Origin of the sequence: Rhizobium sp. BK316 (genome assembly GCF_014193695.1) — a bacterium.
Taxonomy (GTDB): domain Bacteria; phylum Pseudomonadota; class Alphaproteobacteria; order Rhizobiales; family Rhizobiaceae; genus Rhizobium.
On record NZ_JACHZR010000001.1, the window covers coordinates 152,085 to 209,755 of the forward strand.

At 60.2% G+C, this 57,671-nt stretch carries 49 protein-coding genes and 1 riboswitch (2 of these 50 cut by a window edge); of the genes, 24 read left to right on the forward strand and 25 right to left on the reverse strand.

The features are described from left to right. Together FHT87_RS00605 and FHT87_RS00610 are read left to right on the forward strand one after the other, a co-directional pair. Positions 1-464, forward strand: the 3' portion of a protein-coding gene (locus FHT87_RS00605; RefSeq protein ID WP_183798619.1) for an ROK family protein. Its footprint begins 508 nt before the window's first position; only the last 464 of its 972 coding nucleotides appear in the window; its start codon lies beyond the left edge, outside the window; the stop codon is at positions 462-464. 16 nt (positions 465-480) lie between these two features. Beyond that, positions 481-2,223: a GH116 family glycosyl hydrolase gene (locus tag FHT87_RS00610; RefSeq protein WP_183798621.1), complete on the forward strand. Its 1,743-nt coding sequence runs from the start codon at positions 481-483 to the stop codon at positions 2,221-2,223. Positions 2,224-2,328: 105 nt separating this feature from the next. On the opposite strand, the gene FHT87_RS00615 is transcribed toward FHT87_RS00610, so the two are convergent. The 3 genes from FHT87_RS00615 to FHT87_RS00625 are packed head-to-tail and all read right to left on the reverse strand — an operon-like array spanning position 2,329 to position 5,311. Further along, positions 2,329-3,147, reverse strand: a complete 819-nt coding sequence (locus FHT87_RS00615; protein WP_183798623.1) for a carbohydrate ABC transporter permease — start codon at positions 3,145-3,147, stop codon at positions 2,329-2,331. After that, positions 3,144-4,097 (reverse strand): sugar ABC transporter permease, encoded by a 954-nt coding sequence (locus FHT87_RS00620; protein WP_183798625.1) that lies wholly within the window; start codon positions 4,095-4,097, stop codon positions 3,144-3,146. Before FHT87_RS00620 ends, FHT87_RS00615 begins: the two co-directional genes overlap by 4 nt. Next, on the reverse strand, positions 4,094-5,311 hold the full coding sequence (locus FHT87_RS00625; protein WP_246699544.1) for an extracellular solute-binding protein: 1,218 nt from the start codon (positions 5,309-5,311) through the stop codon (positions 4,094-4,096). The genes FHT87_RS00620 and FHT87_RS00625 overlap by 4 nt, the downstream gene beginning before the upstream one ends. 248 nt (positions 5,312-5,559) lie before the next feature. Between FHT87_RS00625 and FHT87_RS00630 the strand changes: the two genes are divergently transcribed. Together FHT87_RS00630 and fba are read left to right on the forward strand one after the other, a co-directional pair. Next, positions 5,560-6,861 (forward strand): glycoside hydrolase family 28 protein, encoded by a 1,302-nt coding sequence (locus FHT87_RS00630; protein ID WP_183798629.1) that lies wholly within the window; start codon positions 5,560-5,562, stop codon positions 6,859-6,861. A 160-nt stretch (positions 6,862-7,021) separates the two neighbouring features. Then, complete coding sequence (gene fba, locus FHT87_RS00635) at positions 7,022-8,086, forward strand: class II fructose-bisphosphate aldolase (protein WP_183733929.1); 1,065 nt, start codon at positions 7,022-7,024, stop codon at positions 8,084-8,086. A 3-nt stretch (positions 8,087-8,089) separates the two neighbouring features. Here fba and FHT87_RS00640 read toward each other — a convergent pair whose 3' ends face one another. From FHT87_RS00640 to FHT87_RS00670, 7 genes are all read right to left on the reverse strand, one after another. After that, positions 8,090-9,835: a glycerol-3-phosphate dehydrogenase/oxidase gene (locus FHT87_RS00640; RefSeq protein WP_183798632.1), complete on the reverse strand. Its 1,746-nt coding sequence runs from the start codon at positions 9,833-9,835 to the stop codon at positions 8,090-8,092. Positions 9,836-9,847: 12 nt separating this feature from the next. Then, positions 9,848-11,383 carry an FGGY-family carbohydrate kinase gene (locus FHT87_RS00645; RefSeq protein WP_183798635.1) on the reverse strand — a complete coding sequence of 512 codons (1,536 nt, stop codon included), beginning with the start codon at positions 11,381-11,383 and terminating at the stop codon, positions 9,848-9,850. Positions 11,384-11,419: 36 nt separating this feature from the next. Next, on the reverse strand, positions 11,420-12,262 hold the full coding sequence (locus tag FHT87_RS00650) for a DeoR/GlpR family DNA-binding transcription regulator (protein WP_183733921.1): 843 nt from the start codon (positions 12,260-12,262) through the stop codon (positions 11,420-11,422). 133 nt (positions 12,263-12,395) lie between these two features. Beyond that, positions 12,396-13,343 carry a D-ribose ABC transporter substrate-binding protein gene (locus FHT87_RS00655; RefSeq protein WP_183733918.1) on the reverse strand — a complete coding sequence of 316 codons (948 nt, stop codon included), beginning with the start codon at positions 13,341-13,343 and terminating at the stop codon, positions 12,396-12,398. 108 nt (positions 13,344-13,451) lie between these two features. Then, complete coding sequence (locus tag FHT87_RS00660) at positions 13,452-14,504, reverse strand: ABC transporter permease (protein WP_183733916.1); 1,053 nt, start codon at positions 14,502-14,504, stop codon at positions 13,452-13,454. A 23-nt stretch (positions 14,505-14,527) separates the two neighbouring features. Beyond that, entirely contained in the window at positions 14,528-16,072 is a 1,545-nt protein-coding gene (locus FHT87_RS00665; RefSeq protein ID WP_183733914.1) for a sugar ABC transporter ATP-binding protein, read from the reverse strand. Then, positions 16,069-16,725: a DUF2291 domain-containing protein gene (locus tag FHT87_RS00670; protein WP_183733912.1), complete on the reverse strand. Its 657-nt coding sequence runs from the start codon at positions 16,723-16,725 to the stop codon at positions 16,069-16,071. The genes FHT87_RS00665 and FHT87_RS00670 overlap by 4 nt, the downstream gene beginning before the upstream one ends. A 30-nt stretch (positions 16,726-16,755) precedes the next feature. On the opposite strand from FHT87_RS00670, the gene FHT87_RS00675 reads away from it, so the two are divergent. The 8 genes from FHT87_RS00675 (at position 16,756) to FHT87_RS00710 (ending at position 24,698) form a co-directional block, all read left to right on the forward strand. Beyond that, a complete protein-coding gene (locus FHT87_RS00675; RefSeq protein WP_183733910.1) occupies positions 16,756-16,935 on the forward strand; it encodes a hypothetical protein in 180 nt (59 codons plus the stop codon). Between the two features lie 590 nt (positions 16,936-17,525). Next, positions 17,526-19,097 carry an FGGY-family carbohydrate kinase gene (locus FHT87_RS00680; protein WP_183733906.1) on the forward strand — a complete coding sequence of 524 codons (1,572 nt, stop codon included), beginning with the start codon at positions 17,526-17,528 and terminating at the stop codon, positions 19,095-19,097. A 35-nt stretch (positions 19,098-19,132) separates the two neighbouring features. Then, positions 19,133-20,644: a glycerol-3-phosphate dehydrogenase gene (locus tag FHT87_RS00685; protein WP_183733903.1), complete on the forward strand. Its 1,512-nt coding sequence runs from the start codon at positions 19,133-19,135 to the stop codon at positions 20,642-20,644. A 10-nt stretch (positions 20,645-20,654) separates the two neighbouring features. Beyond that, positions 20,655-21,587 (forward strand): TIM barrel protein, encoded by a 933-nt coding sequence (locus FHT87_RS00690; protein ID WP_183798638.1) that lies wholly within the window; start codon positions 20,655-20,657, stop codon positions 21,585-21,587. Positions 21,588-21,656: 69 nt separating this feature from the next. Continuing rightward, the gene (locus tag FHT87_RS00695; protein ID WP_183733898.1) at positions 21,657-22,592 is read left to right on the forward strand and encodes a sugar-binding transcriptional regulator; all 936 of its coding nucleotides are present in this window, start codon (positions 21,657-21,659) and stop codon (positions 22,590-22,592) included. 95 nt (positions 22,593-22,687) lie between these two features. Beyond that, a complete protein-coding gene (locus tag FHT87_RS00700) occupies positions 22,688-23,464 on the forward strand; it encodes a DeoR/GlpR family DNA-binding transcription regulator (protein ID WP_183798641.1) in 777 nt (258 codons plus the stop codon). Further along, positions 23,461-24,246: a triose-phosphate isomerase gene (locus tag FHT87_RS00705; protein WP_183798644.1), complete on the forward strand. Its 786-nt coding sequence runs from the start codon at positions 23,461-23,463 to the stop codon at positions 24,244-24,246. Before FHT87_RS00700 ends, FHT87_RS00705 begins: the two co-directional genes overlap by 4 nt. After that, positions 24,243-24,698 carry an RpiB/LacA/LacB family sugar-phosphate isomerase gene (locus tag FHT87_RS00710; protein ID WP_183798647.1) on the forward strand — a complete coding sequence of 152 codons (456 nt, stop codon included), beginning with the start codon at positions 24,243-24,245 and terminating at the stop codon, positions 24,696-24,698. The genes FHT87_RS00705 and FHT87_RS00710 overlap by 4 nt, the downstream gene beginning before the upstream one ends. A gap of 128 nt (positions 24,699-24,826) precedes the next feature. On the opposite strand, the gene FHT87_RS00715 is transcribed toward FHT87_RS00710, so the two are convergent. The 4 genes from FHT87_RS00715 to FHT87_RS00730 form a co-directional block, all read right to left on the reverse strand. Beyond that, positions 24,827-25,780, reverse strand: coding sequence for a sugar-binding transcriptional regulator (locus tag FHT87_RS00715; protein ID WP_183798650.1), 954 nt, complete (start codon positions 25,778-25,780; stop codon positions 24,827-24,829). A 21-nt stretch (positions 25,781-25,801) separates the two neighbouring features. Beyond that, positions 25,802-27,268: an FGGY-family carbohydrate kinase gene (locus FHT87_RS00720; protein ID WP_183800949.1), complete on the reverse strand. Its 1,467-nt coding sequence runs from the start codon at positions 27,266-27,268 to the stop codon at positions 25,802-25,804. Between the two features lie 65 nt (positions 27,269-27,333). Further along, complete coding sequence (locus FHT87_RS00725; protein ID WP_183798653.1) at positions 27,334-28,290, reverse strand: transketolase family protein; 957 nt, start codon at positions 28,288-28,290, stop codon at positions 27,334-27,336. Then, a complete protein-coding gene (locus FHT87_RS00730; protein ID WP_183798656.1) occupies positions 28,290-29,099 on the reverse strand; it encodes a transketolase in 810 nt (269 codons plus the stop codon). The genes FHT87_RS00725 and FHT87_RS00730 overlap by 1 nt, the downstream gene beginning before the upstream one ends. Before the next feature lie 213 nt (positions 29,100-29,312). Here FHT87_RS00730 and FHT87_RS00735 point away from each other — a divergent pair, with 213 nt between their 5' ends. The 7 genes from FHT87_RS00735 (at position 29,313) to ribB (ending at position 36,253) form a co-directional block, all read left to right on the forward strand. After that, positions 29,313-30,296, forward strand: a complete 984-nt coding sequence (locus FHT87_RS00735) for an ABC transporter permease (protein ID WP_183800952.1) — start codon at positions 29,313-29,315, stop codon at positions 30,294-30,296. Positions 30,297-30,412: 116 nt separating this feature from the next. Further along, the gene (locus FHT87_RS00740; protein WP_183798659.1) at positions 30,413-31,342 is read left to right on the forward strand and encodes a sugar ABC transporter substrate-binding protein; all 930 of its coding nucleotides are present in this window, start codon (positions 30,413-30,415) and stop codon (positions 31,340-31,342) included. A 27-nt stretch (positions 31,343-31,369) separates the two neighbouring features. Further along, positions 31,370-32,848 (forward strand): sugar ABC transporter ATP-binding protein, encoded by a 1,479-nt coding sequence (locus tag FHT87_RS00745; protein ID WP_183798662.1) that lies wholly within the window; start codon positions 31,370-31,372, stop codon positions 32,846-32,848. Between the two features lie 22 nt (positions 32,849-32,870). Continuing rightward, positions 32,871-33,659, forward strand: a complete 789-nt coding sequence (locus FHT87_RS00750) for an SDR family oxidoreductase (protein WP_183798665.1) — start codon at positions 32,871-32,873, stop codon at positions 33,657-33,659. A gap of 4 nt (positions 33,660-33,663) precedes the next feature. Next, on the forward strand, positions 33,664-34,401 hold the full coding sequence (tpiA, locus tag FHT87_RS00755) for a triose-phosphate isomerase (RefSeq protein WP_183798667.1): 738 nt from the start codon (positions 33,664-33,666) through the stop codon (positions 34,399-34,401). A 76-nt stretch (positions 34,402-34,477) separates the two neighbouring features. Then, positions 34,478-35,260: a glucose 1-dehydrogenase gene (locus FHT87_RS00760; RefSeq protein WP_183798670.1), complete on the forward strand. Its 783-nt coding sequence runs from the start codon at positions 34,478-34,480 to the stop codon at positions 35,258-35,260. 106 nt (positions 35,261-35,366) lie between these two features. Next, positions 35,367-35,511, forward strand: a riboswitch (FMN riboswitch). Positions 35,512-35,626: 115 nt separating this feature from the next. Next, on the forward strand, positions 35,627-36,253 hold the full coding sequence (gene ribB, locus FHT87_RS00765; RefSeq protein WP_183798673.1) for a 3,4-dihydroxy-2-butanone-4-phosphate synthase: 627 nt from the start codon (positions 35,627-35,629) through the stop codon (positions 36,251-36,253). 84 nt (positions 36,254-36,337) lie between these two features. Here ribB and FHT87_RS00770 read toward each other — a convergent pair whose 3' ends face one another. The 6 genes from FHT87_RS00770 to FHT87_RS00795 all read right to left on the reverse strand — a co-directional run bounded on the left by FHT87_RS00770 (position 36,338) and on the right by FHT87_RS00795 (position 42,549). Next, complete coding sequence (locus FHT87_RS00770) at positions 36,338-37,468, reverse strand: Gfo/Idh/MocA family oxidoreductase (protein ID WP_183798676.1); 1,131 nt, start codon at positions 37,466-37,468, stop codon at positions 36,338-36,340. A gap of 11 nt (positions 37,469-37,479) precedes the next feature. Beyond that, on the reverse strand, positions 37,480-38,265 hold the full coding sequence (locus FHT87_RS00775; protein WP_183798679.1) for a ThuA domain-containing protein: 786 nt from the start codon (positions 38,263-38,265) through the stop codon (positions 37,480-37,482). 76 nt (positions 38,266-38,341) lie between these two features. Then, on the reverse strand, positions 38,342-39,370 hold the full coding sequence (locus tag FHT87_RS00780; RefSeq protein WP_183798682.1) for an ABC transporter ATP-binding protein: 1,029 nt from the start codon (positions 39,368-39,370) through the stop codon (positions 38,342-38,344). A 12-nt stretch (positions 39,371-39,382) separates the two neighbouring features. Continuing rightward, on the reverse strand, positions 39,383-40,213 hold the full coding sequence (locus FHT87_RS00785; protein ID WP_183733851.1) for a carbohydrate ABC transporter permease: 831 nt from the start codon (positions 40,211-40,213) through the stop codon (positions 39,383-39,385). After that, positions 40,213-41,199 (reverse strand): sugar ABC transporter permease, encoded by a 987-nt coding sequence (locus FHT87_RS00790; RefSeq protein ID WP_183798685.1) that lies wholly within the window; start codon positions 41,197-41,199, stop codon positions 40,213-40,215. The genes FHT87_RS00785 and FHT87_RS00790 overlap by 1 nt, the downstream gene beginning before the upstream one ends. 84 nt (positions 41,200-41,283) lie before the next feature. Next, on the reverse strand, positions 41,284-42,549 hold the full coding sequence (locus FHT87_RS00795) for an ABC transporter substrate-binding protein (RefSeq protein WP_183798688.1): 1,266 nt from the start codon (positions 42,547-42,549) through the stop codon (positions 41,284-41,286). A gap of 300 nt (positions 42,550-42,849) precedes the next feature. Here FHT87_RS00795 and FHT87_RS00800 point away from each other — a divergent pair, with 300 nt between their 5' ends. Continuing rightward, on the forward strand, positions 42,850-43,875 hold the full coding sequence (locus tag FHT87_RS00800; protein WP_183798691.1) for a substrate-binding domain-containing protein: 1,026 nt from the start codon (positions 42,850-42,852) through the stop codon (positions 43,873-43,875). 128 nt (positions 43,876-44,003) lie between these two features. Further along, positions 44,004-44,390 (forward strand): hypothetical protein, encoded by a 387-nt coding sequence (locus FHT87_RS00805; RefSeq protein WP_183798694.1) that lies wholly within the window; start codon positions 44,004-44,006, stop codon positions 44,388-44,390. A 514-nt stretch (positions 44,391-44,904) separates the two neighbouring features. On the opposite strand, the gene FHT87_RS00810 is transcribed toward FHT87_RS00805, so the two are convergent. Next, positions 44,905-45,315 (reverse strand): S41 family peptidase, encoded by a 411-nt coding sequence (locus FHT87_RS00810; RefSeq protein ID WP_183800955.1) that lies wholly within the window; start codon positions 45,313-45,315, stop codon positions 44,905-44,907. Between the two features lie 193 nt (positions 45,316-45,508). On the opposite strand from FHT87_RS00810, the gene FHT87_RS00815 reads away from it, so the two are divergent. Together FHT87_RS00815 and FHT87_RS00820 are read left to right on the forward strand one after the other, a co-directional pair. Further along, complete coding sequence (locus FHT87_RS00815; protein WP_183798697.1) at positions 45,509-46,582, forward strand: efflux RND transporter periplasmic adaptor subunit; 1,074 nt, start codon at positions 45,509-45,511, stop codon at positions 46,580-46,582. Further along, on the forward strand, positions 46,579-49,716 hold the full coding sequence (locus FHT87_RS00820; RefSeq protein WP_183798700.1) for an efflux RND transporter permease subunit: 3,138 nt from the start codon (positions 46,579-46,581) through the stop codon (positions 49,714-49,716). The genes FHT87_RS00815 and FHT87_RS00820 overlap by 4 nt, the downstream gene beginning before the upstream one ends. A 548-nt stretch (positions 49,717-50,264) precedes the next feature. Here FHT87_RS00820 and FHT87_RS00825 read toward each other — a convergent pair. From FHT87_RS00825 to FHT87_RS00840, 4 genes are all read right to left on the reverse strand, one after another. Then, on the reverse strand, positions 50,265-51,146 hold the full coding sequence (locus FHT87_RS00825; RefSeq protein WP_183798702.1) for a DUF3313 domain-containing protein: 882 nt from the start codon (positions 51,144-51,146) through the stop codon (positions 50,265-50,267). A gap of 38 nt (positions 51,147-51,184) precedes the next feature. Next, positions 51,185-52,354: a patatin-like phospholipase family protein gene (locus tag FHT87_RS00830; protein WP_348649342.1), complete on the reverse strand. Its 1,170-nt coding sequence runs from the start codon at positions 52,352-52,354 to the stop codon at positions 51,185-51,187. Between the two features lie 534 nt (positions 52,355-52,888). Then, positions 52,889-53,635, reverse strand: a complete 747-nt coding sequence (locus tag FHT87_RS00835; RefSeq protein ID WP_183798704.1) for a response regulator transcription factor — start codon at positions 53,633-53,635, stop codon at positions 52,889-52,891. 289 nt (positions 53,636-53,924) lie between these two features. Then, complete coding sequence (locus FHT87_RS00840) at positions 53,925-54,968, reverse strand: MipA/OmpV family protein (RefSeq protein WP_246699545.1); 1,044 nt, start codon at positions 54,966-54,968, stop codon at positions 53,925-53,927. A 96-nt stretch (positions 54,969-55,064) separates the two neighbouring features. Here FHT87_RS00840 and FHT87_RS00845 point away from each other — a divergent pair, with 96 nt between their 5' ends. After that, positions 55,065-57,671: the 5' portion of a glycosyltransferase family 39 protein gene (locus tag FHT87_RS00845; protein WP_183798707.1), read on the forward strand. The gene runs 219 nt beyond the window's last position; only the first 2,607 of its 2,826 coding nucleotides appear in the window; its start codon is at positions 55,065-55,067; the stop codon falls past the right edge of the window.

The following is a 57,671-nucleotide window of genomic DNA, read 5'->3' on the forward strand; positions in this document are numbered from 1 at the left end:
GCAGGCTTTTTCGCGGTCACCACGGCCGCGCCGGGGAGCTTGGTCTTCTGCCGCTCGGCACAAATCCGCACGACGCCGCACCGAAAGCAAGGGCAGGCCTCTTCGAGGACCAAGTCGATTCGCCGGCCGTTCGTGCTCTCTATCGAGATGGAACCGTGCCGGTGAGCGAGATCTTCCTCAGAGCGGGTTCAGGAGACCGGGAGGCGTCCGCTGCCATCGCAACGCTCGCAAAGTCCGCATCGGTCGGCCTCGCGTCCATTCAGGCGGTCTTCGATCCGGCATTGATGGTACTCGGAGGCGGCATCGGCTCGCGCCCGGAATTCGTCGAACTCGTCTCGCAGCATATGTCGTCCCTGCTGCCGTTTGCGGTGCAGATTGAACCGACGTCTCTCGGTCCGGAGGCCGGAATGCGCGGTGCCCTGATGCTTGGATTGCACGAACTTTCCAACCAGACAGCCGCATAAGAACAGGAACTCGCCCATGACGAAGCCACGTACAAAACCGCGTGTCCTTAGCCCGCTTGCCGATGGGCAACTCGTATCGGAAAAGCCGGTCCTGCTGCCGTTCATGGCACCGCGCCTGCAGGGTGATTGCTGGCCGGACGGCAAGATCGAAATTTCTGTCTGGGGCTGTGGAAAGATCGCGAACCTGACCTTCAGCGGTTGGCGTGGGCCTTTCACCTATGCCCCGAACCGCGTCGAGACCCGCGGCGGCGGCCTTTATGTGGCCCAGTCGGCACCGGTGCTGTTTTTGAAGGGGGCGAAACTGCAGACACTCGTACCCTCGCGTCGTTGCGCTTGGTGGGGAAGCACCACGAAACGCGAACCGGTCGAGCGGCTGGGTGACCGGCGGATTGCCCGAACGGGATGGGGTGTCGCAATCGCCGAGCAACGGCCGGCCGGCATATTCCTCAGTGCAGGCGCATCGATCGAAGAAGCCACCAGGGCTCTCGACCTCGCTCAGGAGGACGTGATTGCGGAAGCCGACGCCTATGTAGCGCGTTGTGATGAGATGCCTGAGGCCTCTCCGCTGATGCGCAGCATGGTTTCGCAGAGCCTTCATGCCGCACTTTCAAGCATTCGTCAGGACGAGCATGGTGGTTTTGGCGGCCTCGCCGCCGGCCAGGCCTACAGCGCACCGGCACGAACCTATTATCGCGACGGGTACTGGACGCTTCAGGCCCTGCTGGCGCGCGCACCCGATGCCATACGCTCGCAGATCGAGCTGCTGGCGCGCGGCATACAGCCCGATGGGGAGGCGCCGAGCGGTGTCATCCTGACCGGGCCGGCACAGGCCGAAGAATGGGAGAAGGTTCGCAGATCGCACCCACAGATCAAAGAGGAGCACCTGCGTCCAGGAGATTGGTGGAGCGACCACTTCGACAGTCCGTTGTTCTTCATTCTGACGATCGGCGACTATATCCGTTCGACGGGTGACAATTCTCCGCTGTCTGCCCATTGGGACAAGGTCGTTGCCATCCTTGATCGCTACTACGCTTTGGATGCGGCCGGAAACGGCCTGCCGGTCAAGCCTGCCCACGATCGTGATTGGGCCGACAACGTCTACCGCCACGGCTACGTTTCATACGATATCGGCCTGTGGGTCGGTGCTCTCGACGTGATTGCCGCTTACAGCGGGGCAATTGACGAAAATATTGCCGCCAAGGCTGCCGCTACCGCCAAAAAGGCTCGGGCATCGATTGACGACGTCCTTCTTCAGGCCAGTGGAACCTATGCCGACTATGGGACAAAACAGGATTTCGTCGAGGATCATCTGACGCTCGACAGTCTCACGCTGCTTCGTTACCGAGCCGTTTCGGCAGAAAGCGCAACAAGGGTTCTGACCAAGGTGGCGTCGACCCTGGAAAGCCGCAGCAACAGTGATCAGCCCTATGGTGACTGGGGCGTCATGTGTGCCTTCCCGCCCTTCAAGCGTCCAAAAGACACCCGCTCAAAATCGGCCTTTGCATATCGCTACCACAATGGATCGGACTGGCCCTACCTGTCGGGTCTTTATGCCGAACAGCGCCTGGTATACGGCCTTGAGGATGCGGAATATCCGCTGCTGCGCTGGTGGGAAACCTGCCTGGAAGAAGGGTGGATGGGCGCCGTCGAATATTTTGCGCCGCCATGGGGGCGCGGCTCGCTGCTCCAGGGATGGAGCAGCATGCCGGCGATGGCTGCCCTTGCCCACAAAGACAAGCTGCGTTTGGCGATGAGCTGAGACGTCGGCTCCGCAGAGCATCGCCACGACCTGGTGGAGGCGGGGCAAACAATGCAAAAAAGCCGCCCGGAGGCGGCTTTTTCATTTGCTCGGGACCGGCTTTTGCTACTCTTTGGTCGCTCCGGCCATCAGCCCGCTCATCAGCATCCGCTGAAGGGCGGCGAACATGACGAGCACTGGCAAGACCGAGAGTACCGACATCGACAGCAGTCGGGGCCAATTGATGCCGAATCGTCCAACCGTATTGGCGAGCGCGACCTGGACGGTCCATTTGTCCTGATCGGTGATGATCAGGAACGGCCACAGGTAGTCGTTCCAGCGCCAGACGAGGTTGAACGCGAGAAGGGTACCAATCGCTGGGATCGAGAGCGGTACGATGATGCGCAGGAGGATACGCCACTCGGGCGTTCCGTCGATCCTGGCGGCCTCCAGAAGACTGTCGGGGATGTTCGTAATGTACTGCCGCATCAGGAACACCCCGGTCGGCGTCGCGGCGGGGGCGATGATAATGCCTGCGAGCGTATCGAGAAGATGAAGATCGCGCAGGACAAGAAAGACCGGGATCATGACGATCTGCAGCGGCACCATCAGCGATGACATGATCAGCAGGAAAAACAGGGTGTCGCCTTTGAACCTGAATTTCGCAAGCGCATAACCCGCCATGACGCTGATGGTGACGGACAGCAGTGCCGAGAGCACGGAGACGATCGCCGAATTGCGAAAGAAGACGAGAAATTTCGCCCGCGACACCGTTTCGATGAAATTCTGCAGCGTTACATGGGCCGGAAAAATCGTCGGCGGCCACTGGAATATTTCCTGTTGCGATTTCAGCGACGACAGGAAGAGCCACACCGGCGGCATCAGGAAGACGAAGAGTGTCAAGGCCACGAAGGCGAGCCGCCAGGGCGAATAGATTTGTGTCATGTCTGGCTCCTCGACAGGCGCAACTGGACGATCGTCAGCAGCAGAAGAATTGCAAAGAGAACCATCGACTGGGCAGCAGCAACGCCGGCCTGCATCGGCTTTTGAAATGCCGTGTCGTAGATCGTCTGGATCAGATAGACCGTCGCCTTTCCTGGCCCGCCCCCCGTCAGAGATACGACAAGCTCATAGACCTTGAAGGCCTCGATCGAGGAGAGCACCAGAACCACCGCCATTGTCGGCCTGAGGAGCGGCAACGTTATATGTGTGAACTGGCGCCATTTGCTGGTGCCATCAATTGATGCGGCTTCATAGTAATCCGCCGAGATCGCGGTCAGGCCGGCAATGAAGATCATCATGTTGAAACCGGCTTGAGCCCACACCCAGGCGATGATCATCGCAATCTGAGCCATGGTATCTTGTTCGAGCCACGGAACGGGGGCAATTCCCGCCAGCGACAGCAGATAGTTGACGAGACCGTTGTTCAGGCCGAAAAGCCAACGCCACGAGACGCCGATGATCAGCAGGCTGATCATCGAGGGGAAAAAGACGATCGTCCTGATAACCGCAAAGAACCTCGTCTGAGGCGAGAGAAGCAGCGCCAGCGCCAGGGAGGCGACGATGTTCAGCGGCACCGCGATAACAACGAAGGCAACTGTCTTGACGAGCGACGTCTGAAAGTCGGCGTCGCTCAAAAGCCCCAGGAAATTATCAAAGCCCACATATTGCGGAAGAGTGCTCGGCACCTGCGGGACGACTACCACGCCTCGCTTGAAGAATGCCATCATGAGGCCCTGGAGAAGCGGATAGAGAGTAAAAGTAACGAGCAATGCGATCGTCGGCAGCATCAGCAGATACGGCCAACTGAGATTGAAAAGGCTGTTGCGCCGGCCTTTCGGCACCGGGTGGAAACCCAGTGCCGAACTGCCTTGTTGCGGGATCGTCGCCGTCACTTGCTCGCCTCAAGCGAACTGTCGGCGGCTTTCTTGATCTGCGTGATCGCCTCTGCTGAGGAAATCTGACCGGCGACAGCCTGAGTGACGGCGCTCTTGACCGTACCCCAGACGGCCTGCATTTGCGGCCAGGCCTGATCGGTCGCCGCATAGACGGGGCTCGCGTTCAGTTCGTTCTGCATCGCGGTGATCGCCGCCGTCGCAGCCGGATTGTCGTACTTGACCGGCGGTGCCTTGAGGTTGGCGGGGATCATGCCGAAGGTCTTGGCATATTGCGCCTGGATCTCGGGCGAGGTGACCCACTTTATGAACTCGACGGCTTCGGGCAGATGTTGGCTGGTGTTGAAGGCGACGATGTAATCGCCACCGTAGATCGATGACGCAACCGTCCCGCGCGGCGTCGGTCCGGCCTGCCAGGCGAATTGCGCATTGGTTGCTAGGCCGGCGATCTGCCAGCTGCCGGACATATAGGCTGCTGCCTGACCTGCAGTGAAAAGCTCCTTTGGATTGTCCGAGCTCGCGCCGCTCCATAGGCCGGGTGGCATGGCTGCCTTGGTGATGTCGATGAATTTGTCGAGCGTGCTCGTCCAGGCCGCCTCGTCCATCACGACCTTGACGGGTTCCTTCTCCGTGTAGATGTGATTGCCGTATTGATATTCGTGAACGATCCAACGGCTCGCCGAAACATCCCAGACCAGCGGATAGCGGGTGCCGGATTTCTCTGCGACCTCCTTGATCTTCGGAATGAACTCTTCCCATGTCCAGCCGGTCGCCTGGTCCGGGATGGCAACGCCTGCCTTTTTGAAGGCGTCAACGTTCAGGAAGATGCCAGTCGACGTGACGCGCAGGGGCGCGGCAATCACTTTGTCGCCAAGCTTGGCTCCATCGGCCCAACCCTTGACGAAGTCGTTGATCCATTCCGGTCCGATCTCCTTGCTGAGGTCTGCCAGGAAGGGCCTGATGACCGGCTCCATGGAGGATGTCAGAGACAGATCGGGCATGATCCCCGATGCAGCATATTGCTGGAATTTCTGGATCATCCCGTCATAGGGTGTAATTTCCAGGTCGAAGGTCGTTTCGGGATGCAGCTTCGTGTACTGATCGAGGAGTGCGCGCGTATCCGCTTCCTCCTGATCGTTTTCGACATACCACACGAGCTTGAGTTCAGAGGCAGCGGCGAAGGACATTGTCATCGCCAGGGCGCTGGCGGTCATTAGAATTGTCTTTAGCGTTTTCATAGTTCTCCCTCTCTGGCTTGTCATTCTGACATCCGAAATGAACGGCCTGCAACTGAACTCCCCAGGCCTTTGTTCGTAACCATGACGAATTAAATACGAGTTTTGCGGACTGTCAACACAACACATTCGGTCCGGCGAGATTTAGTTCGTCCTGTTGACGAATAAATGGCGCATGTTATGAAAACCCCAGAATAAGCGCAGGCCAGAATAGGCGGAGGTATGTGATGGAGATATCAGTCGAAGCGGTGGACGGCGGTATTCAGATGGCGCTTGATACGATCGCGGCAGCGGGAGGGGGAACGGTCTTCCTTCGTCCGGGCCGTCACTCCACAGGCGCGCTCCGATTGGGAAGCGATGTTACCTTGCATATCGAGGACGGCGCTGTCCTCGCATTCGTGGCCGATTATGAGCGCTATTCCGAAAATACCGTCAGCGTGTACGCTGAGTCCTCAAACCGCGCCTATATCGTCGCACAGGGCGCAATGAATATTGCCATCGTCGGCAAGGGCTCGATCGATGGATGCGGCGATGCCTTCCACACCGGCTTCGACGAGGGGGTGGGCACCTTCACTCCGGCAGCCGAACGCCCGCGCGTGATCGTTTTTGAGGATTGCACGAACGTTCGTTTGGAAGACGTCCACATAACGGATTCGCCTATGTGGACGATCCATCTCGTGCGCTGCCGCGATATCGTCGCGCGTGGGCTTCGCGTCTCCAATAACCGCCAGCTCCCAAATACGGACGGGATCGTTATCGACAGTTGCAGCGACGTCACGATTTCTGAAGCCGTCATTCGCACCGCCGATGACGGTGTGTGCCTGAAGACGAGCTTGAGCGACAAAGGAATTGGACGCTGCGAGCGGATCGAGATCTCCGATAGTGTGATCGAGAGCAAGAGCTGTGCTCTCAAAATCGGCACGGAGAGCTTCGGCGATATATCTCAGATCCGATTCCTGCGCTGCCGGATCGAGAATTCGAACCGTGGTCTTGGCATCTTTTCGCGCGATGGCGGCAAGATTGAAGATGTCGTCTTCCGCGACATAGAACTCGATTGCAGCGAGACGCCTGATGGGTTCTGGGGCTCCGGCGAACCGTTCACGATAACCAAGCTCACGCGCCGCCCGGAGCGCCCCTCAGGAGCAATCCGGACGGTGCTGGTCGAGAACGTCTCGGGGCGAAGTCACGGCGCCGTCAATCTCTTTGCCGAGGAGCCGGGCGGTATCGATGGGATCGTTCTGCGCGGGATCGATATCAAAATGGACGAAGGGCCGCTTGGCACCGCAAAGCGGTACGACTTGCGACCGACAAATGCCGATCTGGCGCCGCCGAAAGGCGCAGAGGGGCGTGGCAACGCCTGGGTGCGAGGACAGGACGGAAAGATCGTCGGGCTTTTCGATTATCCAGAGGGATTGCCGGGTGTTTTTGCACAAAATGTGACGGGCCTCGAGTTGGAAGATATAACGATCCGTCGGCCCGAACCGCTGCCTGCAGGATGGAACCCAGCAACAACAGTGCTGATCTCCTGAGGCCGGCCTAGCCCCTTTTCGACGCTGAATGCTTGGACAAGGAGAAAATCATCAGAAAATTTGTGATATTGTGATTTATACTTGTTCCAATTTTGTGAGTGTGCGATCCTTCTAGACTGAAGCCAACGATTTCGACGTGCTTCACGTGAGAGGGTGTTCAATGGCGCGCATTACGCTCAGGCAGTTGCTGGATCACGCGGCAGAGGAGGGCTACGGCGTTCCCGCCTTCAACATCAACAACATGGAACAGGCGCTTTCCATCATGGAGGCCGCTGATGCGGCCCGCGCCCCCGTCATCATGCAGGCATCACGCGGCGCGCGCGCCTATGCGCATGACATCATGCTCAAGCACATGATGGATGCGGTCGTCGAAATCTACCCGCATATCCCGGTTTGTGTGCATCTCGACCATGGTAACGACCCGGCCAGCTGCATGACAGCCATCCAGGCGGGCTTCACCTCGGTCATGATGGATGGCTCGCTGAAGGCGGATGCGAAGACACCCGCCGACTGGGACTATAATGTCGACGTGACAAAGCGGGTGACCGAGATGGCCCATCTCGGCGGCATTTCCGTTGAAGGCGAGCTCGGCGTGCTTGGCTCTCTGGAGACCGGGATGGGAGAGGCCGAGGATGGACACGGCGCGGAAGGCAAGCTGTCTCATGACCAGCTGCTGACCAACCCGGACGAGGCGGTGAAATTCGTGCGCGAAACACGGGTCGATGCCCTGGCGATCGCCATGGGGACCTCGCACGGCGCCTACAAGTTCACGCGCAAACCTGATGGTTCGGTGCTGGCGATGAATGTCATCGAAGAGATCCACCGCAAGCTGCCGAACACGCACCTCGTCATGCATGGGTCGTCGTCGGTGCCGGTCGAGCTGCAGGAGATCATCAACAAATACGGCGGCCAGATGAAACCCACCTGGGGCGTACCGGTCGAAGAGATCCAGCGCGGCATCAAGAACGGCGTGCGCAAGGTCAACATCGACACCGATGGCCGGATGGCCATGACCGGGCAGATCCGCCGGGTCCTGCAGGAAGATCCGAGCGAATTCGATCCCCGCAAATATCTGAAGCCGGCAATGGCCGCGCTCACCAGGCTTTGCAAGGAGCGCTTCGAACAGTTCGGCACCGCCGGCATGGCCGATCGGATTACGCCCCTTCCGGTTTCGGCGATGGCAAAGCGCTATGCATCCGGCGCGCTCGACCCGGTGTTCTCCTAGATCTCATCGACTGACGGGGCGGACGCTTTTTCCCGTTTCGATATCCGGTGTCCCGGCTGCCAGCGTCTGGCCGTGAAACGCCTTGAGCAGGGAGACGACATCATTGATCTCACGCTCGACACGCGGAGCATCCCAGCCGAGTGCTTTTGCGACAATGCCGGCAATATCCGTCAACCCTTCGTAGGTCAGCTGGCCCTCGATTGCGATCGTCGTGCGCCGGAGCACGATATCGGAGAGGTGGACCACAAGCTCATTGCGTGCGATCCAGTCGATCTCCCGGAAACTATAGTGTTCGGCAGCTGATAGGCGCCGCTCGTCGGAATGATCGGAAGGGAACATTGCCATCGCCTCGGCCGTCGTCCCGTAGCGGTTCAGAAGTTGTTCCGCGCGTGCGGCAGTCATGCCGGCAGCCTTCGCGATCCTGTCGACGAAGACCCGTCTCGCCTGCGCGTCGGCCGGAAATGCCTTTCCGCCGCCAATCGGAAGGTAACGGGTCGACTGCTTGCGCGAACGCTCCAGCCGGGAGAGAACGGTGTCGGCAACCTCCTCGGCAAAACCGCGAAACGTCGTCCATTTGCCGCCGACGAGCGACAGGATGGCAAAAGGCCTTTCGCCGTCCGGTTCGATGACCGGGGCTGAATGGTCGCGGCTGATCAGGCCAGGGGCAGTTCCGTCGGAGGCCGGAAGCGGCCGGATGCCGCTATAGGTGTAGACGATCTGGTCGCGATCGAAGCGCAATGTCGGAAGCAGCGATCGCAAGCTCTGCAGGAAATAATCGATTTCCGGGTCCTCGCAGCGCACATTGTCGGGATCCCGGCTTGGGATATCCGTCGAGCCGACGAGCGCCAGTCCGAGATAGCCGTAGACCAGGCAGATGCGGCCGTCATCGGCCTCGAAATAGATCATATGGCCGTTCAGGCTGCGCACCAGTTCTGGATGATCGATCAGGACATGGGAGCCCTTCGTACCGCCGATCAGGCGCGAGGGCGCGCCGAGTGCTTCGTTGACATGATCGATCCACGGCCCGGCCGCGTTCACGACGAGCCTGGGCCGGACCGAGAATTCAGCTCCATCCTCTTTTCGGAAAGACAAGCGGCCTTCGGATCTGGCCGTCAGGGTGGCAAAATTTGCCGCGGCACAATGTGGGTTCGCCTCAAGTCCATCCCTGACGAGTTCGTAGACGAGGCGTTCCGGCCGGCTGATTTTTGCATCGTAATAAATCCCGCCGGCAACGATGTCCGGCGTGACATGTGGCATTTCCTGCCTGGCCTTCCTTTTCAGGATCAGGCGGTGGCGCGGCATCACACGATCGCGCGAACCGAAGAAGTCATAAAGGGAAAGACCGATCTTGATGAGCACGGCTCCGCGGCTGCGGGGCGCGGTCTTGGAACCGGCCAATGTCCTGAGTGCCGCCCAGATGCCGCGTGTCCAGGAAAAGACCGGAATGAATGTCGGCAGCGCCTCGACGCAATGCGGTGCGTTTTTCAAGAGCAGATTACGCTCCAGAGTGGATTGGGCGACCAGGCCGAATTCCCCGGTTTCCAGATATTTCAATCCACCGTGTATGAGGCGGGAGGGTGCTGCACTCGTTCCGGAACCGAAGTCCGACTTGTCGACGATCATGCAGCTGACGCCCTGTAGCGCCAGGTCGCGAAACAGGCCGGCGCCATTGATGCCTGCTCCGAGGATGACGACGTCAATGTCGTTCTCGCTTGTATCCGGGCTGCGCTCGAGAGGGGTGAGGGTCATGGCACTGTCGTCCTAAACTGCGGCACCTGCCGCGCTTTCCGGTGCAAGGCCAGCGATCTTTGGCCAGAGCGGCTTCATTGTTTCGGCGATCTCCAGGAACAGCCGGTAGCGCTTCTCATAGTCGGCGCTGCGGATGGGATTTGGCCTGCAGGTTTCGCCCTGTTTTTCCGTCGTCGACGCGCTTTGCGGATCTGCGTAGATACCGGCGCCTGCGCCGGCGCAAAGTGCGGCTCCCCAGGCGGCGGCCTCGTCGGCGCCGGTCACCGTCACCGGCATTGCAAGAACGTCGGCAAACATCTGGACGACGGCGGGGTTGCGCGATACTCCGCCGGCAAGCCGCGCCTCCGTGAAGGCAAAGCCGTCGCGCAGCGCATCGACATGGATGCGGTGGTTGAATGCGATCCCCTCCAGCACGGCGCGCAGCATGTCGCCGCGGTCATGCCAGCCGCCGAGTCCGAAGAAAGCCGCGCTTGCCGAAGCGCCATAAGGCGATCCGTAGAGATAGGGATGGAAAAGTACGGGAGAGGGGCGCTCGAAAGCCGCGTCGATCTCGGATGCGAGCAGAGCGTGGATGGATGTGCCCTCGGCTTCGCAACGTGCCCAATCGCCCGCGCATAGTTTTTCGATGAACCATTCGTAATTCGCGCTTGATGCAGGCGAAATCGACATGCTGTTCCAGACGCCCGGTGCAATTCCGTTGCGGCAGAACCAGCGTCGATCGACGCGCGGCTCAGAAGACAGCGTCTCATTGATCGAATAGGTGCCGGCAATGACGGCAACGACACCATCGGCATAGCCACCCGCGCCAAGGGCGGATGCCGTAACATCGTGCAAGCCGGCAGCCACCGGCGTGCCCTCGACAAGGCCGGTCAAGCGCGCCGCATCGGCTGTGATGTGTCCAACGATCTCGTCCGAGCGTGCAGCAGGCGGCAGAGCGCCAACAAGCGCCTGCAAGCCGAACAGACGCAGGGCGTCCTCGCTATAGTCTTGTGTCCTTACATTGGTGAATGAGGTGCTGGCTTCGGTCCGATCTGTACCGACAGTGCCGGTCAGGCAAAAGCGCAGCCAGTCCTTGCAGCTCATGATGTGGCCGATACGCCTGAACCGTTCCGGCTCATGGTCGCGCATCCAGGCCAGCAGCGCCGACGGCGCGGAGACATGCGGGACTTGACCTGTCAGCTCGATCGCCTCTTCGGCGACCTCATTCTTCATCCACTGATCGACGATATCGCCTGCGCGGCTGTCCAGCGATACGATGCCGTTGCCAAGCGGCATCCGCGACTGATCCAGCACATAGATTCCGTCGCCATGCGCCGTTGCCGCGACGGCCTGGATATCGTTTGCCGGCCGGCCGCTGAGAGCGATGGCCTCGCGGATCGCTTCGACCGTTGCGATCCACAATTCGTGCATGTCCCGTTCCACGAACCGCGGCCTCGGGATGAGCTGGGTCACGCGCCGCCTGGCGACAGCGATGGGTGTGCCGTCTATATCGAAAATGACGGCCTTCGTGACAGTCAGGCCACTATCGATCCCGAGAAGGCTCGGCATGCGTATTCACCTTTCTATCGTGACCGGGCAGTCCGGTCACATGCGTCCGCCACTGGTCCTGGCAACGACGACATTGATATCCCTGGACCGCATCCGATCGATGTGGACAGGCAGCGTCTTGTCGTCGACGATGACGACGTCGAATTCATCGAGCGCCGCGAAGCTGTGAAGCGCGCGCCGTTCGAACTTTGTATGGTCGGCAAGCAGGATGCGTTTGACGGAACAGTCGAACATGGCACGCTTCGTATCGACGGTTTCGGGCGATTGGTGCAGCACGATCCCGTCGCTGATGGCGGACATCGAGATGAACGCGATATCCGCCCGCAGACCCTTGATCTCACTGATCGTCATGCGCCCCATGAAAGCATTGCACCAGTTGTAATACTGGCCGCCGAGCGCCAGCAGGGTGACATCGTGCATGCCGGTCAGCGCATTCATCAACGTCAGCGAGTTGGTGATGGCGGTGATCGGCACTTTTGCGGAAAGGTGCGATGCCATCTGTAATACGGTCGTCGAGTCGTCGAAGAAGATCGCCTGTCCCGGCTCCACGAATTGCATTGCCGCCTCTGCAATCACCTTCTTTTCCGCCGACTGTCGGCTCGAGCGGTAGACATCGCTGGACTCGATCAGATTGGTGGCCGCCGCAGTGACGATCCCGCGCGTTTTCCTGAAGATCCCGCGGCTCACGAGCTCATCCACATCGCGATGCGCCGTCATCAGGCTGATGCCGAAGCGGTCGGTCAGATCTTCGATCCGCATCGAACCCTCGCTCATGACGGCCTCCGCGATCATGCGCCGGCGGGCGACCTGGCGTGTCTGGCGGCTGTCGCTGGTCAACTGGTCCAACAGCTCATCGCCCTGATTGGTCTTCTGTGTCACGGGTCACCCTTGTCGCTGAATTCCATACCCCAGCTTCGTATAGTGATTGCCGTGCCAAGGCAAAGAAGGCGAAAGCGGCTTGATGTGGTTGAAAGGGTCAAGAAGGGCGCCCGGTCGGGCGCCCTCCATCGCATTATTGGGCCAGAACGAATGGGCCGGTATACTTGTCGATATTGTCCTTGGTGATCAGCAGGCAATCGAACAGCTGCTTTTCGCTCTTGGCGCCGGTGCTGCCCGTCTTGATGACGTTATCAGCCTGCTTGACGGCCTCTTCGGAGAAGACGGCAACGGGCTGCAGGACGGTGTACTGCAACTCGCCTGCCTTGATCGCGGCGACCGCATCCGGTGAGCCGTCGAAGCCGCCGACCTTGACGTTGGCAAGCTTGCCGGCTTCTTTCAGCGCTGCGATCGCGCCGAGTGCCATTTCGTCATTGCCGGAGATCACGCCGATGATGTCGGGATTGGCCTGCAGCATGGACTGCATCTTGTTGTGACCCTGGGTGCGGTCCCAGTTGGCGACTTCCTGGGCGACCTTCTGAAGGTCGGGATACTGTGTCAGGACGGTCTCGTAGCCGTTGGAGCGCGTGGCGGCGTTGTTGTCAGACGGTGCGCCCAAGAGTTCGGCATACTTGCCCTTGTCGCCGACCGCTTCGACCCACTGCTGCGCGCCGATCGCCGCGCCCTGGGCGTTGTTCGAAACGAGCTGCGCCTTGGCGAGGCCCTCCTGGTTGATCTCGGCATTGACGAGAATGACCGGGATACCGGCGGCAACCGCCTTCTTGACCGCGCCGATCGAACCGTCGGCATTGGCCGGATCGAGGATGATGGCGACCGACTTGTTGGTGATAGCCGTGTCGATCAGGTTGCTTTCGGTGTTGGTGTCGCCCTTATGCGCACTGACCGAGGCGGTGTAGCCGAGCTTTTCGGCTGTCGCCTTGGCGACATTGCCTTCCGTCAGCCAATAGGGATTGGATGGATCATTGACGATGATCGTCATCTGGCCCGCCGCCCAGGCGGAGCTGACGAGGATCGGGGCAACAGCTGCGGCTGCCAGAAGAATGCGCATGCCTTTCTTAAACATAGTCTCTCTCCCTTTGTGAGTTCAGGTGCTGCCGGAAACCGGCGGTGCTTTCCGCGATCGGCCTTTTGGAAATCCAGGTGCCGTCGTGGATAAGTTCTGCTGCTGACGTCAGGACGATTTTGCCCGACGCCCGTATTGGATACTGTTCATGAGGACCGCGAGGACGATGACTGAGCCGGTAAAGACCGTCTGCCAGTAGGCCGACACACCGATGATGACGAGGCCGTCCGACAGGAAGCCGATCACAAAGGCGCCGAGCATCGTGCCGCGCACGGTGCCGCGACCGCCGGTCAGCGCCGCGCCGCCGATGACGACGGCTGCGATTGCCGTCAATTCGTAGGTCGTACCCGCCGTCGGACCGGCAGAGGTCAGCTGCGACGACAGGACCAGACCGGCAATTGCCGCGCAGACGCCCGACAGCACGTAGACGATGATCTTGACGCGCTTAACCGGCACGCCCGAGAGATCGGCCGCGCGCTCGTTGCCGCCGGAGGCGTAAAGCCAGCGGCCGAAAGCCGTGCGGCTCAAGACGATGCCGCAGATGATCGCGAGCACGGCGAGCACGATGACGCCGATCGGAATGCCGGCGAGGCGGTTGAAGCCGAGCCAGTCGAAACCGGTATTGCCAAGTTCCGGACGGCCGCCGAGATTGTTGTAGGTCAGGCCGTTGGTCATCAGCAGCGCAATGCCGCGGGCGACATAGAGCACGCCGAGCGAGGCGACGAAGGCTGGAACCTTCAGATAGGCAACCAGCACGCCATTGACTGCGCCGACGACAGCGCCGAGAGCGCAGGTGATGACCACAACTGCCCAAACGGGCGGATAGAGAATGACGCCGAAGGCGTTAAGCGTGACGCCCTGCATGAGGAAGCCGGCAATGCAACCCGCAAGCCCGAGCGTCGAGCCGACCGACAGGTCGATGCCGCCATTCAGGATCACCAGAAGCATCCCGATCGCCAGAATGCCGAAGATCGCGACATGCGAGGCCATGGTCAGGAAGTTGCTGAGGGTGAAGTAATAGGGCGACAGGAAGGAGAAGACAGCGATGATGACGATCAGCGCGAAGAAGGCGCGGCCCTCCAGGATCAGGCGCACGAGATTGGTGTTGCGCTTCTGCCCATGCGACACTGACTTCTGTTCGGTAATGTTCGTGACTGACATAATCAGTGCTCCATAATTCCGGGCTAGTGCGCGACCACGGCTTCGCCTGAAGCGGCCATGATCTTTTCCTTGGTGACGTCAGCACCGAATTCCGCTGAGATCCGGCCGCGATGCATGACGATGATGCGGTGCGCGATGCTCAGGCACTCGTTGACCTCGGACGTCGAGTAGATGACGGCGAGACCCTGGCGGGCGCGTTCGGCAAGAAGCTTGAAGACTTCCGCCTTGGCGCCGATGTCGATGCCGCGGCTCGGCTCGTCGAGAAGAATGACCTTCGGGTCGGTCGCCAGCATCTTGCCGATGACCACCTTCTGCTGGTTGCCGCCCGACAGCGAGCCGATGGCGGCCTCTCCTCCATCGGTTTTCACATGGACTTTGCGAATGGAGGCATCGACGAGCTCACGCTCGCGACGGCCGGATGTGAACAACCCCTTGGTGAAGGCGCCGATGCTGGCGAGCGACAGGTTGGAGCCGACCGTCATCGTCTGGACGAGGCCGTCGCGCTGGCGATCCTCTGGCACCAGCACGAGGCCGCTTGCGATACGTCCGGCGATGCTCAAATGCCCGACATCCCGGCCTTCAAGACGAATGGTCCCGCCACTGGCGCGCAACCGTCCGGCCACGCATTCCAGAAGCTCGGTACGGCCGGCGCCCATCAGGCCGTAGATACAGACGACCTCTCCGGCCCGCACGTCCAGCGACAGGCGGTCGACCGAATTGAAAGCCGATCCGGAGGGGCCGGAAACGGTGAGATTGCCGATCGAAAGCGCAGGCTTACCGAACGCATAACCCTCGGGCGGGCTGCCGAGATCGAAGTTGTCGCCCACCATGTTTCGCACGATCCATTCGAGATCGATGTCCCTGCGTTGCGCATAGGCAGTCATCGTGCCATCGCGCAGCACGACCGCATGGTGGGTGATCTGCAGCGCTTCCTCAAGATGATGCGAGATATAGACGATCGACACGCCGCGATCGGTCAGGTCATGGATGACCCTGAAAAGTACCTCGACTTCGGTGGCGCTGAGCGCTGAAGTCGGCTCATCCATGATCAGGATACGCGAATTGACGGACAGTGCCCGAGCGATTTCGACGATCTGCTGCTGGCCGAGACGCAGATCTTCCACCTTGGTCAGCGGATCGATCTCCTCTTCCAGTTCTTCCATCAAAATGCGCGTCTGGCGCTCTTCCTCCGCGAAGTCGACGACGCCGCCCTTGATGATTTCGCGGCCCATGAAGATGTTGTCGCGAACGCTGAGATTGGGCGCGAGGCTGAGCTCCTGGTGAATGATCGAGATGCCGCATTCGCGTGCATGAGTGGAAGAGCTGAAGCTGATTGGCGCGCCATCGAGAATGATCTCGCCTGACGTCGGCTGGACGACGCCTGAAAGGATCTTCATCAGGGTCGACTTGCCTGCGCCGTTCTCGCCGAAAAGCGTCGTCACCTGTCCACGATGAATATCGAAATTGACGCCTTTGAGAGCATGCACATTGCCATAGGATTTGGCTATGTTGCGGGCAGCCAGGACGACCTCGCCAAGGGTCTCTGATATGGGCATCGGCTCGCTCATTTGACGGTGACCTTGACCGGAGTGACGAGCCAGTTCTTGGGGTTGATCAGTTTGAACACGCCGACGACGGTCGCCGTCTTGCCATCGAGCTGGTCCGGATCGAGGCCGGCGAATACGGCCTTCTTCATCTCGTTATTGATCGCCGAACCGGCATCCTGATACTGGATCTGGTTCGTGAACTGGCCGAACTCGATCGCGCCCGTGGCATCGCGGAGGTCCGTGCCATTGACCGCAGGGCCGGTCTGGACACGGACCACCGTCTCGGGGGGAAGGCCGTCGATCTTCATCTCGTTTGTATTGGATTTGCGTGCGCCGAAGGTGCCGGTCAGCGTCACCGGGATGACCGGGCCTGTGCTCGTGGCAACGCCGTATTTCTCACCGGCCGCCTTCTTGTCCGCAGCGATCGCCGCTGCGAGGTCCTGCGCGGCCACGGCTCTCTTCTCGACATCCGCCTGGATCTTCGGAAATTGCTCGGCGCCGAAGGATTCCGGAGAAAAGGCCTGCTGCCGCACATCGCTCTCCGAGCCGATCTTGACGACCTTGGTGTCGAGCGCGATTGCGCCGACGAGCGCGGCCGCCACAACGGCACTGACGATGAGCTTGAAGCTGCCTTTGCCTGGCGCAGATGCTGCGTGAGCGGGTTGAGTATTCATTGCTGGCGACCTTTGCGGCTGGTCGGATCTATGTCGAAAGAGGAGGAAACCGGTGAAAGCCTTACGGCTGCTTCATCGAAGACGGTGCGTGTCGAAACCCGCATCGGCGCGCAAAAACATGCCGAGCTGCAAAGCGCGATGATGAGCGGAAAGAATGTGCATCCGAACCTCCTCAATACCGAACCGGCGATTGTCTCCTCCAACCGCTAGGACCGTGATTTTCTATCAGCGGCGATGACCGCGTGATAGGTAAGTGGTATTTATGTCAAAAATCATGTTATCAAATTCTGCGTCTGTCAACAGGTCTTTTGGTCGGCTAGCTCCTATGGTATGAAATACGCAGCTTCTGTGCACAGCGATTTAAGGAGCTTTTCCGCATGTTTCGCCGTCACCAAGGCGGCCGGGGCCTTCGCGCAAAATTTATCTATATAATTGATTATAAATCATAAAATAAATCTTATCCAACACTCTGCACATTCGATCGCTGGCGAAATGGTTCAAGAGAGTGGTTACGCCTTGCTCTTATCATGAATAATATTCTACATGAAAAAAATTTCACAGTCAGCAAAATCTTACTGGAACAATGATATCTTTGTGTTATGTTTTTGATGAGGCCCTGGGAGGTTTCGAAGAGCATCAAGTCTGCAAACCGCCAAGGTGTGATGCCGGCTTTGCTCCTGGATTCGAAGTGTGGTCGTCTACGCTATTTGCAGTCTGTGGCGATCAGGAGGATGTGAGACATGACATCGACGCGCGCTTTGCCCCTCGCGACGTTCGACCTGGCAGGCGGATAATCTCAGATGACCACCAGCCGCCAGCTCATCATCGGTATCGATGCCGGTACGTCGGTCATCAAGGCCGTCGCCTTCGATCTTTCCGGTCGCCAGATCGCGACCGCATCTGTTCGCAACAAATATGTGAGCGGTAGCGACGGCTCGGCTACGCAGCCGCTTGCCCAGACCTGGCAGGATTGCGTGACAGCCCTTCGTGGCCTTGGCGAGAAGGTCGAGGATCTTGCTTCGCGCGCGGCCGCCATCGCGGTGACGGGACAGGGCGACGGGACATGGCTGGTCGGTCAGGGAAATCGACCGGTCGCCGATGCTTGGCTCTGGCTCGATGCTCGCGCTGCGCCGACAGTGGTTTCGCTTGCTGGCGAAGTGTCGAACCGGGCTCGTTTTGAACAAACGGGCACCGGGCTGAATACGTGCCAGCAGGGTGCGCAGCTTGCTCACATGGACCGGGTGGTGCCGGAGCTCCTGGACCAGGCGGAGACCGCGCTGCATTGCAAGGATTGGCTCTATCTCAATTTTACCGGCGTGCGGGCGACCGACCCCTCAGAGGCAAGCTTTACCTTCGGCGATTTCAGGACGCGGCGTTATTCGCCTGTTGCCATTGAAGCGCTCGGACTGACGCATCGCCGTGCGCTCTTGCCCGATATCCTCGACGGGACGGAAATCACCCATCCGCTGACGGAGGAGGCCGCGCGTGCCTGCGGACTTCTTGCCGGCACGCCGGTCAGTCTCGGCTATGTCGACATGGTGATGACCGCGCTCGGTGCCGGCGTTCGCAGCGGCGGACGCAACGCGGCCTGCTCGACGATCGGGTCCACCGGCGTGCATCTGCGGGCAAAGCCGGTGGCCGATGTTCATCTCAATCAGGAGGGCACCGGCTATGTCATTGCCTTGCCGATCCCAGGCACCGTCACGCAGGTGCAGACCAATATGGGCTCGACGATCAATATCGACTGGCTGCTGGATATGGCCACCTACCTGATGGCGGAGGCCGGAAAGCCCGCCACCCATGCCGAACTTGTCGGACGGATCGACCGCTGGTTTTCCGAAAGCCGGCCAGGTTCGGTCGTCTATCATCCCTATATTTCCGAGGCCGGAGAGCGCGGCCCCTTCGTCAATGCGCAGGCCCGCGCGGGATTTTCCGGCTTGTCGGTTCGCCACGGATTTCCGGATCTTGTTCGCGCGGTGGTCGAAGGATTGGCGCTGGCGACGCGTGATTGCTACGCCGCCATGGGCGACATGCCCGAGGAATTGCGCATCACTGGCGGCGCCGTACGCTCAAGTGCGCTTCGCCATTCGCTCAGCGCGTCCATCAATGCGCCGATCCGCCTGTCTCGCCGTGAAGAGACCGGAGCGGCCGGTGCAGCCATGATGGCAGCTGTCGCGATCGGCGCCTACGACACGATGGATGACTGCATCGCCGACTGGGTGACGCCGCTCCTCGGCCAAGCCGAAGAGCCGGTTGCGGAGGAAGTCCAGCGCTTCGATCTCTTGTTTTCCGCCTATGGCGATATTCGAAAGGCCATGCCCGCCGCCTGGGAAACGCTGGCTAGAGCCGCGGCGATGCCGCCCATCAAATAGATCGTTGATGCAACAGGCATCCGAGGGAGCATGACATGACCGAACCCGAAATCCTGGATCTTTTCGTCATCGGCGGCGGCATCAACGGCGCAGGAATTGCCCGCGATGCGGCGGGGCGTGGCTTGAAAGTCGCCTTATGCGAGAAGGACGATTTGGCACAGGGGACATCGTCCCGCTCTGGCAAGCTCGTGCATGGGGGGCTTCGCTATCTGGAATATTACGAGTTCCGCCTCGTGCGGGAAGCGCTGATCGAACGCGAGGTGCTGCTCAACGCCGCACCGCACATCATCTGGCCGATGCGTTTCGTGCTGCCGCACAGTCCCGAGGATCGGCCCGCCTGGCTCGTCCGGCTCGGCCTCTTCCTCTACGATCATCTCGGCGGCCGCAAGAAATTGCCAGGCACCCGCACGCTCAATCTGCTGCGCGATCCCGAAGGCACACCCATTCTCGATCAATATACCCGCGGCTTCGAATATTCGGATTGCTGGGTGGACGATGCCCGCCTCGTCACCTTGAATGCGGTGAGCGCGGCTGAGAAAGGCGCCCTGGTGCTCACCCGGTCGCCGGCAGTGTCGGCGCGCCGGGAAAATGGCCAATGGATGATCACCACGAAAAGCAGCACGAGCGGTAAGACGCGGACCTTCCGTGCCAAATGTCTCGTCAATTGCGCCGGCCCGTGGGTCACCGACATCATCAACCGCGTCGCCGGCTCCAATTCCAGCCGCAATGTGCGTCTGGTCAAGGGCAGCCACATCATCGTGCCGAAGTTCTGGTCCGGCTCCAACGCCTATCTGGTCCAGAACCACGACAAGCGTGTCATCTTCATCAATCCCTATGAGGGCGACAAGGCGCTGATCGGAACGACCGACATCGCCTATGAGGGCCGGGCCGAGGACGTGGCGGCCGACGAGGCGGAAATCGACTATCTGTTGAAGGCGGTGAACCGCTATTTCAAGGAGAAGCTGCGCCGGCAGGACGTGCTGCACAGCTTCTCCGGCGTGCGTCCGCTGTTTGACGACGGCAAGGGCAATCCGTCGGCGGTGACCCGCGACTACGTGTTCGATCTCGACGAGACCGGGGGAGCGCCGCTTCTCAATGTCTTCGGCGGCAAGATCACGACTTTCCGAGAACTCGCCGAACGCGGCATGCAGCGCCTCAGGCATGTCTTTCCCAACATGGGCGGCGACTGGACGGAAAAGGCGCCGCTGCCGGGCGGCGAAATGCCCAATGCCGACTACGAGACCTTCGCCAACAGCCTGCGTGACACCTATCCCTGGATGCCGCGCAAGCTCGTCCATCACTACGGCCGTCTCTATGGCACACGCACGGGGAACCTGGTTGCCGGGGCAACGGATCTGCAAGGTCTCGGCCGCCACTTCGGTGGGCAGCTCTATGAGGCGGAAGCCCGTTACCTCGCCACCGCCGAATGGGCGGAGACAGCCGAGGACATCCTCTATCGTCGCACCAAGCACTACCTGCATCTGAGCGAGGCAGAGCGGGCAGCTTTTGCCGACTGGTTTGCTTCATCCCATCTTGCCGCCGCCTGAGGAGGCCTTGATGCCGCTTTCGCTTTCGCTGAATACCAATCCGCTGGTGAACCGTTTTGCCGACCCGGACGACCTGATCGAGACGGTGGCGCGAGATCTGCGCATCCGCGATCTCCAGCTGACGCATGAATTCATCAATCCGAGCTGGCAGGCCCCCGTCACCCGCCGCCTGACCCGCCAGATGAAGGCAGCGTTGGCGCGCACCGGCGTCCGCGTCACCTCGGGCATGACCGGACCTTACGGGCGGCTGAACCACTTCGGGCACCCGGATGCCGAGGTGCGCCGCTATTATGTGGATTGGTTCAAGACCTTCGCCGACATCACCGCCGATCTCGGCGGACATTCCGTCGGCACGCAGTTTGCGATCTTCACTTACAAGGACTTCGATGACGCAAGCCGGCGGGAGGAGCTGATAAAGATTGCCATCGACTGCTGGTGCGAAGTCGCAGAACATGCCCTGGCTGCCGGGCTTTCCTACATCTTCTGGGAGCCGATGAGCATCGGCCGCGAATTCGGCGAGACGATCGAATCCTGCCTTTCGCTGCAGGCGCGACTGAGCGCCGCCGATATGGCGGTGCCGATGTGGATGATGGCCGATATCGACCATGGCGACGTCACCTCCGCCAATCCCGACGACTACGATCCCTATGCCTGGGCGCGGGCCGTGCCGAAGCTGTCGCCGATCATCCACATCAAGCAGAGCCTCATGGACAAGGGCGGCCACCGGCCGTTCACGGCGGAATTCAATGCCAAGGGGCGGGTTCAACCTGCGCCACTGTTGGACGCTTTTGCGGCAGGCGGCGCCAGTGACAATGAGATCTGCCTCGAACTTTCCTTCAAGGAACGCGAACCGAACGATCGCGAGGTCATCGCGCAGATCGCCGAAAGTATCGCCTTCTGGGCGCCGCATATCGACACCGGCGCCGCAGACTTGAAGATATGATCCGGAGATTTACAAAGGCTGGTTGTTATCAGGCGGGATCGCCGTCGGAGAAATGGGAAGGATGCGTTGATGACGGATGCCGATGATACGCTTGCCGTGCGGGCCGCTTGGCTTCATTACGCGGGCGGACTGACGCAGTCCGACGTCGCCCGGCGCCTCGGAATCCCCTCGGTCAAGGCGCATCGGCTGATCGCACGCGCCGTCGCCGATGGTGTCGTCAAGGTCACGATCGACGGTGATATCGTCGAATGCGTCGAACTGGAGACGAGGCTCGCCGAGCGCTTCGGATTGCAATATTGCGAGGTTGCGCCCGATCTTGGCGAAGAGGGTCTGCCGCTGCGTGCCCTCGGTCACGCAGGGGCTGGCTATCTGAAGCGTGAGATCGAGCATGGTGATCACTCGGTCATTGGTCTTGGCCACGGCCGTACGCTTTCGGCCGCCGTTCAATATATGCCGCGGACGAACGCCAAGCATATGCGCTTCGTTTCCCTGCTTGGGGGCCTCACGCGAAACTACGGCGCCAATCCCTATGATGTCATGCACCGTATCGCGGAAAAGACCGGCACGCATGCCTATGTCATGCCGGTTCCCTTTTTCGCCAACACCGCCGAGGACCGGGAGGTTCTTAGGGCACAACGCGGCGTCAAGGAAGTGTTCGACCTCGCCAACGCCGCCGACCTGAAGCTCGTTGGCCTGGGGACAGTGGACGCCGAGGCCCAGCTGGTGCTCTCCGGCATAGTCGAGCCAGGCGAGATCGAGGACATCGCGGCCGCGGGCGGCATCGGCGAAATCCTCGGTCATTTTTTCAATGCGGATGGCCAGATCCTCGATACAGCTCTGACCGCGCGCACGCTTTCGGCATCCTTTCCGACAACGAAGAAGGAGCGCCTTGTGGCACTGGCAGGCGGACAGGCCAAGGTGGCCGCCATACGGGCCATCCTGCGAAGCCGCCGCCTTCACGGGCTCATCACCGACGAACGGACCGCGCAAGCTCTTCTTGCCTGACGATCTGTCGTCAGCCATTCGACCGCATAATCACATTTCATTTTGTTGATTTTCACATTTTTTATGTTATATTGTGGCTTATTAGGAACGGGCCGATGAAACGGGAAGAACGCCAGCAACTGATTGTCAATCTGCTCGTCGAGGACAAGACCGTCGACGTGGACGATCTTGCCGAGCGCTTTTCCGTCTCCAAGATGACGATCCACCGCGATCTCGACGACCTGGAACAGGCAGGCGTCCTGCGCAAAGTGCGCGGTGGTGCGACGATCGATGCCGGCACACAGTTCGAGAGTGATTTTCGCATTCGCGAGCGTCAGGATGGCGAGGCCAAGGTTGCCATGGCGCAAGAAGCGCTGGCCATCATCGAACCTGGCATGACGATCATGGTCAACGACGGTTCGATGGCCGCGGTTCTCGGCGAGATGCTGTTGCGTAAGCGGCCGCTAACGGTGATTACCAACAACGCAGCGATCATGGAGCGGTTGAAGGGCGAAAACGGCATAACCCTGATCGCACTCGGGGGCATTTATTCTGCAAAATTCAACGCCTATTTCGGCGTCGTTACCGAAGAGGCGCTGTCGCGCCTTAGGGCCGATATCGCTTTCATCTCGACGCCGGCAGTCAGCGGCAGGCTTGCCTATCACATGGACGACAATGTCGTTCGCGCCAAGCGGGCGATGATCTCTTCGTCGACAAAAAGCTGCCTTCTGGTCAATCACCAGCGTATCGGCCATACGGCGCTGCACGTCATGGCGGATCTGGCCGATTTCGACACTGTCATCACCGACAGCGCGCCAGCGGCCGCTGTCCTCGACGAATTCGACCGGGCGGGCATCAAGCTCACCATCGCTCCAGCACAGGATCAGGCATGACGGAGAAACCGCGCTTCTGGATTGGCACCAGTTGGAAGATGAACAAGACGCTTGCCGAGGCCGAGCATTTCGCCCGCGGCCTCGAGGCGGCCGATGCTGCGCGTGATCCACTCATCCAGCGTTTCGTGATCCCGCCCTTTACCTCCGTGCGGGAGGTCAAGCGCATGCTTGCGAAGACCTCCGTCAAGGTCGGTGCGCAAAACATGCATTGGGCGGACCAGGGTGCGTGGACGGGTGAGATTTCTCCGTTGATGCTGAAGGATTGCGATCTCGACATCGTCGAACTCGGACATTCCGAACGCCGCGAGTTTTTCGGAGAGACGGATGAGACAGTCGGCCTGAAGACGGAAGCCGCGGTTCGCCATGGCCTGATTCCGCTCGTCTGCATGGGTGAGACCCTTGCTGACCGGGAAAGTGGAAAAGCTGCAGAGATCCTGGCGGTGCAGGTGCGCGGGGCGCTGTCGAAGCTCTCCGACGAGCAGAAATCAGCCGAAATCCTGCTTGCCTACGAGCCCGTCTGGGCGATCGGCGAAAAAGGCATTCCGGCGACGGCGGACTATGCCGATGCGCGTCAGGCCGAGATTATCGCTGTCGCGGAAGCCGCGCTTGGGCGAAAAATTCCCTGCCTCTACGGCGGGTCGGTCAATCCGCAGAACTGCGAGGAACTGATTTCGAGCCCGCATATCGACGGACTCTTCATCGGCCGTTCCGCCTGGAACGTCGAGGGGTATCTCGACATCCTTTCGAAATGCGCCGCCAAACTCCAAGGAGAAAAACGATGAAGCTTGCAATTGCAGGAGATAGTGCCGGCGAAGGTCTCGCCAAGGTGCTTGCCGAACACCTCAAGGACCGTTTCGACGTTTATGAGGTGTCGCGCATCGACGACGGGCTTGACCCGTTCTATGCCAACCTATCGGATCGCGTTGCCTCGGGCGTGATCGATGGCGCCTATGACAAGGCAATTCTGGTCTGCGGCACCGGCATCGGCGTCTGCATCTCCGCTAACAAAGTGCCTGGCATCCGCGCGGCCCTGACGCACGACACCTATTCGGCCGAGCGTGCCGCTCTTTCCAACAACGCGCAGATCATCACGATGGGCGCGCGCGTCATTGGACCTGAACTCGCGAAGTCGATCGCCGACGCATTTCTCGCTCAGACATTCGACCAGAACGGCCGTTCGGCCGGCAATGTCTCCGCGATCGATGAGCTTGATGCAAAATACAATGCGCGTTGAGAGCGGGACACAAGTGGCCGGCCATCCGCCGGTCGCTCGTTTTCGGCGTTATCGCAAAGCCGCGCACACTTTTGCGCGACATGCTTTAGACAACTTCTCAACGATCCTGGTCTGGAGCGGTCCGGTATCTATGCGTCAATCAATCGTTGAGCGGTAAACTTATCGGTTACCAGTGTGCCGATGACACCGACACGCAAAGCGCCGGCGATTGCGGCTGTTTTCTTTGCGCCGCCAGCGAGCGCTATCACACGGTCCACCCGGGTAAGGTCTTCAAGGGGCAGGCCGATGACACGGTCGTCGAGAGGCGTCTTCACCGGTTTGCCGTCCTTGTCGAAGAAACGCAGAGAAATGTCTCCGACGGCGCCGGCCTCTGCGAGATCGGCGAGTTCGCGCGACGAAAAGATGTTGCCGGAGCGGGCAAGCAGTTCGGACGGCTCCACCGCGCCGATGCCGACGATGGCGAGCGTGATGCTCCCGAACAGATCCATAGTCTCACGAACGAAGGGATCGGCCTGCATCAGTAATTTGGCTTCCCTCGATGTCGTTACGCCTTGTACGGGAAGCAATTTCGGTTCGGCCCCCGTCAACCGGGCCAGGCGGGTGGTGAGCTGTGTGGCATGCGTCTGCACGGAAGGGTCGCCCATGCCGCCGAGGGTCTGGACGACATATTTCGCCTGAGCGCTTTTCTGGGGATGGATGTTTTCGACCATCTTGAAGATCGTCTGACTCCAGCTCGACACGCCGATGATCTCGCCGGGTGAAAGCGTGACCTCGAGCAGATGGGCAGCCGCTTCGCCGATGCGGGCCATGATGGCGCCGTCCCGGTCCTCGGTACATTCAACCACGATTGCTTCCGGCAACTTGAACTTGTCGCGGAGCTCGCCTTCAAGTTCGCTGTAGGTTCCGACAGGGGGGATCACGCTCGTGCGGACGATGTCCTCCGCCTCGGCCCGTTTCAACATTCGCGATACGGTCGCCTGGGAAAGGCGCAGATGCTCGGCGATCTCCGCCTGCCGTCGCCCTTCGATGTGATACATCTGGGCCACTCTGGAAATCAGGCGAAGTTCGTTAAGGCGGGACATGAGCGATACCGGCTTGAATTTTTATTCACATTTAGCCGGTGTCGGTCGCGACGTCGAGCGGGCCAGCGCATCATTCCACGTATTCAGAAGACCGGTCCGATCGATCCCTTCGGGCCGGAGGACGTGCGTGCTTCTCGGTAGCGTCTCGATCGTTTCGAGATCTTTCCACAGGCCAAGCGAAAGCCCGGCGAGATAGGCGGCTCCGAGGGCGGAGGCTTCGGGAGTTTCGCACTGGATCACGGCATGCTCGATCAGGTTCGCCACGCATTGCATGAGGAAACGGTTCTGGCTCGGCCCGCCATCGACGTAGAGTGCGCCGAGCTGACCGCCGCTCTGGGCACGCATGGCGGCAATCACGTCATGGACCTGGAAGGCGATTGAATCCGTTACCGAGCGGGCCATTTGTGCGCGGGTCGTGGAAAAGTTGATCTGGGAGAAGAGAGCGCGGGCGTCGGAGCTCCAGTAGGGTGCGCCCAGACCAACGAAAGCCGGCACGAAGCCCGGTCCGCCCGGCTCGGCGGTCGCCGCGAGATCGACGAGGGCGGCCACATCGGCAAGGCCGAGAATGTCTGCCATCCAGGGAAGGCTTGCAGCTGAAACGAGGATGTTACCCTCGAAGGCGAAGGTCGGCACGCCGGCTATCCGCCATGCGACCGTTGTGGTTATGCCGTTTTGCGGTGGGATGAAGCGCGGCAATGTCGTCATGACGGAAGAACCAGTTCCGAACGTCACCTTGCCATCGCCCGGCTTGAAGGCGCCGTGACCGAAAAGCGCCGCATGGCTGTCGCCGATGGCGGATCGGATCGGCGTGCCATCGGCAATGCCGGGAAGCCCCCGCGCCGTGCCGAACTCGGCAGAGCTGTCGAGCACTTCGGGCAACAGGGCGATATCGACGCCGAAAATTTGGCCGAGTTCCTCGCTCCACACCTGGCCATTGAGGTCGAACAACTGGCTGCGGGCGGCATTGGAGGCATCGCAGACGTGGCGGCTGCCGCCCGTCAGGCAATGAATGAGCCAGCTGTCGATCGTGCCGAGACGCACGCGGCGACCTGCCGGAACGCGATCGAGCAGCCAGCGAAATTTCGAACCGGGAAACATCGGGTCGAGGGGCAGGCCGGTGAGCGCCTCCACCCGGTCCAGATGCCCTTCGGCGATGAGGCGCGCGCAGTCCGGCGCGGTGCGGCGGCACTGCCAGCTGAGCACTGGTCCGAGCGCTTCGCCGGTTTCGGCATCCCAGACGGTTACGGACTCACGCTGGTTGGACACCGCTATTGCCTCCACGGTGACGCCGGAAGCATTTTTCAGGCATGCCTCGATCGCTTCGCAGACGGAGGAAAAGATGCGGCGGGGATCCTGCTCGACCCAGCCCGACTGCGGATAGGAGATGCCGACGGCGGCCGATCCTCTGGCGACGACGTCGCCCGTCTCGGAAACCAGAACGGCCTTCGAATTGGTGGTGCCCTGGTCGATCGCCAGAATTGCCCGCATCATCTTCTCCTCAAACGAATGGCCGGGGCGGTTGCGCGCCCCGACTCAATAGACCTGCTATCAGATTATTTGCGCGTGATAAGCGCGGCGGCGGCATCGGCGATCGCTGCAGGTGCCATGCCGAATTCGTCGAGCAGGAATTCGGCAGAACCCGTCGGAGCGTAAACGCCGGGCACGCCGAGACGTTTCATCGGCACCGGGGCATTGTCGACGACCACTTCGGCGATTGCCGATCCCAGTCCACCGAAGATCGAATGCTCTTCCGCCGTCACGATCGCGCCGGTCTCGTTGGCAGCGGCGATAATGGCCTTCTCGTCGATCGGGCGAACGGTCGCCATATTCAGAACGCGCGCCGAAATACCGCGCTCGGCCAGAATATCGGCAGCCTTGATCATGCGATGGGTCAACGTGCCGTTGGCAATCAGCGTCACGTCGGAGCCTTCGCGGAGAAGGTTCGCCTTGCCGAGCTCGAACCTATGCCCTTCAGGCAGAAGGTCGGGTACGCCGACGCGCGACAGGCGCAGGAAGCACGGACCATTGTAGCTTGCGGCCCATTCGACGGCGGCGGCAGTCTCGATCCGGTCGCAGGGGGCAATGACGGGCAGGTTCGGCAGAACGCGCGTCCAGGCGAAATCCTCGATCGAATGATGGGTCGGGCCGAGTTCGCCATAAGCCATGCCCGAGGAAATGCCGACGAGCTTGACGTTGGCATTGGAGTAGGAAATGTCGGCCTTGATCTGCTCGAGCGACCGGCCGGTCAGAAACGGCGAGGCGGCGCAGACATAGGGCAGGCGTCCGCCATTGGCGAGGCCGGCACCAACGCCGACCATGTTCTGTTCGGCAATGCCGACATTGACGAGGCGATCAGGGAATTTCGACTTGAAACCACCAAGTTTCGACGAGCCGACGGAGTCGTTGCAGACGGCGACGATCGTTTCGTTTCCGGCCGCCAGGCGCTCAAGCGTCGCGGCAAAGGCATCGCGGCAGTCATAGAGCTTCGTTGGAATTACGGGCGCGTTCATTAGAGTGCCTCCGACAGTTCTGCCAATGCGGTTTCATACTGTTCTTTGCTCGGAACCTTGTGGTGCCAGTCGACCCGGTCCTGCATGAACGAAATGCCATGGCCCTTGTTCGTATGCGCGACGATGCAATGGGGGCGGTCGCTTCGATGCTCGAGAGCGGGCACGATCGCGTGCATGTCATTGCCATTGATTTCGCTGACCTCCCAGCCGAAGGCCTCGAGCTTCGGGCGAAGCGGAGCGAGATCATTGGTGTCCGCGAGGGATGCACCCTGCTGGAATCTGTTGTGGTCGATGATCAGCGTCAGATTGTCGAGGCGGAACTGATATGCCGCCATGATAGCCTCCCAGTTGGACCCCTCCTGCATCTCGCCGTCACCGGTGATGACATAGGTGTGGTATTTCGCGCCCGAGAGTTTTGCCGCTTTCGCCATGCCGACAGCGACCGGCAGCCCGTGTCCAAGCGGGCCGGTATTCGTCTCGACGCCCGGCACCTTGTTACAGTTCGGATGGCCGTTCAGGCGGGAATGCGGTTTCAGGAAGGTCGAGATTTCCTCTTCCGGAATGAAGCCGCGCTTGGCGAGCGCAACATAGAGCGCGCAGGCCGTATGGCCCTTCGAAAGCACGAACCTGTCGCGATCGGGATGCTTTGGCTGGTCGGGCCAGACGCGCAGCACGCGGAAGTAGAGCGCGGTGAGGAGATCGATCACCGACATCTCGCCACCGATATGGCCGGCGCCCGCCTCATATACGGCCTGGAGGTCGCGCAGACGGATCTGGCGAGCAACACGTTCAAGTTCGGAAGGCTGCATCGTTTCCTCTTGTGAATAAATATTCATGTATTGATATTTTTGCACAGGAGCCGACTTAGTCAAGCCCCCCGTTAATCATTCTGCGCTAGTCATCACCCCAAAAGCCGGTTGACAGCACTTAGGCAAGTTGTTAATGAATTTTCCAGCAGGTGTGAATATTTATTCTAGCCTGATGAAATACTGGCCGCCGGCCTTAATCTTCAGGGAGGAATGATGGTGGCGATCGACGTGAATGAGCAGAGCCGTCCGTCCGGCACGTTCGTCAGCAAGCTCACGGGAGCAACCGGCCCGCTGATCGGACTGCTTCTGCTCTGCCTTTTCCTGAGCTTCAGCACAGATGCCTTTCTCTCTGTCCGCAATGGTCTGAACATTCTCGACCAGATCACCGTGCTCGGGATCATGGCTGTTGGCATGACCTTCGTGATCCTGATCGGCGGCATCGATCTTTCGGTCGGTTCGGTTCTGGCGCTTGCGATGATGGTGATGGGCTGGACGGCGAATATCGCCGGCCTGCCGCTCGGCGTCGGGATCGTGTTGGCGCTCATTGCCTCGATGGTGAGCGGCCTGATCGTCGGTATCATGGTTACCTGGTTCAGGGTGCCTGCCTTTATCGCGACGCTTGCGATGATGTCGGCTGCGCGCGGCGTGGCCAACATGATCACCGACGGCCAGCAGATCGTCGGCTTCCCCGACTGGTTTATGATGCTGGCGATCGACCGTCATTTCGGCATCCTGACCGCAACCGTCTTCCTGATGCTGGCTGTCGTTGCCGCTGCCTGGGTTTTCCTGCACTTCCGCGCAGAAGGCCGCATGCTCTATGCGGTCGGCGGCAATCCCGAAGTTGCTCGTCTTGCCGGCATCAACGTCCAGCTTGTGACTATTCTTGTTTACGTGGCGAGTGCCGTCCTTGCAGGTCTTGCCGGCATCGTTCTTGCTGCCCGTCTGGACTCGGTTCAGCCGTCCAGCGGTTTTGGCTACGAGCTGGACACCATTGCGGCCGTCGTCATCGGCGGAACCTCGCTGTCGGGAGGCGCAGGCGGCATTGGTGGGACGCTTATCGGCGTCCTGATCATCGGCGTTCTGCGCAACGGCCTCAATCTGCTCAACGTCTCGCCCTTCCTGCAGCAGGTCATCATCGGCGTCGTCATCGTTCTCGCGGTCGGTGCGGAAACGATCCGCAAGCGGCGGGCTGCCTGATTATTCGGCCCGCAGATGGTGCGGGCCGCAAGAAATTCCTCTCCGAAAGGTTTGGAGCGGAGCTATTGCCCGAGGGGGAGGATACCCGAGGGTTCACTAACAACGGAGGAACTGACATGAAATTTGCGCGCACTCTGCTCGCGTCTGCCGCCCTGCTTGGCCTCAGCCTCGGATCCGTTCAGGCGGCCGAAGTCAAGAAGCTCGGCCTTGCCGTCGCCAATTTGCAGGCAAACTTCTTCAACCAGATCAAGCAGTCCGTCGAAGCTGAAGCCAAGAAGCGCGGCATCGAGGTCGTCACCGTCGACGCCAAGGGCGATGGCCCGACCCAGGTCAACCAGATCCAGGACCTGCTGACCCAGGATATCGACGCCCTGATCTACATCCCGGCAGGCGCTGCTGCAGCCAGTGTGCCGGTCAAGCTCGCAAAACAGGCCGGCATTCCAGTCGTCAACGTCGACCGCAATGCTGAAGGCGCTCCGGGCGATACGTTCCTGGCGACCGATTCCGTCGCCTCCGCCAAGGCGGTTTGCGACTACATCCTCAAGGAAGCCGGCGGCAAGGGCAAGATGGTCATCATCCATGGCCAGAAGGGCACCACGCCTGAACTGGACCGCTCCAAGGGTTGCCAGGAATCCCTGAAAGTCTATCCGGACGTGAGCGTCGTCGCCGAGCAATATTCCAACATGTGGAGCCAGGACGAGGGCTTCCAGATCATGCAGAACATGCTCCAGTCGAATTCGGATGTCTCGATCGTCTTTGCCCAGGCAGATGGACTGGCGCTCGGCGCGGCCCAGGCGATCAAGGTCGCTAATCCATCGCAAAAGATCGTGGTCGGTGGTTTTGACGGCGACACCGCGGCACTCGAAGCCCTCAGCAAGGGTGTGTTCGATGTGACCGCGACACAACAGACGCAGAAGATGGGCCGCGATGCGGTGGAGAACGCGGTCAAGCTCGCTGCCAAGGAAAAGGTGCCACCGGTCCAGCTGATGGATGCCACGCTGACGACCAAGGAAAACGTGGCAGGCTTCATCGCCAACCATCCGTAATCAGCCGAGATATCGAGGAGGTGTGCTGTGACCGAGCCGGTTTTATCCCTGAGGGGCATATCCAAGCGCTACGGACCGCTCCAGGTTCTGAAGAATGTGGACCTGGACGTCTATCCCGGCGAAGTGGTCGCGCTTCTCGGCGAAAACGGTGCCGGCAAGTCGACGCTGTCAGGCATTATTGCCGGATCGCGCACACCGTCCGAGGGTGCAATGACATGGTTGGGGCAGCCTTATGCCCCGACCGCTCCACGTGAGGCGATCGACAAGGGCGTGGTGCTGATCCATCAGGAACTGCAGCTTTTGCCGCATCTTTCCATCGCTGAAAATGTCTTCATCGGCCGATGGCCGATGAAGAATGGCGTCGTCGATCGCGCCCAGATGGTTCGCCGTGCCCAGGAACAGCTCGCACGGCTGAACCTGCACATTCCCGCGACCCGAAAGGTCGCCGGTCTTTCGACCGCCAACCAGCAGCTCATCGAGATCGCCAAGGCGTTGGCGCTTAACGCAAAACTCCTGATCCTCGACGAGCCGACGGCCGCCCTTGGCGGGGCGGAGACGGAAGCCCTGTTTGAGCAGGTGCGCAAGCTCCGCGCCGAGGGTGTGGGCATCATCTACATCTCCCACCGCATGGAGGAGATCAAAAAGATCACCGACCGCATCGTCGTGCTTCGCGACGGGGAACGCGTCCACGAATTTGCCGACAGCTCGACACCGGTGCGCACGATTGTCGAAAGCATGGTCGGCCGTTCGCTTGATCGCATGTTTCCGCCCCTTCCCGAGCCGACCAGCCGACCCGTCCTTGAGGTGTCCGGCCTGACGTCGCCGGACGATTCCTTCCGCGATGTGAGCTTTGCCGTCCATGCGGGCGAAATCCTCGGCATTGCCGGCCTCGTCGGCGCCGGCCGCACCGAACTTGTGCGTGCCATTACCGGGGCCGATCCGATCAGCGCCGGCTCGGTCAGGCTGGAGGGCCAGCCTTTGAAGCTGCGCAGCCCGGCGGATGCGATCGCCAGGGGCATCGTGATGGTTCCGGAAGACCGTAAGGATCAGGGCCTCGTCGTCGCGCACAAGATCAGCGAGAACATTATCTACGCCAATCTCGACAAGCTCGGCGGGCGCTGGCTCACCTCGGGCATGAAGCGTGTCTTCGCCGAAAAGGCAGTGGCGAAATTCGGCGTCAAGGGGCGTGCGGAGCAATTCGCCTCCGATCTTTCAGGCGGCAACCAGCAGAAGGTCGTCATCGCTAAATGGCTGATGCGTGATCCCAAGGTCGTGGTGCTGGACGAACCGACGCGCGGCATCGACGTCGGCGCCCGCGCCGGCATCTACGACATCATCGTCAACCTCGCCAAGCAGGGTGTCGCGGTCATCGTCGTAAGCTCCGATCTCGAGGAGGTTCTCGGCGTATCGAACCGCATTCTCGTGCTGGCGCAGGGCAAGCAGGCAGGCATTCTGAAGCGTGACGAGGCAAACGACGTCTCGGTCATGGAACTGGCGACAATATAGGCAAAGACAGAAAGGAAGAGCGGTGTCCGACATCTCTCTGAACGCACCGAAACTATTTGATCTCAGCGGCCAGGTTGCCATCGTGACGGGCGCCGGCAGCGGCATCGGGCAGAGGATCGCGATCGGTCTCGCCCAGTGCGGCGCTGACGTGGCACTCCTCGATCGCCGCACCGATGACGGTCTTGCCAATACCGCCGGCCATATCCGGGCTGCCGGCCGCCGTTCGATCGAAATCGCTGCCGACGTCACCAGCAAGACGTCTTTGGCCGACGCCGTCGCCCGCACTGAAGCCGATCTCGGCGCTCTCTCGCTTGCCGTCAATGCCGCCGGCATCGCCAATGCCAATCCCGCCGAGGAGATGGAAGAGGATCAGTATCAGACACTGATGGACATCAACCTGAAGGGTGTCTTCCTGTCCTGCCAGGCAGAAGCGCGCGCCATGCTGAAAAACGGCCGAGGCTCCATCGTCAACATTGCCTCCATGTCCGGCGTCATCGTCAATCGTGGTCTCAGCCAGGCGCATTATAATGCCTCCAAGGCCGGCGTGATCCATATGTCCAAGTCGTTCGCCATGGAGTGGGTCGGGCGCGGCATCCGCGTCAATACGATTTCGCCAGGCTATACCGCCACGCCGATGAACACCCGTCCGGAGATGGTGCATCAGACCAAGCTCTTTGAAGAGCAGACTCCGATGCAGCGCATGGCTGGTGTCGACGAGATGGTCGGTCCAGCCGTCTTCCTGCTGTCGAATGCTGCAAGCTTCGTGACGGGCGTCGATCTGCTCGTCGACGGTGGCTTCTGCTGCTGGTGATGCGATGCGCAAGCTGATCGCGGGCAACTGGAAAATGAACGGTCTCATCTCCTCCCAAGCTGAGATCCAGGCGCTGAAGGGACTAACGGGCAGTGCGACGTGCGATATCGTCGTCTGCCCGCCCTTCACGTTGATTGATCGCGCAGTGGAGCGGGCCAAGGATTCGAAGCTGGTCATCGGTGCGCAGGATTGTCATGCGCAACGGTCAGGCGCCCATACCGGCGAGATCTCTGCCGAAATGCTTGCCGATATCGGCGCGCGTTATGTGATTCTCGGACATTCCGAGCGCCGTGTGTCTTATGGCGAAGATGATGAAATCGTCCTCGCAAAGGCGGTTGCCGCTCATCGGGCGGGCTTGATCGCGATCGTCTGTGTCGGTGAAACGCGACATGAGCGCGACGAAGGACGGGCGATCGAAGTGGTTGGCGAGCAGCTGAGAGAATCCGTTCCCGAGGGAGCGACGAGTGCAAATCTCGTCATCGCCTATGAGCCGGTATGGGCGATAGGAACCGGCTTGGTGCCGACCAATGAACAGATTGAGGAGGTCCATGCCGCGATCCGCCAGATGCTCGAAGAGCGCCTGGGGAGAGACGGTAACTCGGTCAGGATCCTCTATGGCGGCTCGGTCAAGGCATCCAATGCCGCGGTGATTTTCGGGCTTCGCAATGTGGATGGAGCGCTGGTCGGCGGCGCTTCGCTGAAGGCCTCGGAATTTGCCGGGATTATTTCAGCAGCCGTTTGAAATCTGGGTGACGAGGCAAGTGTTGTCGGTTTGCAGATCGGCGCGCTGATGTCGTCATCCCTGAAAGGAAAAGAGAATGCAACGCTTCGAAAACAAGACCGTCGTCATTACTGGGGCAAGCCGCGGCATTGGCGCGGCGATCGCCAAACGCTTCGCGCGCGAGGGCGCCAATCTCGTGGTCTCGGCCAATGAAGAGAGTGTGCATGGTGTGGCCGAACAGATCAAGGCCGATGGCGGCAAAGCGATCTCCTTTGTCGGCGACGTCACCGACAAGGCAAGCGTCAAGGCTCTCTATGATGCAGCCGAAGAAGTCTTCGGCGCTGTTGATGTCTCCATCCAGAATGCTGGCGTCATCACCATCGCCCGCATCGAGGATATGACCGAGGGCGAGTGGGACAAGGTCATGGCGGTCAATACCAAGGGCGTGTTCCTTTGCGCCCAGGAAGCGATCGCACGTATGCGTAAGCACGGCCGCAGCGGCCGCATCATCAACACAGCGTCCGGCCAGGCACGCGACGGCTTTATCTACACGCCGCATTATGCCGCCTCGAAGATGGGCGTCGTCGGCATCACCCAGAGCCTTGCCAAGGAAGTCGCAACCGACGGCATCACCGTCAACGCTTTCTGCCCGGGCATCATTGAAACCGACATGTGGGCCTATAACGACCAGGCATGGGGCAAGCTGCTCGGCAATTACGGCCCCGGCGAACTCATGAAGGAATGGGTCGAGGGCATCCCGATGAAGCGCGCCGGATCGGGCGAAGACGTCGCTGGTCTTGTCACCTTTCTTGCAAGCGATGACGCGGCCTATATCACCGGCCAGACCATCAATGTCGATGGTGGGCTGATCATGTCCTAGCGCTGTTCGACAATAGGAAACGGTGCTTTCATTGCCGAGAGGCAATTCTCGCGAGATGATCTGTACCCAACCTCTTGCAGAACAAGCCATTCGTCATTTACATAAGCAATGTTCTCAGGGCGGGGTGCAATTCCCCACCGGCGGTATCGAGGCAACTCGGAGCCCGCGAGCGCCTTCGTGGAAGCGAAGGGTCAGCAGATCCGGTGAGACGCCGGAGCCGACGGTCACAGTCCGGATGGAAGAGAGCAACGCAGAGGACGCCGCTCGGCACGCGGCGTTTCGTATGCTTGTTCGCCCAAGGGAAAATGGTGGCTTTTGACAGGCCATGAATGCCGCTCACGCGGCTAACCCTTGAAAGGCAGAGAAATGGCAATTTCCAAAATCGAAGATGCGATCGCCGCGATTGCGCGGGGCGAGATCGTGGTCGTCGTCGACGATCGCGATCGGGAAAACGAGGGCGACCTCGTCATTGCATCGGAAGCGATCACCCCGCAGGCAATCGCCTTCATGATGAATTATGCCCGCGGCCTCATCTGTGTGGCCATGGAAGGCGAGCGGCTGGACGAACTGCAGATCCCACAGATGGTCCCCAACAATACCGAACTCTTGAAGACAGCGTTCACCGTCTCGGTTGACTATATCCCCGAAACGACGACCGGAATTTCGGCTGCTGACCGCGCCGCGACGGTTCGCGCGCTCATCGGCGAGAATTCTCGCCCCGAGGATTTTGCACGGCCCGGCCATATCTTCCCGTTGCGTGCCCATCCGAACGGCGTGCTTTCTCGCCCCGGCCACACTGAGGCCGCTGTCGATCTCGCAAGGCTCGCAGGCCTGTCGCCATCGGGTGTCATCTGCGAAGTGGCCAATGATGATGGTACGATGGCGCGTCTACCCGAGCTTGAGCAGTTTGCCGAACGGCACGGCCTCCATCTGATCACCATCGAGGATCTCATCGCCTATCGAGGCGTCAGTGCGCCCGGTAAGGCTGCCTAGCTGCCGGTTGTGCAGTAGGCAGCGCGCGCTCTGTCGGTTCAAGGAAGGCCCGATTAATCGGGCCTTCGATATTTTTCCAAGCCGTCAGACGACGAGTGCCAATGCCGGTCCCTGGTTGTCGCCCTTGCTTTCCGACTCCTGGCCGACCGTGCTCTCTGGGGTGTCAGCGGCCAGCAGATTGAACTCCCGACGTTCTTTCTCCGACACGATCGCGAGGTCGATGACCTTCTGCAGGTTGGCGGCATGGCGGAAGGTGGGATCGTCCTGCTTGCCGCTCCTGACCGCTTCGGCAAAGCGCTGATAATTGGTCAGCACTGCAGGCACTTCGATATCACGCCAGGTGGCGCTTTCAATGTCGTCACCGAGGCAGCCGCGAAGATCCGAGCCGCTGGGACGGTGGATGACTTCGAGGCTGCCTTTCTCGCCATAGATGCGCAGCTTCAGCTCGTTCAGATGCCCGGTCGCCCAGCGGCTGGCATGGATGACGCCGAGCGCGCCATTGGCGAAATCGACCGACATGGTGAAGCTGTCATTCGCATCGAGCATATATTCGCCGATCTGGCCGCCCGGCGCTTTGTTGAAGGTCTTGAGCCGCGCAAAGACGTGGTCGATATCGGTCGCAGCGCCATAGGCGGCGAAATCGAGGATATGGATACCAACGTCCCCGAGCACGCCGTTCGAGCCATGACCGGTGGACAAGCGCCATAGCCAGCGCGACTCCGTGCGCCAGTCGCCCCAGGCGCGCGACACCAGCCAGCTCTGCAGGTAGGAGGCTTCCACATGCTTGATCGTCCCCAGTTCGCCGGCGAGTACCATCTCACGGGCGCGCTGCAGCGGTGCGACATTGCGATAGGTGAGGTTGACCATGTTGATGACGCCAGCCGCTTCCGCAGCTTCCGTCATCTCCAGGGCATGCGCATAGTTTTCCGCCAGCGGTTTTTCGCAAAAGACATGCTTGCCGGCCGCGATCAGCGCAAGGCTCGTCGCGTGGTGAACGCGGTCGGGCGTGACGTTTGTGGCAGCATCGAATCTCCCCCAGGCGATCGCCTCGTCGAGCGTGCTGAAGCGTTTTTCGATGTTGAAATGATCGGCGAATTCATCAAGCCGAGTCCGGTCCGTATCGACGGCGCCGACCACTTCGACACCATCGATCGCGAGGAAGCCGGCAACTTGGCTCTTGGCCATCATGCCCGTACCAAGAACGAGTAGACGCATTTCTATGCTCCTCAGCGGTAACCGGCTTCGCCGGCCTGATGCAGTCTCGGGCCGCGTTCGACGATCGGCTCCAGTGCCTTTTCTACCGGCACATTCGGAGCATCGGTGATGGTTTTCAATGCACCCTCGGGGTTATAGGCCCACTTCACCCCGTTGATCAGCACCTTCTGCACATTCGCATCGTGATAGGTCGGATAGGTCTCGTGGCCGGGGCGGAAATAGAAGATATTGCCGGCACCGCGGCGCCAGGTCAGGCCCGAGCGGAAGACTTCGCCGCCCTGGAACCAGGAGATGAACACCGTTTCCAGTGGCTCCGGCACCGAGAATTGCTCGCCATACATCTCCTCGTTCTCAAGCTCGAAATGCTCGCCGATGCCGGCTGCGATCGGATGGCGCTGGTTGATCGTCCACAGACGCTCGCGCTCACCCGCTTCGCGCCACTTGAGCGCGCAGGGCGTGCCCATCAGCCGCTTGAAGATCTTCGAGAAATGGCCGGAATGCAGCACCAGCAGGCCCATGCCTTCCCACACCCGCTTGGCGACACGCTCGACGACGACGTCGGAAACGGCGCCATGATCCTTATGGCCCCACCAGGTCAGGACATCGGTCTCGGCGAGGCGTGCTTCGCTCAACCCATGCTCGGGCTCCTGCAGCGTGGCGGTCGTCGCCGAAATCGCCGGATCGGTGTTCAGTGCCTTGGCGATCGTCGTGTGCATGCCTTCGGGGTAGATGCCCCGGACGATCTCATTGGTTGTCTCGTGGATGTTCTCACCCCAGACGATGGTGCGAATAGACAAGTTTCTGCTCCTTCACAGCAAGTAGCGGACCGGAACCGATGGGAGGCGGTCAGATCCTGTTTGTTTGATGGGTTGTTCAGGCAGCGCCCTTGAAAGCGAGCCTTTCGAGCGCGCGTCCGGATTGGTCGAAACGGTGAATGCGATCGCCGAGCGGCGATACACCCAGTTGCTGGCCGGGCTGGTGGCTCGATACGCCGGTCTCTCGAACGGTAAGCGGTTCGGCCGCGCCGATGTCGAGATAGACGAAGCTGTCCGAGCCGAGGATTTCCGAGTGGATGACGGTGCCTGTCCAGGCAGGATCCTGATCTCGAAACTCGATATGTTCGGCCCGAATCCCTATCGTGTGGGCATTGTAGGGAGCCGCGAACGGTCCGGAGAGGAAATTCATCTTCGGCGAGCCGATGAAGCCGGCGACGAAAATCGAGTTCGGGGTCTCGTAGAGTTCGATCGGAGTTCCGACTTGTTCGACGACGCCGTCGCGAAGGACGCAGATGCGGTCGGCAAGGGTCATCGCCTCGACCTGATCGTGGGTGACATAGATCATCGTGGTGTCATGCATGCCGCGATGAAGCTTGGCGATCTCCAACCTTGTGGCGACGCGCAGCGCGGCATCGAGGTTCGACAATGGTTCGTCGAACAGGAAGACCTTCGGGTCGCGAACGATGGCGCGGCCGATCGCGACGCGCTGGCGTTGGCCGCCCGAAAGCTGGCGCGGCAGGCGCTCCAGATAGGGCGAGAGCTGCAGCATGCCGGCTGCCTGTTCGACGCGCGCCTTGCATTCTTCCCTGGTCCGGCCGGAGAGTTTCATGCCGAAGGCCATGTTTTCGTAGACCGTCATATGCGGATAGAGCGCGTAGGACTGGAAGACCATCGCGATGCCGCGCTTCGATGGGGAAAGACGATTGACCGGCTGACCATCGAAGGAAAGCGTGCCTGACGTTATGTCCTCCAGTCCCGAGATCAGTCGAAGCAAGGTGGACTTGCCGCAACCGGACGGGCCGACGAAGACCATGAACTCCCCCTTGCGGATGTCCATGCTGACGCCCTTGATGACTTCGAATGCGCCGAAGCTCTTGCGGACATTATCGAGTCTAATCTGTGCCATATCTCGCTTTCCTCAGCCTTTGACGCCGCCGGCCGTCAGCCCGGAAATGATCCGGCGTTGAAAAATAAGGACAAGGATGACGACGGGCACGGTGACGATGACCGATGCCGCCATGATATTGCCCCAGGGGATTTCGAACTGACTGCCGCCCGAAAGCAGAGCGATCGCCACCGGCACCGTCCGTTGCGCGTCCGACGAGGTGAACGTCAGGGCGAACAGAAATTCATTCCAGGCCGTGATGAAGGCGAGCAGACCGGTGGTGACGAGGGCGGGCCACATCAGCGGCATGAATACCTGGGTAATGATCACCCAGGGGGAGGCGCCATCGACGATGGCCGCCTCCTCGATCTCGATCGGCAGATCGCGCATGAATGTGGTCAGCACCCAGACCGTGAAGGGCAGCGTGAAGATCATATAGGAGAAGATCAGCGCGAAGGGCGTGTTGAAGATGCCGATCCAGCGGATGAGTTCGAAAAGCCCCGCCAGCACCGCGATCTGCGGAAACATCGACACGGACAGGATGGTCAGCATCAAAAGCGCCCGACCCCGGAAATGCACACGGGCAAGCGCGTAGGATGCGGTCACGGCGAGCAGCAGCGAGGCAGCGACCACGAGGCAGGCAATGAGCAGGGAATTGCCGAGGCTGCGGATGAAGCTGCCTGTCGTCAACACGCCGGTATAGTTTTCGAGCGAGATCGAGGTCGGCCAGTAGGTGACCTCGAAGAGGGCGGTGCCAGCTTTGAAGCTTGTCAGAATCGCATAATAGAACGGGAAGACCGCGATGACGACGATGACGGCGACCAGCAGATAGAACAGGGTATTCTTGGTGGCTGTAAGCAGCATCAGTGTTCGCGCCCCCCGAGTCTGACGCGGCCGAGCCATATGTAGAGCACGGTGACCGACGCGATGATGAGAAAGAGAACGGTGGAGGCGGTTGCGCCATAGGCGAACTTGTCGAAATCGAAGAGGTTCTCGCGCGCCATGACCGACATGGTCTTGGTCTGGGCGTTGTTCGGCGTCAGCACATAGATCAGATCGAAAATGCGCATGGCATCGAGCATGCGAAAAATCACTGCGACCATGATCGCCGGGCGTATCAGCGGCAGGGTCAGCCGCCAGAATACCCTGACGGGGTTGATCCCGTCGATCTTGGCAGCCTCGTAGATGTCGGCCGGAACCATCTGCAGGGCAGCGAGGATAAGCAGTGCCATAAACGGCGTCGTCTTCCAGACGTCGACGATCAGAACGGCGATCATCGCTGTCTGAGGATCAGCGGTCCACGCGATCTTCTGGCTGATGAGCCCCAGGCCGAGAAGCATGTCGTTGAGGATGCCGAACTGGTCGTTGAGCATCCAGGCCCACATCTTGGCCGAAACGATGGTCGGGATCGCCCAGGGAATAAGGATGGCGGCGCGCACGATGCCGCGGCCAACGAACTGCGCGTTCAGCACAAGAGCGACGATGAGGCCGAGCGCGGTTTCGATCGTCACCGACAACAGCGTGAATTTTGCCGTGTTCCAGACCGCGCCCCACCAAGCGGGATCGGCCAGCAGTCCTCTATAGATCGTGCGGCCGCTCTTCAGGGTGACCCAGGAAAGATAGTTGTCGAAGCCGACGAACTGGGCATCGCCGAGGTTCGTCAGCGACGCATTGGTGAAGCTGAAATAGATGGTGCGGAACAGCGGCCAGCCGGCAACGATGGCCAGGATCAGCAGGGTCGGAGCCAGGAAGATCCAGGCAGACCGGATGCGTTCCGAGCGCAGATCCGAAGAGATCGCCTTTGCGCGCGCGCCCGTGCTCAGATTTTGGGAGACTGCAACTTCACTCATGGAATATCCGCTTCATGAGACAATCGACGACGGCGCTGTCGGAAGCGGCAGCGACGGGATATCCGACGCTGCCGCCTCGATTTGTTACCAGCCGCTGCCTTGCAGGGTCGTCAGATCGGCTTCGAGAAGCTCGAGGTTCTCTTCGGCGGTGCCGCTGCCGGACAGCGTGTTGTGCACGGCTGTCCAGAACTTGGCGGAAACCTCATTGTACTTGACCTTGGCAACAGCCGACGGACGCGGCACCGCGTTTTCGAAGATCGGCTTCCAATTCGGCATGAACGGCTGCGCAGCAGCAATGTCCTTGTCGTCGTAAAGCGCCGACAAGGTCGGCAGGTTGGAAAGCTCGATGGCGCGTTGCTTCTGGCTTTCCTTCGACGTCAGGAACTTGACGAGTTCGATCGCCGCATCCGGGTTCTTCGAATATTTCGAGACGGCGAGATTCCAGCCGCCGAGCGTCGACGAGGGCTTGTCGCCTTCTGCGGCAACGGGAAGCGTCGTTACGTCGAACTTGCCTTTGACCGGGCTGTCGGCGCCGTTGCCCAGCGCATAGGCGTAGGGCCAGTTACGCATGAAAACGGCGTTGCCGGTTTGCCAGACACCGCGGGATTCCTCTTCCTGATAGGCGAGCACGCCGCTCGGTGAAATCGTGCCGATCCAGCCCTTGGCGCGATTGAGCGCGGCCGCAGCCTTCTCGTTATTGATTGAAATCGTACCGTCGGTCTCGATGATCTGGCCGCCGCCCGACGACTTGACCCATTCAAGCGCATCGCAGGTCAGGCCTTCATAGGCATTGCCCTGGAAGACGTAACCCCACAGATCCTTCTGGCCGGCGGCGCGTTCCTTCTCCTGGATTTCCTTGGCGGTGGCCTCCATCTCGTCCCAGGTCTTCGGCGGCTGCTTGCCATATTTCTCAAGCAGATCCTTGCGGTAGAAGAGGGCCGGCGCATCCGTATAAAGCGGCATTGCGACCAGGCGGCCGTTCACGGTCTGCGATCCGACGATCGCCGGGAAGAAGTCGCCGACGACGTCCTTGGTGGCATCCTTGAGATCGACGAACTGGTCCGCCAGCTGCGGAGCCCAGATAACGTCCGTCTGGTAGACATCGACATCCGTGTTGCCGGCCGCGAGCCAGAGCCGATATTGCGAGAACTGTTCCGTGGACGAAGGCGGCATGGTGACGATCTTGACCGTATTGCCGGTGGCCTTTTCGAAGGCATCGAGCTGCTTGCGGAACAGATCGAGGTTCTTGCCGGTAGAGCTCGCTGAAATGCTGATCTCGGCGGCATAGGACGGTACTGACGCGCCAATAAGCGCGGCCGCGACGGCGGCCACCGTGAAACGAAACTTCATTTTCTCCTCCCAAAGACCAAATTGAAATCGATTTGGTTATGAAAAACTGTCAGAAGGTCGATATCATGTCAAGGGAGGTTCTAATTTACGACCTTCGCTTGTTTATAAATGAAGAATATCATTTAAAATCAACGCGAAACCCGAATGGCATGATTTTCCAAATCGCGCCGATATTCATTTCTGCGATCAAGGAAATTGAAATCGATTTGAGAAAATATAATCGACGGCATAGAATGTGGAATTTGCGGAGCCGATGGTATAGATGCCCGGCAGCGCAGGCGATGAAAGTCATTTCGGTCAATGAAACTCAAAGAGTTCGCAAAACAACTTGGACTGTCTCCAACGACCGTCAGCCGTGCGCTTAGTGGCTATCCCGAGGTAAGCGAGGTAACGCGCGCCCGCGTCGTCCAGGAGGCGGTGCGGTTGGGCTATCGACCGAACGTCAATGCGGTCAGGCTGAAAACCGGCCGGGTGGGCGCCATCGGCGTCGTCATGGGGCGCGCCGGCGAGTTCCATTTCGCGGAATTCATGGCCGGCATGGCGGAGCGTCTTGTTACGGAAGACACTGACATTCTGGTCATTCCGATGGCTGATCCCGAATACGATGCTGAGATGCAACTTTACAGGCGGTTGGCGGAAAGCCAGCGGGTTGATGCAATCATTGTGCATTCGCCTCGGCCCAATGACCAGCGCATCGCTCTGCTGCATGAGTTGGGAATGCCGTTTCTCGTTCATGGCCGTTCCGACATCGAGGTGCCGCACCCTTGGCTCGATATCGATAATGAAGGGGCTGTGCGCCGTGCGACCTCACATCTGATCGATCTCGGTCATACGAGGATTGCGATGATCAATGGCCGCCAAGGAGCGACCTATGCGCTGCATCGCGACATTGGCTATCGCAGTGCGCTGCAGAGCTATGGAATGGAGGTCGATCCGCAACTGATCGCCAACGGCAATTTCACCGACGAGCTCGGCTTCCGTTTTGCACGGTCATTTCTCGAACAACCGAAGCCGCCAACCGCGTTTGTCGCCGGGTCCATGATGACGGCGCTCGGCATTTACCGGGCCGCGCGTTCGCTCGGGCTTCAGATTGGCAGCGACGTCTCGGTTATCGCTCACGATGACGTCTTTCCCTATTTGACGGCCGATAACATGGTCCCGTCGCTGTCGGCGACCCGCTCGTCGATGCGTGCCGCAGGCACGCGGTGCGCCGATCTCGTGCTGCAGCTTTTGGCCGGGCGTTCGCCGCTGGAAATTCACGAGCTTTGGCCGGTCGAGCTTATCCTGCGCGAGTCCACCGGGCCGGTGCGGGCGCTCCAGACGTGAGCAACAGACGTTTGTAGAACTTCCGAGATTGGCTTCCAACAGGAGCGACGGCGACATCTCTTAACATTAGTTCATCCATCTTGACGCCGGTTTGTGGCGTACTTGCTTCATCCATCGGAAGGATGAACATGACTGGCAAACTCGCGCGGCGAACACCGCGGATATCGAACGGGGCGAAGGCGAGCAACGCCTCGGGAGCACAATCCTACGTCAAGCTCATTTTGAGAGAGATCATCGGATTCTCGATAGCTGCCCTTGTGCTGAGCGTCGCCAGGGCGAGCTATGCCCATTACATGGTTTTGGCGTCGTTGTGGATTCCATCGTGCCTCGCCACCATCGGGCGCCACCGCAGGCGCTCGCGCACCGATAAAAGGCGGCCTGCCATGACGGACTATCTGCTGTCCCATCTGGCCGAGACGCTTTTGCTGCTCCAGTGGTTTTATATCGCAATCGTCGCTTTCGGCGATTTTTTTGCGTCACAGCCTATCATTCTGCGAAGCATCGGGTCGTATTGAGGGTTCAATCGTGCGGCTCCACGCCTCGCGCGAAATATCCGTATTCGCGGTTTCGAGGCTCGAAGCAACTGGCCGGGCTTGGGGTTTACAGCCCGGCCAGCTCATATCGAGCGAAATCGGGGGAGTTCGCCCGATATATTGCGTCGCAAAACATCCTTTCGACCTGCGACGACTGCCCGCTATGCGGACGTTGCGCAACCCTTGCGTGGGCGGGCTCGGTATCAAGCCGCACACCGGTCGTCTTCATTTGTCAGCAGAAGATCATGAATGCGGATTTCTGGGTTTTAAAAAATGTTGAGTTTTGTTGGTTGCCGGCCGGGCCGGTTACAGCTCGCAAATCCCTCGGGGCACAAGCGACACGATGAAGGATCCGTGAGGAGGGAAGTCGCCCAACAAGCGCACGGGGGATATGAGATGTTCCTTTCTCATGTAGCGGGCTCGTTCACGATGGGCCGACGTTGAAACCTTGTTTTCAGTGAGCATGTCGCGGCAATGAATGGCCGGCATATTGCCTTCACGGGAGCGCCTCTTGGTGCACATCTCCCAGAACGAGCTTCACCGCATATCGGAGTTGATCGTCCTCGGTTCGACTGGCGGGAACATAGACGGACGACTTGACGGTGGCTTCGCCTTGTTCGCCTGGCAGATGCCGCTCGAGCCCGGCTTCGCCGGCAACCGTTTCCGTGCCGCGCAATGCCGCCGGAATGCTCTGCACGACCTCGATATCCGGCGCGATCCCCAAGGCCTGGATCGAGCGGCCCGACGGTGTGTAGACGCGCGACGTTGTAAGGCTCATGGCGGCGTTGTCATCGAGTGGAACGACTGTCTGAACAACACCCTTGCCGAACGATCGCGTGCCGACGATTGTTGCCCGGCGATGGTCCTGGAGGGCACCGGATACGGCTCGGGATCTTCGCCAGTTAATTTAACTTAATCGAACTTTGCCGATCTTTGACCGCATCGCGATACCGATCCGCTACATCCCATTCGGAATGACCCCGGCTCAGAAGAGCACACGAGGTCGCGACCTGATGCGCTACCAGCCCGCTCGCCATCCCGGACGCAACCGCTGCTTTCCACGCCGGCTGACTGAAGATCACGAAAGGAATTCCGCTCTGATGCGACGTGTCTCTCTAATTCTTGGTCCTGTCGTCGGCGCGTTCCTTGCCTGCCAGGAAGGGACGGCGTTTGGGCAAGCGAACGATGCCGCAGCCCTCACGGTTGCCGTCGCGAGGCCTACCGAGCGAGAGTGGCCGGAAACGGTGCCTGCCAGCGGCTGGCTGAAACCCTGGCATGAGGCGATCAGCGCCGCGGAAGTCGGCGGCCTGCGTATCACTGATGTCATGGTCGATGTCGGCTCTGTGGTGACGAAGGACCAGCCGCTTGCGCGACTTGCCGACGACACTGTCCGCGCTGATCTGCGAAAGGAGGAGGCCGCGCTCGCGACGGCGAAGGCCGATCTTGTCAAGGCCGAAACCAATGCCGAGCGCGCCCGAAGGATGAAGGGAAGCGGCGCCCTTTCGGATGAGAAGATCACCGAGTATCTGAGCATCGAGCAGACTGCCATCGCCGGCGTCGAGTCCGCAGAGGCTTTACTGGAGAGCCAGCGGATCAAGCTCTCCCAGACCACTATAGTGGCCGTCGACGATGGTCTCATCACCTCTCGCTCCGCGCAGCTCGGCGCCGTCGTCGCGTCCGGCACGGAACTGTTCCGCCTTGTGCGCCAGCAGCGCGTCGAGTGGCAGGCCGAGGTTTCGGCGCGTTACAGGCCGCTCATCAAGGAAGGGTTGTCTGCGACGATTTTCGTTGCGGGACGCCAGCAGATAGAGGGAACGGTTCGGCTCGTCGCGCCAACCGTCAGCACCGATACTGGCCGGGCGCTCATCTATATTTCTCTACCGGCCGAGGCGCATCCGCCCATAGGTCTTTATGCGACCGGGCAGATCAAGCTCGGGATAGAGCCCGCCCTCACGGTACCCGAGGCCGCCATCGTCGTACGCGATGGCCTCAGCTACGTCTTTACCGTCGATGGAGCGCAGCGCGCTACGCGCATCCGCGTCGAGACCGGTCGTCGCAATGAAGGCGAGGTGGAGATTGCCTCCGGCCTGGACCGCTCGGCTGAAGTCGTGACGGCGGGCGGTGCCTTCCTTTCGGACGGGGCGCTCGTACGCCTGGAAGGAGCAGCGCGGTGAACTTCTCCGCCTGGTCAATTCGCAATCCGGTCCCCTCTATCCTTCTGTTCATCCTCCTGACCGTCGGTGGTCTCATCGCCTTTGCTCGACTTGGGGTTCAGAATTTTCCGGACATGGATCTCCCGACGATCCGGATCAACGCTACCCTCGAGGGGGCAGCACCCGCCCAACTTGAAACGGAAGTCGCTCGCAAGATCGAGGACAAATTAGCCTCGCTCAACCTCCTCGATCACGTCGCGACCACGATCACGGACGGCACCGTCGCCATCAACGTATCGTTTCAGCTTGGAAAGGATGGGGAGGAAGCGCTCAATGAAGTGCGCAACGCCGTCGACAGCGCGAGCGGAGATCTTCCTCAGGCCATGCAGGCGCCGAGCGTGATGCGGGAGACGGTTCAAGGGTCAACGCTCGCCGCCTACGCGGTGCGATCGACACGACTCGACCGGACGGAGCTTTCCTGGTTCGTCGACAACGATTTGACAAAGGCCTTGCTTGCCGTTCCGGGCGTCGGCAATGTCAGCCGTGTCGGCGGCGTCGACCGTGAGGTCCATATCGATCTCGACCCGCAACTGATGGGTTCGCTCAACATCAGCGCCGCGACCATTTCGTCAAGGCTGAGATCCGTGCAATCCGACACGTCAGGCGGACGAGGGGATATCGGAGGAAGCAAACAAGCGATCCGGACACTCGGCGCGGTTTCCTCGATCGAGAAGCTGAAGGCGCTCGCAATTCCGCTTCCTGGCGGCGCCTTGATGCGCCTTGACGAAATCGGCACGGTGACGGACAGCTTCGCCGACCGCTCGTCCATCGCCTATCTGGACGGCGAACCCGTGATTGCGGTCCAGGTCAAACGCTCGAACGGCTTTTCCGACACGGCCGTCGCCGCGGCCATCGCGACGGCAATGAAGGACTTCGCCAAGGGCAATCCCGATGTCGAGATCGTCGAGGCCTACAGCACCGTCGGGCCGATCATTGAAAATTACGACGTCTCCATGCACATGCTCTACGAGGGTGCGATTCTCGCAGTCGTCGTGATTTGGTTCTTCCTGCGCGACTGGCGCGCGACCCTTCTGTCTGCAGTGGCGCTGCCGCTGTCCGTCATTCCGACGTTCCTTGTCATGTATCTGGCAGATTTCAGCCTCAACACCATCACGCTGCTTGCGCTTTCTCTGGTGGTGGGCATCCTCGTCGACGATGCGATCGTTGAGATCGAGAACATCGCGCGCCACCTGAAGATGGGCAAATCGGCAAAGGAGGCTGCGCTCGAGGCAGCAGACGAGATCGGCCTTGCCGTCATTGCCACGACGTTGACGCTCGTCGCGGTATTCCTGCCGACGGCTTTCATGGGCGGCATTCCGGGTCTGATTTTCCGGCAGTTCGGCGTGACGGCAGCCGTCGCAGTGCTTGCCTCGCTGGTCGTCGCGCGCCTTTTGACGCCGATGATGGCGGCCTACGTGATGAAAGCACATCCGGTCGAGGCCAGGGATGGCCGCATCATGCGCACCTACATGGCCTTCGTCAAAACCTGCCTGCGTCGCCGCAAGCTGACCACGGTCGGCGTGCTGCTTTTCCTCGGCCTCTCACTGGCGACAATTCCCCTGCTGAGTTCCGGCTTCCTGCCGGCCTCGGATGATGCACAGACGCAGGTGACCGTTACGCTGCAACCCGGCACAACGATCGAGCAGACGGATGCGACCGCGCGCCGCGCCGCCGATATCGTCTCCGGCATGCCGGACGTGACGCATGTCTTTACCGCGGTCGGAAGCGTCTCTTCGAGCGATCTTCTGGAATCGTCCACGACGCTCGACACGGCGACCGCATCCCTGACCGTCACTCTGAGAAGGGTCGACGAGCGAAAGCAGAGCCAGGGAACCATCGAAAGCGAAATCAGACAGGCGCTTGCCGTTCTGCCCGGCGCGAGGATTGCGGTCGGCACGGGCGGCAATGGCACGACACTCGCAATCACACTCGCGAGCGACGATTCCGACGCTCTCGACAAGGCGGCAAGCGCCCTCGAAGAACAGTTGCGAACCTTGCCGGGCATTGGCGCCGTGACATCCAGCGCCTCGCTCCAGGCGCCGGAGATACAGATCGTTCCAGATCTCGATCGAGCTGCTGCCCTCGGGATTACCGCAGAGTCGATCTCCGAGGCGGTCCGCGTGGCAACAAGCGGCGATTATTCCTCATTCCTTCCCAAGCTCAACTTGCCGCAACGCCAGCTCGCCATCAGGGTACAGTTTGATCCGAGCAACCGGACAACGCTCGACGACATCGCCAATCTTCGCATTGCCGGCAGCAGGGGCAGTGTCGATCTCGGCTCGGTTGCCGACATCCGGATCGGTGGCACCCCATCGCAGATCAGCCGGGTCGATCGATCCCGCAACGTCACGCTCTCGGTCGAGCTCAATGGTCGCATCCTTAGCGATGTTTATCGCGAGGCTGAGGGGTTGCCGGCGCTCCGCAACCTTCCCGAAGGCGTAAAGCTCATCGAGCAGGGCGAACTGGAGCGAAGCTCCGAACTCTTCGACAGTTTTGGCATTGCCATGGCGATCGGCGTGTTCTGCATCTATGCAGTCCTGGTCCTGCTTTTCCATGACTTCCTTCAGCCGCTGACGATCCTTATGGCGCTTCCCTTGTCGCTTGGCGGGGCTCTTCTGCCGCTCGTGCTGACCGGCACCGCCTTCTCGATGCCGGTGGTCATCGGCCTGCTCATGCTGATGGGCGTCGTGACGAAGAACTCGATCCTGCTGGTCGAATACGCGATCATGTCAAGGCGCGCAGGTTTCTCGCGCTTCGATGCCCTTGTCGACGCATGCCACAAACGCGCCCGCCCGATCGTCATGACGACGATCGCCATGGCAGGCGGCATGCTGCCCGTGGCGTTCAGCCTGAGCGGCGGCGATGCGAGCTTTCGTCAGCCGATGGCAATCATCGTCATCGGCGGCCTGATGACCTCAACCGTTCTCAGCCTCGTGGTCATCCCTGTCATGTTCACTTTCGTCGATGACTTTCTCCAGTTTCTCAAGCGATCTACCGGGACGGGACAGCGCGGGGATTTGCCGACAGATGCCAAACGGACAGCAAGTGGGGTCGATCCGGAGGACCGGAGCAACATAATGCGCGCGGCGGAATGAAGCTGCGTGAAAGATGGAAACGGGCCGATCGCCGCTGCCGAGGATGAGTTGATGGCGGCGGCCCGCCAGGGATCGCACCGGTCGCGTCGGCTTAAAAAGGTCGCCGGCGCGCTCATAGGCAACTAAATCGGCCAAGTCCGGAGCCTCCATGCTCGGCTCCATCGAACGATCTGTACCTTTCACGGGCCTAGACGAGCGATGTCGCACCGCGGCAATGAGGATTGTCTGTGTGCAAAGAAATCCGGTCCAGACAAATGCCGGGCCAGACGCCATCGCGCGACGTTGATGATCGACATCTCAATCTCTTTTTGTATCTGCCCGTGCCGAACATACATCCGGTACCGTTGCGGGTAGTGGGGTCATGCGCCGGAACTGATCGCTTCTGTTCCGGGCACGACGAAATCCGCCGACATCAAGGATGTCGGCGGTGACAGATCAGACGAGTATGAAATGCGGCCGTGTGTTGCATCGGGTGCCGGGTGTGTCGATCGGCGATCCGAGCCGATAAATCGGCACGAGAGACCAGCAGGAGTTTTCGTCGACCAGGCTCACGGTGTCCATTGGCCCACAACGGCAGGCTGTTTGTCGGTCCAGGACGGCGGCAATCCGATTTGCGAGGCCGCGAAGTCTTTCACGCCGGGTGACCGGCCGAACCGCTCGCAGGCCGCATATTTCGGTTTCCCGCCAAGGCTGGACTTGATCTTCTGTCCCGACGGGATCCTGGGCAGACCCTTGTACGGCGTCTTTCCGGTGACAAGCATTTTAGAGAAATCGCCGCCGAAGCTCGATGCCAGCGAGTAGGCGTCTCCGATCTGGGAGGCACGAGCGCCCGTGGTGATGGCGTTCGCACCCTTGGACCACACCATGGCGCCCACCTGCTTGCCGTCCCTCGTCGTCGCTTCGGCCTCAACCGCAAGGCCACCGAGGCCCATTGGAAGTCGTGGAACCGGAACGGGAGAGACGAGCGACGCCCCGAGCGAGGTCGCCGTCGACAGGCCGGCCACGGTGGCGTTGGTCGGGACAATGCGGGTGACGGTCGCGTGGATGACGATATCGGCGTTCTCCCTCTGGTCGACGACCTGGAAGCGATCGCTGACGCCAATGCAGAGGGCGCGGCTGATCACGTTGGCGACGAGCGCGGAGTCGGACGGCTTCTTGATGGAAGGTGCAGCGTTCGGCGAAATCTGTGTCGGCTCTATGTAGACCGTCTTGTTGACGACGAGGTCGCCTGGATCGACCTTGAATTTTGCCTTCGTGAATTTTCCGTTGTTCGACGTCAGACCGCTATAGGAGGTCAGCGTGTTTGCCTCTTCGAGAGGTACGGCGGCGCAACCCGCGACGGTCGACAGCAAAAGGCAGGAAAAGAGGGCCGAAGCGGCCGGACTGCATAGGGCGCGAGCGCGTGCCGGGCCGATACGGGAATTTGACATTTCGTTCTCCTGTGGTTCATGGGGAAGGGCGGGCGAGGTCATTGCGTCGGCTGAGGGGGAAGGACAGCTGCCAGATCGGTGAAGATCGGCTTGTCTTTCCAAAGACTGCCGTTCGCCATCCTCGCGTAGCCGAGGTTGAAGACGGCGCGCATGTAATTGGTGTTGAACGGGTCGGTCATCTTGTAGGGGAGTTGCGTGTCGATCGCGGCGACGCGGAAGCGAATGCCGTTTTTGTGGGCGTAGACATAGGTGGCAACCAGGGCGCTGCGCGTCTGGGATTTGATGAGGGCCGAACTTGCCCTCGCCATGACCGCCAGGGTGTTGTTCGTTGTCGTCGAAAACTCCGGCATGAGCGCGTTGTTGACGATGACGTACATGTTCAGCTTCAGGCCCGTTGACCACGCATTCTGCTGCGGACTGGCCATCCACCCTTCCGGGATCGTCAGGATCTGCGAGGACGAACCCCCGTCGGAGTGCATCTCCTCGAACTCCTGGCCGTTGGCCTTGACCTTGATGAGCACTGCCGGAAAAATGCCGGGAATGCTCGCCGAGGCGATGATGACATCCTGGAAAAGCTTCAGTGCATCGGGCCGGCCGCTGGCGGCGATGGCACCCATGTTCCAGATTACGGCTCTTTGGGAATCAAGATTCGAGGTCAGGATGAGCAGGCGGCGACCCTTGCGGTGCTCGGCTGCGATTTTCTCCAGGATTTCGTCGGTGAGATGCCGCTCGACCATGCGGCGCAGTGGCTGCTGTTTCAGGAGGCTTGCGCCCAGCAGGCCTTTCGGGAGGAAATCCGCGTCGACCAGTTCCTTGGCGATGCCGCTGGTATAAAGATTGATGAGCGTGTCGTCATAGGCAGGGCCGAGGAAGGCCAGGGGCGCAATCAGCGCACCCGTGCTGACGCCGCTGACGATATCGAATTGCGGCCGGTCACCCTTGTCCGACCAGGCCTTCAGCGCCCCGACGCTGAACGCGCCTCCAGCGCCTCCACCCGACAGCACCAGATAGTTGACGTCCTTGTGCCTCGGGACGCTCAGCCAGACACGTGCATCGGACACCTGCCCGGTCGTGTCGGCATAGGTCCGGATGTCGCCAAAGCCAGCGATACTGGCGTTTGCCGCGGCGGTCGGGCTGTAGGCAACCCGATCCGGCGCCATGCAGCCGGCCAGAAGGACCAGCACGAAGATGGCCATCAGTCGAATCAAGTTTGTCGCCCTGTGTTCAGCCACGGAGCAGGTTGCTAGTGAATCGCCACCGGCCGTGGAGCGTCGTCCCGCAGACATCCTTTCGGATCGCACCTGACGGCATTAATCCGGATTCCGGATTGCCTTGGATTACGTGTTGTTAAGAGTTGTTGCGCGACCGAATCCGACACAGGCGGATCGAGGGTGTCACGCTCCGTAGAGTGTCCGGCCGTCCGCTCCAAGGCCGCGGCGGACATGCGGAATCCTCGCCCGGTCCCTAGCAACAAATCTTGAACAAACGCCTTGCTTTTGCCGCGGGTTCGACATGCGTGCGCTCCCTGCAGCGCCTATCGATGAGGAGAACAAGTCAGCAGGAGACGATCATGCCCCATGTTGAGATGACAATCGCCGATGTGTTGAACGACCCGTTGATAGGACAATTGCTGCGCGCCGACGGCGTGTCTGTCGAAGAATTCGAAATTCTGCTTCAGAATGCAGCGCGTTCTCAGTCTGCTTCACGAAATCCCGGTCGCGTTCCGTGGGAGGGAAGGGCAGTCAGTCCTGCGCTATCGCAACCTCGGGGGTGAATATATAGCCGCCGAGCCGCACGGTCTTGATGAAGGTCGGGTCCTTATAGTCGGGCTCGATCTTTTGGCGCACGCGGCTGACATGCACATCGATGCTGCGCTCGACCGGGCCGGCGGAACCGGCGTGGGTGCGGGCAAGAATTTCCTGGCGATTCATAACCTGCCGCGGGTTCTGACAGAACACCAACAGCACGTCGAACTCCGCCGTCGTCAGTGACACGTGCACACCTTCACTGTCGGTCAATTCCCGTGTGACCGGGTCGATGCGCCAGCCTGCAAACGTCATTGCCTCCTGTACCGGCTTTACCTGCAGCGCGTATGACGACCGCCTCAGGAGCGCCTTTATCCTTGCAAGGAGTTCTCTCGAGTTGAATGGTTTGGTGACATAGTCGTCGGCCCCCAATTCCAGGCCGATGACCCTGTCGATTTCCTTCGTCAAGGCCGTCAGCATCAAAATCGGGACCGTGCTCGACGATCTGATCCGCCGGCAGATACTGAAGCCGTCCTCGCCAGGCAGCATGCCGTCGAGAACGATGACCTGGAATTCCTTCTTTTTCAGGACCCGATCCATTTCCATTGCCGATCCGACCGCTTCGGCGGCGTAGCCCGCCTCCTTCATCAGGTCGATCAACATGCTTGCAATATCGCGATCGTCCTCGACAATGAGGATGCGCGTTGGGGCGTGGGTGGAAGCGTTGATTGCGGTACTGTTCATTATCGGCGCCTGAATTCAAGAGAGCGTTCGCTTCGGATCACGTTTATCAGCAAAGTCGTATGCATCTGGTTTCCATGTTTTCACGGACATGCGGGGCGTTGCCGAAAGTGTCGTGGCTCGGCGATAGTCGAAGCGAAGCAAGACACAGCCTGTTGGCCGCCTGGGAGGTTGGCGCCGTTCACGCCTGAGCGCGACCGAGCCAATTCCGACTGCGACCCTAACATGACGTTGACTATCTCGGTAGCCGACCTTCCTCCACGTCCCCGCACGATCTGGTTCGGTAACGCTGCTAAAACTTGTAACCGACGAACATCATCATGGAAGGCTGGATATCTTTCTGGCTTACCGGGCTTTTCCTGGCGTCGCCGGTTAAAATCCCGAGTTCGGCCTGGCCGCGAATAAACCAGTGCTCGGACGCCATATAGGTGACGGAGGCGCTGAGGTCGACGCGCTTGAAGCCGGCCCCAGCGTCAAACTCGTCAAGGCCGGATCTTGCTGACTGCAGCGGAGTGACGCCAAAGTAGGATCTCATGTACTTGCCGTCAGCCCAGGTGGCCGAGGCGCCGGCGGAGAAGATGAACCGCCCGGCAAAATGCGAGTATTCCGCACCGAACTTGCCGGTGAGACCGTCGCTGCCGCCGATGATCTTGTCGATACCCGCGCTCAGTTCGATTGGTCCAAGCTCATAGGAGATGGCGGCTCCGACGACGCCGGCGTCGTCGATATCGCCAAGTCCCTCCAGATGACTGCTGTCATCTTCGTCTCGCCCGAACTCAATGCCACCTCTGGCGCTGACCTTGAAATTCTCCACCTTGTAGAGATCGACTGACACCCCGCCCGGGCCGAGGTGAACATAATCATTGAAGAACGTCGCCGAGATGAAAGGGACCGGCATGACCTTGAAGTCTTTCGATCCCTCGAATTTCGGGCCGTATATGGCTCCGGCACCGACGACGACGTCCCAATCGTGAAATTTGCCGCGCCAGCCGCTCGGGCGCTCGCCATCCGAACCCGGTGCCATCGGCTCACCGGCACTATAGGCATCGGCATCCGCGGCTTCAGCCATATTGCTCGTTGCCAGGGGCATAGCCAACGCCGACACTATGACCAAGCCGGTATTTCTAATCATAAAAGACAACGTTCGCTCCTGGGATGTTTGTTTGCCACGTCGCGCTGCGACCGCGCGGAAGGTGCGTGAAAACGGCTTTGGAATGAATTTTGTCTTGTTAAGAGATGTTTCGGCTGAAGCAGGGCTCGAAACGCTTCGCGTATCGGCGGTCCGCTCCCGCAGGTCGCCCGCCGTCCGGCAACAAATCGCAGCAGGCGTTAACATCACTTAAAACTGCTCCATCCTCCGAACCGCTACTTCCAGGCCGTCGTGCCGCCGGGGTTCCCCGATCGCGCCGAGAAAAATAGCCTGGAGAGATTCATGTTGTCGCATGTGAAGCCATTGCCGGAGGGCGAGGCGGTCGAAACGCCGGCGCCCTCGGGACCGTACCGAGTTGGCCCCCATCCATCGGTTTCGATCATCCTTCCCACCTTGAACGAGGCGGAAAACGTCGACCGCGTGATCGGCGAAATCGTCGCCAATCTTCGCAGCCACTTTGAATTTGAGATTATCGTGGCGGACGGCGGCTCGAGCGACGGAACATGCGAAAAGGTCGAGCGATGGGGATCACAGCATCCTGTTGTGCTTATGCGAAACGAAGGGGCCGGTGGTTTGGCTGAAGATGTCTTATCGGCATCGGCGCGGACCAAATATCCTGTTGTCGTCGTGATCGACGCTGACGGAAGCCATCCGGTTCCTTCGATCAAGGAACTGGTCGACCGCGTTGCGTCCGGTCGCTATGACATGGCCATCGGCAGCCGCTATGTGGACGGTGGTGTCACGGTCGGTTGGCCCTTGCATCGCCGCGTGCTTTCGCGCCTCGGCGCGGCCTTTGCCTCTCCCTTCACCGATGTCAAAGATCCGCTATCCGGCTTTTTCGCCATTCGCCGGTCCTTCCTCCTGGCTGCCGGCGCTCACACCAAGGGGTTCAAGATCGGACTGGCGGCGCTGTTTGCAGGCGGTCCTGGGTTCCGCGTTTGCGAGGTGCCAATATCGTTCTTCGAGCGGCAGTCGGGTAAATCGAAAATCGGAAGCAGCCAGTTGCTCGCCTATCTCGGACAGTTGCTGGAATATTCCCGAGGCACGACGTTCTCCGGCACGTTCAAGCGCTTCTTGCTGGTCGGCATGGCGGGCTTCATGCTGGACTTTCTGATCGTGTCCTTTGCACAGGCACTTGGCGCAAACATCATGGTTGCGCACATCTGGGGCTTCTGCGTCGCATCAGCCTGCAATTATATCGGACATGCCCGCTACTCCTTCAGCGACCGCCGGAAGGACAGGGGGCAATTGGCGCGTTTTGCGATCGTTTCGATCCTGGCGCTGACAATGCGCGGCGGTTTCATCTCGGCAGCATCGGAACTTGGTCTTCCGATGCCCGTGGTCCTGGCGGCGGGCATCATCGGCGGCGGCATCGTCAGCTACATCGGCAACGATCTTTATGCCTTTCGCGGCAACGACCTGCTCCCGATAATAAGTCGATGGAAGTTGGCGGCTATTGGTCTCGCCGCCTATGTCGCTGTTCTGCGGCTGCTCTACCAGGGGGCCATCGATCTCATGCCGCAGGAAGCTTACTACTGGACCTACGCTCAACATTTGGACTGGGGTTATCTCGATCATCCGCCAATGGTCGCCTGGTTGATATGGCTTGGAACGACAGTTTTCGGCGACACCGAGTTCGGTGTTCGGATCGGCGCGAGCCTGTGCTGGCTTGCAACCGCATATTTCATGTTCCGCTTCACAAGCGAAGTCTTTGGCCGCATGTCCGCCTTTCTGGCGCTGCTGTTGTTGGCAGTGCTTCCATTTTTCTTCGCCACTGGCACGCTGACGACCCCTGACGCTCCGTTGACCGCTGCATGGGCGGGAGCGCTGTATTTTTTACAGCAGGCAATTCTCGCAAATCGTCCAAAAGCCTGGCTCGGCGCAGGCATCTGCATCGGCCTCGGGATGTTGTCGAAATATACGATTGCTCTTCTTGGGCCGGCGACCCTCGTCTTCTTAATCCTTCATCCGCAGTCTCGGCGATGGCTTTCAACGAGCTGGCCATATCTCTGCGTCATTTCGGCGACGCTGTTATTCTCGCCCGTCATCGCCTGGAATGCCACTCACGACTGGGCGTCGTTCCAATTCCAGGGGAGCCGTCGGTGGCTATCGGACGATATTGTCTTTTCGACCCCCACCCTTCTGATGTTCATTGCAATGTTGCTGGGACCCGCCGGCCTGCTTCTGGCTGCTGCTGCAACGGGCTGGAGGGCGCGGCTTTCCGACAGAAGCAATTTGCGCGGCCAGGACGCATTCCTTGCCGTCTTCACCCTGGTGCCGCTTGCCGTCTTCACTTTCTTCAGCCTGTTTCATGCGGTCAAGCTGAACTGGACCGGGCCGGCCTGGCTGGCCCTGTTTCCGATCATGGCCAATATTACCGAAACCGCCCTGAAATCCGGCACAATGTCCCGCGTCGTGACAGCCGTGAAGGTGTCCACTATTGGCAGTATCCTGTTCTTTTCGCTCCTGCTCCACTATCTCGCGCTCGGCCTTCCGTTTGTCGGATATTCCAACGGCTTGCGGGGGATGCCGATTGCCTGGGAAGAGTTCGTCTCTGCTGCCGAAGAGATCAAGACAAAGGTTGCTGCCGAAACAGGGGCCGCGCCGCTCCTTGTCGGAATGGACAAGTACAATGTGGCCAGCGAACTTGGCTTTTACAGCAAGGGCCGAATGCTATTGGACGACATCACCAGTCGAAACCTCTTCGGGGACGCTGGCCTGATGTTCGAGCTCTGGCAATCCGGAAGCTCACCAGAGGGCAGGGTCGTGATCATGTACGGCCTGAAGGATGACAGCCTCTCTTCCGATGGCCTGGCCGCATGGTTCGAGAACATCGGTCCGGTGGAACGGCGCGTTGTTTATAAGGATCGGGCCGCCGCAGGTGAGTTT

Excerpts from the sequence above, each read along its gene's own strand:
- FHT87_RS00610 (WP_183798621.1), top strand. The coding sequence starts at position 481 with ATGACGAAGCCACGTACAAAACCGCGTGTCCTTAGCCCGCTTGCCGAT.
- FHT87_RS00615 (WP_183798623.1), bottom strand. The coding sequence starts at position 3,147 with ATGACACAAATCTATTCGCCCTGGCGGCTCGCCTTCGTGGCCTTGACA.
- FHT87_RS00625 (WP_246699544.1), bottom strand. The coding sequence starts at position 5,311 with ATGACCGCCAGCGCCCTGGCGATGACAATGTCCTTCGCCGCTGCCTCT.
- FHT87_RS00630 (WP_183798629.1), top strand. The coding sequence starts at position 5,560 with ATGGAGATATCAGTCGAAGCGGTGGACGGCGGTATTCAGATGGCGCTT.
- fba (WP_183733929.1), top strand. The coding sequence starts at position 7,022 with ATGGCGCGCATTACGCTCAGGCAGTTGCTGGATCACGCGGCAGAGGAG.
- FHT87_RS00640 (WP_183798632.1), bottom strand. The coding sequence starts at position 9,835 with ATGACCCTCACCCCTCTCGAGCGCAGCCCGGATACAAGCGAGAACGAC.
- FHT87_RS00645 (WP_183798635.1), bottom strand. The coding sequence starts at position 11,383 with ATGCCGAGCCTTCTCGGGATCGATAGTGGCCTGACTGTCACGAAGGCC.
- FHT87_RS00655 (WP_183733918.1), bottom strand. The coding sequence starts at position 13,343 with ATGTTTAAGAAAGGCATGCGCATTCTTCTGGCAGCCGCAGCTGTTGCC.
- FHT87_RS00660 (WP_183733916.1), bottom strand. The coding sequence starts at position 14,504 with ATGTCAGTCACGAACATTACCGAACAGAAGTCAGTGTCGCATGGGCAG.
- FHT87_RS00665 (WP_183733914.1), bottom strand. The coding sequence starts at position 16,072 with ATGAGCGAGCCGATGCCCATATCAGAGACCCTTGGCGAGGTCGTCCTG.
- FHT87_RS00670 (WP_183733912.1), bottom strand. The coding sequence starts at position 16,725 with ATGAATACTCAACCCGCTCACGCAGCATCTGCGCCAGGCAAAGGCAGC.
- FHT87_RS00675 (WP_183733910.1), top strand. The coding sequence starts at position 16,756 with ATGTCGAAAGAGGAGGAAACCGGTGAAAGCCTTACGGCTGCTTCATCG.
- FHT87_RS00680 (WP_183733906.1), top strand. The coding sequence starts at position 17,526 with ATGACCACCAGCCGCCAGCTCATCATCGGTATCGATGCCGGTACGTCG.
- FHT87_RS00685 (WP_183733903.1), top strand. The coding sequence starts at position 19,133 with ATGACCGAACCCGAAATCCTGGATCTTTTCGTCATCGGCGGCGGCATC.
- FHT87_RS00690 (WP_183798638.1), top strand. The coding sequence starts at position 20,655 with ATGCCGCTTTCGCTTTCGCTGAATACCAATCCGCTGGTGAACCGTTTT.
- FHT87_RS00695 (WP_183733898.1), top strand. The coding sequence starts at position 21,657 with ATGACGGATGCCGATGATACGCTTGCCGTGCGGGCCGCTTGGCTTCAT.
- FHT87_RS00700 (WP_183798641.1), top strand. The coding sequence starts at position 22,688 with ATGAAACGGGAAGAACGCCAGCAACTGATTGTCAATCTGCTCGTCGAG.
- FHT87_RS00705 (WP_183798644.1), top strand. The coding sequence starts at position 23,461 with ATGACGGAGAAACCGCGCTTCTGGATTGGCACCAGTTGGAAGATGAAC.
- FHT87_RS00710 (WP_183798647.1), top strand. The coding sequence starts at position 24,243 with ATGAAGCTTGCAATTGCAGGAGATAGTGCCGGCGAAGGTCTCGCCAAG.
- FHT87_RS00715 (WP_183798650.1), bottom strand. The coding sequence starts at position 25,780 with ATGTCCCGCCTTAACGAACTTCGCCTGATTTCCAGAGTGGCCCAGATG.
- FHT87_RS00720 (WP_183800949.1), bottom strand. The coding sequence starts at position 27,268 with ATGCGGGCAATTCTGGCGATCGACCAGGGCACCACCAATTCGAAGGCC.
- FHT87_RS00725 (WP_183798653.1), bottom strand. The coding sequence starts at position 28,290 with ATGAACGCGCCCGTAATTCCAACGAAGCTCTATGACTGCCGCGATGCC.
- FHT87_RS00730 (WP_183798656.1), bottom strand. The coding sequence starts at position 29,099 with ATGCAGCCTTCCGAACTTGAACGTGTTGCTCGCCAGATCCGTCTGCGC.
- FHT87_RS00735 (WP_183800952.1), top strand. The coding sequence starts at position 29,313 with ATGGTGGCGATCGACGTGAATGAGCAGAGCCGTCCGTCCGGCACGTTC.
- FHT87_RS00740 (WP_183798659.1), top strand. The coding sequence starts at position 30,413 with ATGAAATTTGCGCGCACTCTGCTCGCGTCTGCCGCCCTGCTTGGCCTC.
- tpiA (WP_183798667.1), top strand. The coding sequence starts at position 33,664 with ATGCGCAAGCTGATCGCGGGCAACTGGAAAATGAACGGTCTCATCTCC.
- FHT87_RS00760 (WP_183798670.1), top strand. The coding sequence starts at position 34,478 with ATGCAACGCTTCGAAAACAAGACCGTCGTCATTACTGGGGCAAGCCGC.
- ribB (WP_183798673.1), top strand. The coding sequence starts at position 35,627 with ATGGCAATTTCCAAAATCGAAGATGCGATCGCCGCGATTGCGCGGGGC.
- FHT87_RS00770 (WP_183798676.1), bottom strand. The coding sequence starts at position 37,468 with ATGCGTCTACTCGTTCTTGGTACGGGCATGATGGCCAAGAGCCAAGTT.
- FHT87_RS00780 (WP_183798682.1), bottom strand. The coding sequence starts at position 39,370 with ATGGCACAGATTAGACTCGATAATGTCCGCAAGAGCTTCGGCGCATTC.
- FHT87_RS00785 (WP_183733851.1), bottom strand. The coding sequence starts at position 40,213 with ATGCTGCTTACAGCCACCAAGAATACCCTGTTCTATCTGCTGGTCGCC.
- FHT87_RS00790 (WP_183798685.1), bottom strand. The coding sequence starts at position 41,199 with ATGAGTGAAGTTGCAGTCTCCCAAAATCTGAGCACGGGCGCGCGCGCA.
- FHT87_RS00795 (WP_183798688.1), bottom strand. The coding sequence starts at position 42,549 with ATGAAGTTTCGTTTCACGGTGGCCGCCGTCGCGGCCGCGCTTATTGGC.
- FHT87_RS00800 (WP_183798691.1), top strand. The coding sequence starts at position 42,850 with ATGAAACTCAAAGAGTTCGCAAAACAACTTGGACTGTCTCCAACGACC.
- FHT87_RS00805 (WP_183798694.1), top strand. The coding sequence starts at position 44,004 with ATGACTGGCAAACTCGCGCGGCGAACACCGCGGATATCGAACGGGGCG.
- FHT87_RS00815 (WP_183798697.1), top strand. The coding sequence starts at position 45,509 with ATGCGACGTGTCTCTCTAATTCTTGGTCCTGTCGTCGGCGCGTTCCTT.
- FHT87_RS00825 (WP_183798702.1), bottom strand. The coding sequence starts at position 51,146 with ATGTCAAATTCCCGTATCGGCCCGGCACGCGCTCGCGCCCTATGCAGT.
- FHT87_RS00835 (WP_183798704.1), bottom strand. The coding sequence starts at position 53,635 with ATGAACAGTACCGCAATCAACGCTTCCACCCACGCCCCAACGCGCATC.
- FHT87_RS00840 (WP_246699545.1), bottom strand. The coding sequence starts at position 54,968 with ATGTTAACGCCTGCTGCGATTTGTTGCCGGACGGCGGGCGACCTGCGG.